Source organism: Stenotrophomonas sp. YIM B06876 (genome assembly GCF_030711595.1).
In the GTDB taxonomy this organism is placed as follows: domain Bacteria; phylum Pseudomonadota; class Gammaproteobacteria; order Xanthomonadales; family Xanthomonadaceae; genus Stenotrophomonas.
This window is the reverse complement of record NZ_JAUJUJ010000022.1, coordinates 7,897-51,628: the sequence shown is the minus strand read 5'-3', so window position 1 is coordinate 51,628 and position 43,732 is coordinate 7,897. Positions and strand designations below refer to the sequence as shown.

Here is a 43,732-nt window from a genome sequence, read left to right as displayed (position 1 = left end):
GGCGCCGGCCATTGGCGGCCCCAGCCGGACGCCCGGCTGCGACATGAACGGGCCGCGCGAAGGGAATCGAGGCGGCGCAGGACGGCAGTCGCCGGCAGTACTCGGCAACGCCTGCACCCGGCATCGCCGCCGGAATTACGGTGTCAGGATTGGACGGACCGTCGCGCGCCGCGGGGACCGGTCACAGTGCCGCCGGTCCATGGGCAGGCGATGGCCCGGCTCCTGCCCGCGGCAGCCACCGGGTCAGCTGCCATTGGCGCGGGGCGCCGGGCCGGGAACACGCAGAGGCATGCATCGTTCGCCTCCTGTGCTCAGTGCACGCGGAAGTAGGCCGCCGGTTGCGGCGCATAGCTGCTTTCGCGCACCTGGCGCCGATGCGCGAGCAGGTCGGCTTCGAGCCGGCGCACTTTCAGCCAGATGTCGCGGTTGAACTCGATCTCGTCGTAGCGGCAGCCGCGCGCCTGGGCTTCGAGCTGGCGCAGCCGCCGGTAGTCGAGGAAGTTGGCCACTTCACGGACCAGTTGCGGCCACGCGGTATCGACCACGATGGCATCATCCAGGTGGCCCACGCGCGGCAGCGAGCCGGGGATAAGGTGCCAGCTTTCATGCAGGTAGCCGACCATATGGCGGGCCTCGGGCACCACCTCGTTGGCCGGCTCCCAGTCGTGGTCGCCGAGCATCTGTTCCACCATCTGCGCCTGCTGCAACCGTTGCTGGATGCAGGGGGCGGGCGTGGGGTCGTCGCGACTGTCGTCCAAGGCCCGCGCGGCGGTTGCCAGCTGGTCCGGATCCAGGGGCGGGCGGGTGCGGCCGAGCTGGGCAAGCACCTGGTTGAAGCGGTTCACGTCCTGTGAGGACAGCAGGAATCCATTCAGACGGGTGCGTCGATGTGGACTGTTGAGCATCGGCTGTTCCAGCACCGGGGGCAGGGGATAGCGGTTGGCAAGGGTGGCGGCATACATGGCGGTTCTCCGGTTGGGGGATGCGTCCGGGGCATGCCCGGAATGCGCCACCAGCATCGTCCAGGGCGTAGCATGGGTCACGATGTCTGCAGGAGTTTTCAGACAGGCATTGGGGGCCACTTATGAGGTTTTCATGAGGGTTTTCTGATGGGTTCCACCGCAGGCCCTGGCAGCACAGGTCAGGTACCGGAGCGATACTGTTTTGGCAGCATCGTGGTGGATGCTGTTGCGCACACCCTCAGCCGTGATGGGCAGCCGTATTCACTTGAACCCAAGGCCTTTGCCGTATTGCTGCTGTTGCTGCGCCACGCCGGTGAACTGGTGGAAAGGGACCAGTTGCTGGATGCGGTATGGGGCCACCGGCATGTGACGCCGGGAGTGCTGACCCGCGCCATTGCGCAGTTGCGCTCGGCCCTGGACGACCATCCGCACGCACCGCGCTTTATCCAGACCCAGCATGCAATGGGATACCGCTTTATCGGGGAGCTGCAGCCGGCGCGGACGGCGATGGCCGCCACGGCGTCGCCCTCGGAGGAAACCCTGGCGCTGTCGCTGTTGGATGGGCCGGTGGTCGCGGACGAACCGCTGAACGTGGAGCGTGCTCCCCCGCATGAACACGCCGTGCCAGCGGAAGGGACCCCGCCGCCGGGGCGCGCCGGCGGCGGGTGGTGGAGATGGTTGCGCCAGCGCCGCGGGCGGCTGCTGGTCGGCCTGGCGCTGCTGCTGGCGGTAGGCGGTGGGGTCTGGCACGTGCGCATGCCGCCATCGCCACCGCCATCGCCACCGGTGCGGCACGGTGCGGTGAAGGAAGCCTCGATCGCGGTGATGCCGTTCCGCAGCCTCAGCGACAACGCCGATGACCGCTATTTCGCCGATGGTCTGGCGGTGGAGATGCAAGATGCGCTGGCCCATGTGGCGGGGCTGAAAGTGGCCGCGCCGCAACTGGCCGCGCCTGCCAATGCCACCGGCGAGGATGTGCGCCGCACCGGTCACCGGCTCGGGGTCGCCACGCTGCTCGATGCCACGGTGCGCCGTGACGGGGATCATGTACGCATCAGTGCGCGCCTGTCCGATACCCGCACCGGATTCACGTTATGGAGTGATACCTATGACCGTGAAATCCGTGACGTGTTCGCACTGCAGAGCGAGATTGCCCAGCGGGTGGTGAACGAATTGCTGGGGCGCCTTTCCAAGGACATGCCCGCCCTTGCGCAGCGACTGGCGCCGACCCGCGACGTATCGGCCTATGACGCCTATCTGCGTGGCCTGTCGCTGTTGCAACGACCGGTGGGCGAAACCGGAAACGAACGGGCCATCGGCTATTTCCGCCAGGCGCTGACCCTCGACCCGCATTTTGCCCGGGCCCAGGCCGGTATCTGCCGGGCGGAAATCATGCGCCTGGAAGGGGTCAGCGATGCGGCGGCGTTCGACCGTGCACGGCAGGCGTGTTCGCGTGCCCAGACGATGGATCCGGGCCTGCACGAGGTGAGCCTGGCGATGGCCGAGATCGCGCGGGTCAGCGGCCAGAATGAGCGGGCGCTGGTGCTGTACGGACAGGCGGTCAATGATCCGGCCTTGCGGGCCGATGCCTATGTCGGGCTGGCCCGTACCTACGGCGCGCTCGGGCAGGACGCGCGCGCGCTGGACTACTTCCAGCGCGCGATCGCGGCGCGGCCCAGCGATGCGCATATCTATCGTCTGCTGGGCTACTACCGCTGGCTGCGGGGCGATCTGCCCAAGGCGATCGACGCTTTTGTCACCGCCACCATCCTGCAGCCGGACGACAGCCGGCTGTGGAGCAGCCTGGGCGGGCTGTACCTGGCCCAGGGCGACACCGCGCAGGCCGGGCGGGCGTTCAGCATGTCGCTGTCGATCGAACCCAATGCCGGCGCGCTGACCAATCTGGGCACGATGGAATTCGACCAGGGCAACTATGCCGGGGCGGCGGAGATGTTCCGGCGCGCCACGGTGCTGGAGCCGCAGGACTACCTGCACTGGGGCAACCTGGGCGATGCGCTGGCGGCGCTGCCGGCCACCGCGGCGCAGGCGCAGGCCCCCTATCGGCGGGCGGCGGACCTGGCCCAGCACTATGTCGACGTGCGCCGCGATGATGCCTATGCGCTGGCGCTGCTGTCCTGGTATCGCGCCAATCTGGGCGAACACGAACGTGCACGCGCTGCACTGAGGACGGCACGCCGGCTGGGGACGCAGAGCGCCGAGGTGGCGCTGTGGTGTGCGCAGACCCTGGCGCTGCTGGGGGACGATACCGGCGCACGGATCTGCATCGCCACGGCGCTGAAGGAAGGAATTCCGCGGCAGCGGGTCGATGCCCTGCTGGCGCTGCGGCGGTTCACCGACACGACGGTAAAAACCGCGCAGAAATAGCGCGCCGGAGCTTTCCCTGTCCGTGGCGGCGGACCCTATCGAAGGAGCTTGCTGTCATGTCATACAGATACTGGATCGCTGTCGCGTTGCTGGGTTCGATCACCGGTTGTGCCGCACCGCGGCCCTCGCAGGCGGATGCCGGCGCCGCGCCCGCCTGTTCGGACCAGCTCCCGAAGAAAGGCGTCAGCCGCGTGTATGTCGATATCGACCTGTCGGCCGGCACGCCGGTCGCCTCTGCGCCACTTTGCGTGGTGCGCAGTGGCACCGAGGTGGTGTGGCGGACCCGGAAGGACGAGCTGGTCGCGTTTGAACTGGATTTTGCCGAATCTCCGGGCCGTGCCATCAATCTTTCGCGGGCGCTGCGGACCATGGCCGACACCCGGTTCCATTCGTCCCGCAGCGGCGACCGCCAGCAGCTGGCGATCACCACCCGGCAGGTCACCCAGGAGACCTTGATCAGCTACGACATCCGCACTTCAGCAGGTGGGGTCGATCCGGGGATCAAGATCGTGCCGCAATGAATCAACCGGCGGTGGCCGCAGGCGTGAGGCTGGCGCGTACCGGTGCAAAACTGCGCCGGTGCTGCGGGCAGGGGCCGTGCGCCCGCAGCGCGGCCAGGTGCTGGGGCGTGCCATAGCCCTTGTGCTGGTCGAACCCGTATTCGGGATGCTGCTGGTGCAGTTCCAGCATGCAGCGGTCGCGGCTGACCTTGGCCAGGATCGAGGCGGCCATGATCGCGCGGTCGAGCGCGTCGCCGCCGACGAGGGCTTCGGCCGGGCACGGCAGGCCCGGGGGAATCCTGTTGCCGTCGATACGCGCGAACTGCGCCACATGCGCCACCCCCTCCACCGCGCGGCGCATGCCCAGCAGCGTAGCCTGGTAGATGTTGAGCGTGTCGATCTGGGCTGCGTCCACCAGCACGATGTGGAAGGCGAGGGCGCGTTCGATGATGCGCTGGTAAAGCTGCTCGCGGCGCGGGGCGGTCAGCTGCTTGGAATCGTCCAGGCCGTTGATGCGCGGTTGCGCCGGATCGAACACGACCGCGGCCACCGCGACCGGGCCCGCCAGCGGGCCGCGTCCGGCTTCATCGACACCGGCGACAAAACGGAACGCGGCGTGCGCCACCCCGGGCGCGTCATCAAACAGCGCCAGCGAGGCCGCCTGCGCCGCGCGCGCTATACGCTTGCTCATAGCGGGCCGCCGGAGCGGACCGGCTTTTCCAGCAATTCGGCCACCGCCGCCGCCGCGCTGGCCGAGGCGTTCTGGCGCAATTGCCCATGCAGCTGCAGGTAGCTGGCCTGCAACTGCTCCACCGCTGCAGGGTGTTCGAACCAGTGCAGTACCGCGGCGGCGAGTTTCGGCGGGGTGCAGTCGTGCTGCATCAGTTCCGGGGCAAGATCGCGCCCGGCCAGCACGTTGGGCAGCGCATAGCGGTCCACCTTCAGCAGCCCCAGCGCCTTGACGATGCGGTAGGTGAGCTCGGCCACGCGGTAGCCGACCACCATCGGCCGCTTCACCAGCATGGTCTCCAGGGTGGCGGTGCCGGACGCCAGCAGCACCACGTCAGCGGCGATCATGGCGGTGCGGGCCTGGCCATCGAGCAGATGCGAATGGGCTACCGGCAAGGCCGAGGACGACAGCTGCGTGGCAAGCAGCTGCCTGCAGTTCCGGTTTGCCGCCGGAACCACGATGTGCAGGTCGGGAAACCGCTCGGAGACCTGCCACGCCGCTTCGAAGAACGGCGCGCCCAGACGGCTGATTTCGCCGATGCGGCTGCCCGGCAGCACCGCCAGTACCTTGGCTCTGGGCGGCAGGCCCAGCTGCGCGCGCGCGGCCGCGCGATCGCTCTGCAGGGGAATATCGTCGGCCATCGGGTGGCCGACAAAGCGCGCGTCGATGCCGTGGCGGGCATAGATCGGCGGTTCCATCGGAAACAGGCACAGCACCAGGTCGGCGCTGGCGCCGATTTTCTGCGCGCGCTTCTCGCGCCAGGCCCAGACCGACGGGCTGACGTAATGCACGGTGCGGATGCCACGCTGTTTCAGCCATTTCTCCACGCCGAGATTGAAATCCGGCGCGTCGATGCCGATGAATACATCCGGTTGCCAGGCCAGCACCCGCTCGCGGAATTCGCGGCGCAGTTTCAACAGCCGCGGCAGATGGCGCAGGATTTCGGCCAGTCCCATCAACGACAGTTCGCTGGCGTCGAACCAGGTCTGGCAGCCGGCATTGCGCATGGCGTCCCCGCCGATGCCGGCAAATTCGGCATCGGGATGGAGCCGGCGCAACTCGGCCACCAGTCCGGCGCCCAGCCCATCGCCGGACGCTTCGCCGGCCACCAGCGCGATGCGCGGCGGCCGCTGCCTGGTCACCATCGCGGTGGAGACCGTGGGTGCAGCGGCATTGGCCACGACGGGCGGGTCGATGGATGCCCTCATCGCAACAGCGGCCGGTCGCCACCTTCGATGAAGTCCAGCAGCTGGCGCACGTCCTGGCTGGATTGCGCCTGCGCGCCCAGCTGTTCGCGGGCCTCGGCCAACGGCAGGCCGGCCACGTACAGCGTGCGGTAGGCGCGCTTGATCGCGGCAATGCGCGCGCTGTCGAAGCCGCGGCGCTTGAGCCCTTCGCTGTTGATGCCGCGCGGGCGGCCATGGGTGTCGATGCCGACCATGGTGAACGGCGGCACGTCACCGCCAATCAGTGCGCCCATGCCGAGGAACGCGTGGGCGCCGATACGGCAGAACTGGTGGGCGCCGGCAAAGCCGCTGATGATCACCCAGTCGCCAACGCTGACATGGCCGGCCAGCGTGGTGTTGTTGGAGAACACGCAGTGATTGGCGACGATGCAGTCATGGGCGATATGGGTGTAGGCCAACAGCCAGTTGTCGTCACCAATGCGGGTGACGCCGCCGCCGCCGCCGGTGCCGCGGTTGATGGTGACGAATTCGCGGATCACATTGCGGTCGCCGATCACCAGCTCGGTGCGTTCGCCGCCGAACTTCTTGTCCTGCGGCTCGCCACCAATGGCGGAATGACCGATGAAACGGTTGTCGCGGCCGATGCGGGTCGGGCCATGGATGCTGCAGTGGGGACCGATGGTGGTGCCAGCACCGATCTCGACCTCCGCACCGATCAGGGTGAACGCACCGATTTCCACGCCGGCGCCCAGGCGGGCCGCGGGGTCCACCACGGCCGAGGGATGGATGCGGGGAGCGTTGTCAGTCATCGCAGGCTCCGCGGCTTATTCGCGGGTGCCGGCGCACAGCACTTCGGCGCAGGCGACGATCTCGCCATCGACCTTGGCCTCGCCGTAATACACCGCCATGTTGCGGATCACGCGCTTGACCTGCACATGCAGTTCCAGCACATCGCCCGGCACCACCTGTTTGGTGAAACGGGCGTTGTCGACCTTGACCATGTAGAACAGCTTGGACTGGGCGTCGCGGCCCATCGACAGCTGGGTCAGTACGCCGCCGGCCTGGGCCAGTGCTTCGATGATCAGCACCCCCGGCATGATCGGATGGCCCGGGAAATGTCCCTGGAAAAACGGCTCGTTGATGGAGACGTTCTTGTGCGCGACGATGCGCTTGCCTTCGATGTCGAGCTCGACCACCTTGTCGACCAGCAGAAACGGATAGCGGTGCGGGATCAGCGTCTGGATGGTGCGCACGTCGATGGGCAGTTGATGGCTGGTGTTCATTCTTTCTCCTTGCTCACAGTCGCGACCTGTCTTGCAAGGCTGTCGAGCTGCTTGAAGCGCGCGGCGTTTTTACGCCACGTGCGGGTATCGGTCAACGGGGTGCCGGACGAATATTCGCCCGGCTCATGGATGGAACTGCGGACCACCGATCGGCCGGTGATGACGACGTGGTCGCATATTTCGAGATGGCCGACCACGCCCACGGCACCGCCCAGCAGGCAGTAGCGGCCGATGGTGGCGCTGCCGGCGATGCCGGTGGAGCCGGCGATGGCGCTGTGTGCGCCGATTTTCACGTTGTGGGCGATCTGCACCAGGTTGTCCACGCGCACGTCCTCGTCGAGCACGGTGTCTTCCAGTGCGCCGCGGTCGATGCAGCTGTTGGCGCCGATCTCGCAATCGTCGCCAATGCGCACGCCGCCCAGCTGCGGCACCTTGATCCAGTGGCCGGCGTCCATCGCCAGGCCGAAGCCGTCGGCGCCAAGCACCGCGCCGGGATGGATGCGGACGCGTTTGCCCAGTTTGACCCGCGTCACCAGGGTCACCCGTGCGACCAGTTCGCAGCCGCTATCCAGCACGCAGTCTTCGCCGATCACGCAGCCGGGGCCGATGATGCAGTTGTCCCCGACCACGCTGCGCGCGCCGATGCTGACAAACGGGCCGATATGCGCGCTCGCTGCCACCGAGGCGGACGGGTCGATATGGGCGCCGGGATGGATGCCGGGTTCGCGCACGGGGGCGTGTTCGAACAGCGCGGCGATCTTGGCGAACGTGGTGTAGGGATCCTTGGCGATCAGCGCCGTGGCCGGTGCGGCATCGGCGTCCTCGGCGCGCAGCACCACGATCGCGGCCTGGCTGCCGGCCAGTTGCACGCGATAGCGCGGATTGGCGAGAAAGGTGAGCTGTCCGGGGCCGGCATGGGCGAGGGTGGCGACGCCGTGGATGGCGGTGCTCCCGTCGCCGCGCAGCTGCAGGCCAAAGCGCTCGGCGAGTTCCTGTGCGGTATGGGTCGGAGTATTCACGCCGGGAGTTTAGCGTCTGGAAGTGGCGCGGTCATGCGGCAGGTGTGGGGCACGGGCCGCGCGCAGGCCGGCGTCGGAACGGCGCCGGAATGATTCTGGAGAAGAGCCCCTTGGCAAGGGGGGGGCCGAGGCGGGGATTGGACGGCCAAGGCGCGCCCCCGGGTTTCGCATGGCCAAACCCGGGATGCCCAAGGCGGTGCCTTGGGCGCACAGGCAGTTCGTCAGAACTGCCCGCCGAAGGTGAACTGCAGGCGTTCGATCTCGTCGCCGTCTTCCTTCTTCAGCGGGAACGCGTAGCTGATCGAGATCGGACCGACCGGGGCGCGCCACAGCAAGGCCACGCCGGTGGAGGCACGCAGCTTGTTGGCCTTGAAGTTTTCGGTGCCGTTGAAGACGTTGCCGACGTCGACAAACGCCGAGATGCGCGCCGACGGGCTGTCGAACAGGCGCGGGAAGTAGGCTTCGACCGAACCGACGGTCTTCAGCGAACCGCCCAGCGGTTGGCCCCTGTAATAGCCGCCAATCGTTTCCGAACGCGGGCCCAGCGTGTTGTCCTGGAAGCCGCGCACCGAGTTGGTGCCGCCGGCGTAGAAGTTCTCGAAGAACGGCAACCCGGAGGCCTTGACCTGGCGGTGGTTGGCGGTGGGATTGGTGGCGCAGTCCACGACCTGGGTGGTCGCATAGGAGGTGTCCGTGGCCGGAATCTCGTTCCAGCAGATGTCACGCACCTTGTCCTTGCCGTAGGCGTCGCCGTAGCCGAATTCGGCACGGGTGTTGATCACCAGCGACGGGAGCACCGGCCAGTACTTGGAGAACTGGTAGCTGAGCTTGTAGTACTCCACGGTCGAACCCGGCAGCGTGGTTTCAAAACCGACACGCTGGTAGGCGCCGCGGGTCGGCATCAAGGCGTCGTTGCGGGTGTCGCGCGCCCAGCCCAGCTCGGTGCGCCAGGAATGGAACGTGCGGGTGCCGATGGCGTCGATGTAATCCACGATCGCCTGCGGGGTGTAGCCGGAGTAGGTGGTGATCTGGTTGCTGTCGATGCCGAACATCAGCGAAACGGTATCGTTCTCGGTGATCGGCACGCCGAAGATCATCTGCGCCGCACCGTTGGTGCTGTTGTACTGGGCGGTATTGAAGTCGGAATAGTCCAGTTCGCGCCAGGACAGGTTGTAGCCCAGCGAGACGCCGTCATCGGTGAAGTACGGGTTGGTGTAGGAGAACGCATAGCGCTGCAGGTAGCTGCTGCGCGAGGCCTCGACCGCCACCCGGTTGCCACCGCCCAGGAAGTTGTTCTGCGACAGCTGCACCGAGGTGGTCATGCCGTAGGACTGCGAATAGCCCAGGCCGAACACGAAGCTGCCCGAGGTGGTTTCCTTGACGTTGTAGACCACGTCGACCTGGTCGTTGCTGCCGCTGACGGCAGGCGTCTCCACCTCCACCGATTCGAAATAGCCCAGGCGCTGCAGGCGGATCTTGGAACGGTCGATCGCGGCCTGCGAGTACCAGCTGTTCTCGAACTGGCGCATCTCGCGACGCAACACTTCATCGGACGTGCGGGTATTGCCCTTGAACACGATGCGGCGCACGCCCACGCGCGGACCGGGCACCACCTGCATGTTGATCGCGACAGTGCGGTCTTCGCGGTTGCTGGTCGGCAGCGGGTTCACCTTGGCGAACGCATAGCCGATGTTGGCCAGGCTGTTGGTGATCGCATCGGCGCTGAATTCCAGCAGTGCACGCGAGAACGTGTCGCCCGACTTCTGGATCACCATGCGCTCGACATCTTCCTGCGGCAGCACGGTGTCGCCGGTGACCTTGATCTCGGAGATCTTGTACTTCTCGCCTTCGGTGATGCCGGCGGAGATGAACATGTCGCGCTTGTCGGGGCTGATCGAGACCTGGGTGGAATCGATGCTGAAATCGACATAGCCGCGGTCCAGGTACCAGGAGTTCAGTTTCTCCAGGTCACCGGACATTTTTTCCTTGGAGTACTGGTCGTCGCGGCGGTACCACGAGGCCCAGTTGTGTTCCTTCGACTCCCAGGTGTCGAGGATGTCCTGGGCCGGGAACTTCTCGGCGCCCACCAGGTTGACGTAGCGGATCTTGGCGGCCTTGCCTTCCTTGATCGCGATGGCGACATCGACGCGGTTGCGGTCCAGCGGGCTGACGGTCGGGGTGATCTCGACGTTGTATTTGCCGCGGTCGTTGTACTGGCGACGCAGTTCCTGGGTCACGCGGTCCAGGCTCAGGCGATCAAAGGTGCCGCCTTCGCTCAGGCCGATATCGCTCAGGCCCTTGAGCAGCTGCTCGCTCTTGATGTCCTTGTTGCCGGTCAGGGTCAGCTTGTTGATCGAGGGTCGTTCGCGCACGGTCACCACCAGGATGTTGCCCTGGCGGTCCAGCTGCACGTCCTCGAAGAAACCGGTCTTGTACAGCGCACGGATGGTGTCGGCGACCTTGTCGTCGGTGACCACGTCGCCGCGTTCCACCGGCAGGTAGGTGAACACGGTGCCGGAGGAGATGCGCTGCAGGCCATCGACGCGGATGTCGCTGGCGGTGAACGGTTCGGCGGCCTGTGCCAGCGCTGGAGCTCCGAAACCGGCAGCAAGGGCAAGGGCAAGCAGGCGGCGATTGGGAAGTCGCGTCATGTCACGTCCGGTTGGAGTCGATTTCAATGTTGCGGGGGTGCCGGCGTAAGACGACGACAATATGGAAAAGCTCATCGCGCGATCAGGCTGAGGATGTCGTTGTAGAACGCAAGCCCCATCAACCCGGCCAGCAGCGCCAGACCGATGTACTGGCCGGCGGCCATGGCATGCTCGCTCAACGGGCTGCCCTTGACCAGCTCGATAAGGTAATACAGCAGGTGGCCGCCGTCCAAGACGGGAATCGGCAGCAGGTTGATGATGCACAGGCTCAGCGAGAGCAGGGCGAGGAAATACAGGAACCAGTCGACACCCCGCTTGGCCGAGGCATTGGCCACGCGGGCGATGGTGACCGGGCCGGAAATGTTCTTGATCGAGGCGTGGCCGGTGAGCATCCGCCGCATCATGCCCAGCGAATCGCTGGCCAGGGTGCCGGTTTCGCGCAGCGCGACCGGGATCGCGGCCAGCACGCCGTACTGCTGGCGGGCGTCGTAGGCCGGTGCCTGCCCGGTGAGGAAACCGACACCGAGCAGCCAGCGGCGGCCATCCGGCGCCGAGGGGTCCAGCCGCGGGGTGATCTCCAGGGCCAGCCGTTCGCCAGCGCGTTCGACTTCGAGCATGCCCGGGCCGCCGCGCTCACCCAGCCGCTGTATCAGCGGCGAGACCTGGTCGGCCGATTCGACCTGCTGGCCGTCGATGGCCAGGATGCGGTCGCCGTCGTGTACCACGCCGCTGGCGGGAGAATCGTCCGCCACCCGGTCCACGACCGGCGGCTGCAACCAGAACCGCCAGGTGAACCCGGCCAGCGCCGGCACCTGGCGCTCATCGAAACCGTCGCCCAGCCGCGACAGCGGCAATACCCGGGTGTGGGGCTGGCCGCTGGCATCGACAACGCCGATCCGGGCGTTTTGACCATCCATCGCGGCGGTGGTCATCGCCATGCTGGCTTCGGCCCAGGTCGCGACCGGGCGGTCGTCGATTTCCAGCAAACGGTCGCCGCTGCGGAATCCCGCTTCGGCCGCCATGCCGGTGGTGCGGCCCAGCGTGGCCGAATAATCCTGGCGGCCGATCACGAACATCGCCCACAGCAGCGCCACGCACAGCAGCAGGTTGGCGACCGGGCCGGCGGCCACGATCGCGATGCGCTGCCAGACGGTCTTGTTGTTGAAGGCCACGGCACGCTCGCCGGCCGGCACCTCGACCTCGCGCTCGTCGAGCATCTTGACGTAGCCGCCGAGCGGAATGGCGGCAATGGCGAACTCGGTGCCGGCGCGGTTGCGGCGCGACCACAGCGGTCTGCCGAACCCGACCGAGAACCGCAGCACCTTGACTCCGCATCGGCGCGCCACCCAGTAATGGCCGAATTCGTGGAACGTCACCAGCACGCCAAGGCTGACGACCATCCACCAGACGGAGCCGATGAAGTCAGCCATGGTCAAAGCTCGATTGCGGGCACAGGTCAGACATGCGGGGAGTGGGCGATGGCGGTTTCGGTGAGCTGGCGGGATTGCGCATCGGCCGCCAGCAGGGCCTGCAGTGTATCGGCAGGCGCTCCGGGCAACGTGGACAGGGCGTGTTCCACCAGCGCAGGGATCGACAGGAAGCCGATCCGGCCCTGAAGAAAGGCTGAAACCGCCACTTCATTGGCCGCGTTCAGGATCGCCGGGGCGCTGCCGCCGGCTTCCATCGCCTGCCACGCCAGGCGCAGGCACGGGAATGCCTCGAGGTCGGGCGCCTCGAAATCCAGTCGCCCCTGGCTGAGCAGATCCAGCCCGGCCACGCCCGACTCGATCCGTTGGGGCCAGCCCAGGCCCACCGCCAGGGTGGTGCGCATATCGGGCAGGCCCATCTGGGCCAAGGTGGAACCGTCGATGAATTCCACCAGCGAATGCACCAGGCTCTGCGGGTGCACCAGCACCTCGATGCGCGCGCCGGGAATGTTGAACAGGTGGTGCGCCTCGATGACTTCCAGCCCCTTGTTCATCAAGGTCGCCGAATCGACCGAAATCTTCGGGCCCATCGACCACTTGGGATGGGCCACGGCCTGCGCCGGGGTGACCGAGGCCAGCTGCTCGCGGCGACGGCCGCGGAACGGGCCGCCGGAGGCGGTGAGGATGATGCGCCGTACCCCGGCTTCGGCGCGCGCGTCACGCGAACGCAGGCACTGGAAGATGGCGTTGTGCTCGCTGTCGATCGGGATGATCTCGGCCCCGGCCGCGGCGGCCTCGCGGGTCAGCAGCTCGCCGGCCAGCACCAGCGATTCCTTGTTGGCCAGCAGCAGGCGCTTGCCGGCCCGGGCCGCGGCCAGGGTCGACGACAGCCCCGCGGCGCCGACGATGGCGGCCACCACGGTGTCGCACTGGTCGCTGCCGGCCAGGCTGTCAATCGCCTCGGCGCCGGCGTGGGCCTGTGTTTTCAGGCCGGCGTCGCGCAGCCCGTCGCGCAGGGCGACAAAGCCGGCCGGGTCGGCGATCACCGCATGGTCGGGCTGGTGGCGGCGGCACAGTTCCAGCAGCGCCTGCACATCGCGCCCGGCGGCCAGCACGCTGGCGCGCATCTGCGCCGGGTGGCGGGCGATGACATCCAGCGTGGAGGCGCCGATCGAGCCGGTGGCGCCGAGGATGGCGACTTTTCGCAGAGGAATGTGGCTGTCCATGATCAGAAGCCGAAGATTTCCTTGCCCAGCGCGAATACCGGCAACGCGGCAAGGACACCGTCGATGCGGTCGAGCACGCCGCCATGGCCGGGAATGAGATTGCCCGAATCCTTGGCGCCGGCATGGCGTTTGAGCAGGCTTTCAAACAGGTCGCCCAGTACCGAGGCCAGCACGGCCACGGCGGCCACCAGCATCAGCCCGCCGAGGTGGGGCGGGTCGATGCCGGCGATCCAGCCGAACAGGCCGGCCGCGAGCAGGCCGGCGACCAGTCCGCCGGCCAGGCCTTCGATGGTCTTGTTCGGGCTGATCCGCGGTGCAAGCTTGTGCTTGCCGAGGCTGCGGCCGGCAAAGTAGGCGCCCGAATCGGCCGCCCACACGATCGCCAGTGCGGTCAGCAGCCAGCGGTGGCCCTGGTTCTCGCTGGCATGGATGAGCACCAGGGAGGCCCACGCCGGGACGATGGCCAGGGTGCCGGCGGCCAGCTTGAGCATGCGCGCGGCGCTGTCGGCATTGGCACCGAAATTGAAGAAGCGCAGCCACAGCAGCGCCAGCAGCCACGCGCCGACGCCGATCAGCGCGGCCAGCTGGAACAGCACCAGGCTGCCGCTGGACGCCCAGACCAGCAGCACCATCAGGATCAGGTTGAGCGCCAGCATGATCGTGCGCGGCACGCCATCGACGCCGGACAGCTTCAGCCACTCCCACAGGCCGGTCAGGAACACCAGCGCGGCCAGGGCCGCCAGCCACTGGGTGGGCAACAGCAGGATCGCGCAGATGGCCACCGGAGCCATGATCAGGGCGGCGATGATTCGGGTGCTGGTCATTGAGATGCATTCTCCGCTGCGAGGGCAGCGATCTGGGCACTGGTCAGGCCGAATCGACGTTCGCGCTGCGCGTAGTCATCCAGCGCCTGTTGCAGCACGTGGGCGTCAAATTCCGGCCACAGCACTTCGGTAAACCACAGTTCGGTATACGCCAGCTGCCACAGCAGGAAATTGCTGATGCGGGTATCGCCACCGGTACGGATGAACAGGTCGGGCGCCGGCAGGTCGGCCAGCGCCATGCGGCTGGCCAGCGCCTGCTCGTCGATCTGCTCGGGCAGCAGGCGGCCGGCAGCCACGTCTTCGGCCAGCGAGCGGGCCGCGTGGGCGATGTCCTGGCGCCCGCCATAGCTGGCGGCGATGGACAGCGTCAACGTGCGGTTGTCGCGGGTGAGCTGCTCGGCGCGCTGCATCCTGTGCAGGATGCCGGCGCCGAAGCGGCTGCGTTCGCCGATGAAGCGCACCCGCACGGCGCGCCGGTGCAGCTCGTCGACTTCGCGGTCGAGCGCGCCCAGGAACAGTTTCATCAGCGCATCGACTTCCTGCTGCGGGCGCCCCCAGTTTTCACTGGAGAAGGCGAACAGGGTCAGTGCGGCAATGCCGCGCTCCAGGCAGAAATCGATAGTGCGATTGACCGCGCGTGCGCCGGCACGGTGGCCGATGACACGCGGCCGCCGCCGCTGCTGCGCCCAACGGCCATTGCCATCCATGATGATGGCAAGGTGGCTGGGCACGCGCGGAGCACTGTCGCTGGACTTGGCCGACGACACCGGCTCAGACCGCCATCAGTTCCTGTTCCTTCAGCTTGACCACTTCGTCGACGTCCTTGATCGCCTTGTCGGTCAGCTTCTGGATTTCGTCCTGGGTGCGGCGCTCCTCATCCTCGGTGATGCTCTTGTCCTTGAGCAGCTTGGCAACTTCCTGGTTGGCGTCGCGGCGGATGTTGCGGATGGCGACCTTGCTTTCTTCGCCTTCCTTGCTCACCGACTTGGCCAGTTCCTTGCGGCGCTCTTCGGTCAGCGGCGGCAGGTTCAGGCGGATCACCGTGCCGATCGTGGTCGGGGTGATGCCGATGTCCGAGGCGTAGATCGCCTTTTCCACTTCCTTGATCATGCCCTTGTCGAACAGGGTGATGACCAGCGAGCGGCCTTCGGACACGCTGATGCTGGCCACCTGGTTCAACGGGGTTTCCGTACCGTAGGCGCGGACCTTGATCCCATCCAGCAGCGCCGGCGAGGCGCGACCGGTGCGGATCGAGGTGAGGGAGTGACGCAGAGCATCGATGCTCTTGGTCATGCGCGCCTGCGCGTCTTGCTTGATGTCGTTGATCATCGCCGAAATCCTGGATGTTTCCGTAATCGGTCGATTATAGGCGAATACCTGTATCCACCGGACCGCGCGCGCCTCAGTGGCTGTCGCGGCCCTGGACCAGGGTGCCGATATTGTGGCCATGCAGGATCTTCAGCAGTTCGCCGGGCTGGCTCATGTCGAACACGCGCAACGGCAGGTCGCTGTCGCGGGCCAGGGCGAAGGCGGCCGTGTCCATCACTTCCAGGCCACGCTTGATCACCTGGTCGTAGGACAGGGTGTCGAAGCGGACCGCGTCGGCGTGCTTGTTCGGGTCCTTGTCGTACACGCCGTCGACCTTGGTGGCCTTGAGCAGCAGGTCGGCGCCGATTTCGATCGCGCGCAGGGCCGCGCCCGAATCGGTGGTGAAGAACGGGGTGCCGACGCCGGCGGCGAAAATCACCAGCCGACCCTTTTCCAGGTGGCGGATCGCGCGGCGGCGGATGTAGTCCTCGCACACGTCGTTGATCTTGATCGCGCTCATCACCCGCGCCTTGGCGCCGAGCTTTTCCAGTGCGTCCTGCATCGCCAGGGCATTGATGACCGTGGCCAGCATGCCCATCTGGTCGCCGGTGACGCGGTCCATGCCGCCCGCGGCCAGGCCCGCGCCGCGGAAGATGTTGCCACCGCCGATGACCAGGGCCACCTCGGCACCGGCCTGCTGCGCTTCAATCACTTCGCGCGCCAGACGGTTGATCACTTTGGGGTCGATGCCGTAATCCTCGTCTCCCATCAGCGCCTCCCCGGAAAGTTTCAGAAGAATGCGGCGGTAGGCGAGTTTGGACATGGTGACCTCAGGTGGCGGAGAAAGCGCGCAAATTCTAACGGATCACGGGGTTTTCCGGCGCTGGCGGTGTTGCATTGCAGCGATATATCCGTGCCGTGCCGCCAGTGGTTCAGCGCGCAGCAGGTTGCGGCTCCGGTACCCGCGCGATTACCCGGTTGCGGCCCAGGTCTTTGGAGCGGTACAGCGCGTCATCGGCCGCCTTGAGCAGCGCCTGGACATTGTCAAAGCGCTCGTAGGCGCCATGGGTGGCGACGCCTGCCGAAAAAGTGACATGGATCGGGGCGCCGTCGACGTCGGCCATGACGGTGTTCGAGGTGTTGGCCAGGACGCGGCGGACCACGTCCACCGCGGCGGCTTCGGCCGTGCCCGGCAGCAGGACGATGAACTCCTCGCCGCCGAAGCGGGCCACGATGTCGCTGCCGCGCAGCAGCTCCTGCAGCCTGCCGGCAAACGCACGCAGCACCTGGTCACCGGTCAGGTGGCCGTGGACGTCGTTGATCTTCTTGAAATCGTCCAGATCGATGAAAGCGATCGACAGCGGGGAGTTCTGCCGGATGGCGCGGGTGAACTCCTGTTCCAGCACCGTTTCAAGCTGGCGCCGGTTGAGCACGCCGGTCAGCGCATCAAGGTGGGCCTGTTCGGACAGCCGGTGGGCACGGGCTTCGAACTCGTTGGCGCGCTGCTGCGCCAATGAGGCGTCCTGCAGTTCGCGCAGGTTGCGCAACGCGACCAGCTCGCTGGCATGTTCAATCAGGTGCAGGACGCGCGCCGGGGACGGCACCGGGGTGTCGAACAGCGCGCCGATGTCCGGCAGCAGCTGGCTGATCTGGGCAAGGATCTGGTCGAGCCGGGCGCTGTCCAGCTGCAGCTCTTCATGGACCTTGCGCAGTGCTTCGGCGCGGCATGCATCGGCGTCATCGTGCAGCCAGATATCGGCCACGCAGCCTGACAGGGCGACGCAATGCTGGAAGGTGTCCTGCGGTTGACGGGGTGGTTCGCTGGTGGCGATGGCATCGACCAGATAGCGCGGCAGATTCCATTGCTCGGCAATCTGCGCGCCGATGGCGGCGTGATTGCATTGCAGCAGTGCCTGCTCGCGGGCCAGCAGTTCTTCGTTGCTGCGGGCGCTGGCCACCAGGTCGCAATAAGGCTCGGGCTGCAGTTGCAGCATCGCAAGGATGCCGATGTCCTGGAGCAGGCCGGCCAGCATCAGCTCTTCGCTGCGGCGCACGCCGCAGGCACTGCCCAGGAAGCGTGCCGCCAGCGCGCACAGGATGCTGCGGCGCCAGGTCTTCTCATGCGAGTCCCCGGCGGGAAATCCATCGCGCAAGGCGCGCGCAACCGAAAACCCCAGGGCCAGTTGCAAGGTCGCGTTGAGCCCGAGCATGGTCAACGCCTGGCCGAGATTCTCGATCCGGCGACGGCTGGCATACAGCGGCGAATTGGCGATGCGCAACATGCGTGCGCTCAGCGCCATGTCCAGCGCGATCACATCGGCGGCGGTGGCGATATCTGTTTCCGGATCCTGGGCCAGCTCGATGATGCGCAAGGCCACGCCGGGCGGGGAGGGCAGGTCGCGGCACAGTGCCAGGGCGGTGGTCAGCTCGGGGGACATGGCGGGCAGTCGAGTGGCATTCCCCGCAGAATACAGGTGTGCTCCTAAGAAAGCATTCAGGTCACACTTTTACCGAGGCTGGGCGCGCGCATTGACGACGTGCAGATGCGGAAAAGCCGCGGAGGTCCGCGGCTTTTCCGGTGCAACATGAAGCGTGGATCAGACCTGCATCGCCTTGGCGACTTCGGCGGCGTAGTCTTCCACCACCTTCTCGATGCCTTCGCCCACGGCCAGACGCTGGAAGCCGACCACGTCGGCGCCGGCGGCCTTGAGCACCTGCTCGACCGTCTGGTTGGTATCCAGCACGTAGGGCTGGCCGTACAGGGTGACTTCGTTGACGATCTTGGCGATCTTGCCGCTGATGATCTTCTCCAGGATGTCGGCCGGCTTGGACTTGTCCTTGTCGGACATCTTGGCCAGCTCGATTTCCTTTTCCTTGGCAACAAACTCGGCCGGCACATCGGCGGGCTTGTTGTGCGGCGGGTTCATCGCCGCCACGTGCATGGCCAGGCCACGGGCCAGTTCTTCATTGCCGCCGGCCAGCTCGACCAGCACGCCGATGCGGCCGCCATGCACGTAGGCGGCAACGTGGTTGCTGGTGTCCAGGCGCGCCATGCGGCGGATCTGCATGTTTTCGCCGAGCTTGGCGATGGCCGCCGCGCGGGATTCCTCGATGGTTTCGCCGGAAGCCAGCTTGGCGCTCTTCAGCACCTCCACATCGGCGGCGCCGGAGGCCAGGGCGACCTGGGCAACGGTATCGATGAACTTCAGGAAGTTCTCGTCCTTGGCGACGAAGTCGGTCTCGGAGTTGATCTCGACCAGCACGGCCTTGCCGCCTTCCTGGGCCGCGGCGATGCGGCCTTCAGCGGTGACGCGATCGGCCTTCTTGTCAGCCTTGGCCAGACCCGACTTGCGCAGCCATTCGGCCGCGGTGTCGATGTCGCCGTTGTTTTCGACGAGCGCCTTCTTGCACTCCATCATGCCGGCGCCGGTGCGCTCGCGCAGTTCCTTGACCAGGGAAGCAGTGATTTCCATGGAATTTCCTCGGTGAGAAAGTGATAGGCCGGCAATGGTTGCCGGCCGGTGTTACAGGACCCTGTCAGTGCCTGGCGCGGTGGGGCGCAGGTGCAGGGGAGCGGGCGCTGCAAGCGCGCCCACTGGACCGGATCAGGCCGAAGCTTCGTCGCCCTTGGCGGCGGCAGCCTTCTTGGCCGGGGCGCGGCGGGCCGGCTTGGCTTCTTCGCCAGCAGCGGCGCTGGTGAACTCTTCTTCACGCACGGAAGCGGAGTTCGGCGCAGCGGCCTTGCCTTCCAGCACGGCGTCGGCCGCGGCACGGGCATACAGCTGCACCGCACGGATGGCGTCGTCGTTGCCCGGGATGGGGTAATCGACCAGTTCCGGGTTGTAGTTGGTGTCGACCACGGCGATCACCGGAATGCCGAGCTTCTTGGCTTCCTTGATGGCGATGTCTTCATGGCCGATGTCGATGACGAAGATCGCGTCGGGCAGACGGCTCATTTCCTTGATGCCGCCCAGCGATGCTTCCAGCTTGTCGCGCTCGCGGCGCAGGCCCAGCACTTCGTGCTTGACCAGCTTGTTGAAGCTGCCGTCGGTTTCACCGGCTTCCAGCTCCTTCAGGCGCGCCACCGACTTCTTCACCGTGGCGAAGTTGGTCAGGGTGCCGCCCAGCCAACGCTGGTTCATGAACGGCATGCCGCAACGCTCGGCTTCCTCGCGCATCGACTCGCGGGCGCTGCGCTTGGTGCCCAGGAACAGGATCGTGCCGCGCTTCTGGGCAACGGACGAGATGAAGTTCATCGCGTCGTTGAACAGCGGAACGGTCTTTTCCAGGTTGATGATGTGGATCTTGCCGCGGGCGCCGAAAATGTACTGGCCCATCTTCGGGTTCCAGTAACGGGTCTGGTGGCCGAAATGGACGCCGGCTTCCAGCATCTGACGCATGGTGACCTGGGGCATGGAAAAACTCCTTGATAGGGAACCGGCCGCCATGAATGGGATGAGGCGACTCGCCGTAGGGGCGGAGGTTCCGGGGTTGGGCTTCCCTGCCGCTTCCGTGACCGAACCCTTTTCAGGGCACCCCGGCACGGAGATGGGCGACAGGTGTGTATTCACCGGTGACGCCCGGTGTTGGCGGCGAGGCAGCCCCCGGATGAGGGCGCCTCAGCCGCGGAAGTATAGGGCGCGGCGGGGTTGCAGGCAAATCCGTTCCCGGACGGGATCAGCACGGGCGCCTGGCTGCTCCGTTCAGGCAGGCGCGCGATGGGTGATAATGGCCGGCATGAGCGTGAATCTTAAAACCCCAGAAGAAATCGGGAAGATGCGCATCGCCGGCCGCCTGGCCGCCGAAGTGCTCGACCTTGTCGGCCAGTATGTGAAGCCGGGCGTCACCACCGAAGAGCTGGACCGCATCTGCCACGACCACATCATCAATGTGCAAAAGGCGATCCCGGCCAACGTCGGCTACCGCGGTTTCCCCAAGACGGTGTGCACGTCGGTCAACAACGTGATCTGCCACGGCATTCCCAGCGAGTCCAAGGTCCTGAAGGAAGGCGACATCATCAATATCGATGTCACCGTGATCAAGGATGGCTGGCATGGCGACACCAGTCGCATGTATTACGCCGGTACTCCCTCGGTGATGGCCAAACGGCTGGTGGATACCACGTTTGAAGCCATGTGGCGCGGCATCCGCGTGGTAAAGCCGGGCGCGACCCTGGGCGACGTCGGCCATGCGATCCAGGCGTACGCCGAAGCCGAGCGTTTTTCGGTGGTGCGCGAATACTGCGGCCACGGCATCGGCAAGATCTACCATGACGAGCCGCAGGTGCTGCATTACGGCCGTCCGGGCGAGGGCCTGGTGCTGAAGCCGGGCATGACCTTCACCATCGAGCCGATGATCAATGAAGGCACCCGCCACACCAAGGTGCTGCCTGACGGCTGGACCGTGGTCACCAAGGACCGCAAGCTTTCGGCGCAGTGGGAACACACGATCGCCGTGACCGAAGATGGCGTGGAAGTGCTGACGCTGTCGCCGGGTCAATCGCCGCAGGCATGACGGTGGTGCCGGCGAGCCCGGTTCCGGACGCGCCGGCCGGCCCTGCCGGTGACGGCGAGTGGGCCGCGATTGCGCGGCAGTCGCTGGAACACGCTGACGCCCGCCTGTTCAGGCGCTTCGACCAGGCCGACCCGATCGAGCGCTTGCTGGCGCTGCGCGCGCGCGCCGTGGATCATCTAATGAAGCTGGCCTGGCAGCGCTGCATCCCCGCCGATGCCGGGCTGTCGCTGTTCGCGGTGGGCGGCTACGGCCGCGGCGAGCTGTTCCCGTATTCGGACGTCGACCTGCTGGTGCTGGGCGAAAGCCACTGCCAGCGGCAGCATGAGGATGCGCTGGCGCGGCTGTTCGCCCTGCTGTGGGATTCGGGCATGCCGGCCAGTCATGCGGTGCGTTCGGCCGCGCAGTGCACCGAGGCGGCGGCCGACCAGACCGTGCTGACGGCGCTGATCGAGGCGCGCCCGGTGGTGGCTGGCGTCGCCGCGCAACGGGCATTGGCACAGGCGGTGCTGCCGGTGCGGGTGTGGCCGGCGCGCGACTACTTCCTGGCCAAACGCGAGGAATTGCTGGCGCGCCACCAGCGCTTCGGCGATACCGCCGACAACCTGGAGCCGGACCTCAAGGATGGCCCGGGCGGGCTGCGCGATCTCAATACGCTGGGCTGGATGGCGCTGCGCAGCTTTGGCGTGAGTGACGTCGAAGCGCTGGTCGGGCTGGGCCATCTGGGGATCGACGAGGCGGCCGCGCTCAAGCGTGAGCGCGCAGTGCTGGCACGGCTGCGGTTCGGCTTGCACCTGGTCGCCCAGCGTGCGGAAGAACGGCTGCGGTTCGATTACCAGAAGGCATTGGCCGAGCGCATGGGGTTTGTCGACGACGGCGAAAGCCTGGCGGTCGAAAAGATGATGCAGGGCTTCTATCGCAGCGCCGCGGTGGTCCGCCGCGTCAGCGACCGGCTGTTGCAGCGCTTCGAGGAACAGTTTGACGGCGAGGCGCTGCCCGAACCGGTCGGCGACGGTTTCTCGCTGCGCCGCGGTTATCTCTCGGCCGACGATCCGCAGTGGCCGCATGGCGATGTCAGCCGTATTTTCGCCCTGTTCGCCTGCTGGGCACGAACCCCGGCGGTGCGCGGGCTGCATTCGCTGACCGCGCGTGGATTGGCCGAAATGCTTGACGAGATCCCCGCCTACGGCGAGGTGGCGCAGGCGGTGCGCGAGCAGTTCATCGCGCTGATGCGCGGCCCGCAGGCGGTGGAAACAGTGGCGCGGATGGCGCGGCTGGGCGTGCTCGGGCAGTGGATTCCGGCCTTCGCGCAGGTCTCCGGGCGCATGCAGTTCGACCTGTTCCATGTCTACACCGTCGACCAGCACACGCTGATGGTGTTGCGCAATATCGGCACCTTTGCCGGTGCGCGCGCCAATGACCGTTTCTCGATCGCGCATGAAGTGTGGCCGCGGCTGCGCAAGCCGGAGCTGCTGCTGCTGGCCGGGCTGTTCCACGATATCGCCAAGGGCCGCGGCGGCGACCATTCCGAACTCGGCGCCGACGATGCGCGCCAGTTCTGCCTGGCGCACGGCCTCGGCGCTTCCGATACCGGGCTGGTGACGTGGCTGGTGGCCCAGCATCTGCGCATGTCGATCACCGCGCAGAAACAAGACATCGCCGATCCGGATGTGATCCATGCCTTCGCCCGCCTGGTCGGCACCCGCGACCGGCTCGACTACCTGTATCTGCTGACCTGTGCCGATATCGCCGGCACCAGTCCGAAATTGTGGAATGCGTGGAAGGACCGGTTGCTGGCCGATCTGTTCTTCGCCACCCGCCGTGCGTTGCGCGAAGGGCTGGAGCATCCGGTGCCCGAGGCCGAGCGGGTGCAGGAAGCCCGCGACAGCGTACGCGAACATATGCGCGCCGCCGGCTATGACGATGCCACCATCGAGCGCCAGTTCGCGACGATGCCTGACGAGGGCTTTGTGCGCTTCCGGCCCGAGCAGCAGGCCTGGCAGGCGGCGGCGCTGGTGGAGGTGCGGCCCGGTGAAACCCTGGTCAAGGTGCGGCGGATCACCGCCGACGGCAATGCACTGGAAGTATTTGTGCATTCCCCCGATCGCGACGGCCTGTTCGCCGCGATCGTGATGACCCTGGACCGCAAGGGCTATGGCATCCACCGCGCGCGGGTGCTGGACGGCCCGCAGGGCACCATTTTCGATACGTTCGAAGTGACGCCGGCCGATGTGTTTGCCGATGGCGATACCGCCGCGCTCGAAGCCGCCTTGCGCCGGGCGCTGGCCGGCGACCTCAACCGGCTGCGACCGGCGCGGCGGGTGATGCCGCGGCAGCTGCGCCATTTCAAATTCGCCCCGCGCATCGAGATTTCCGATGCCGGCGAGGCGCGCCGCACGGTGTTGACCCTGATCGCCCCGGACCGTCCCGGTCTGCTGGCGGATGTGGCCTACGTGCTGCGCGACCAGCGGCTGCGCGTACAGGATGCGCGCATCGCCACCTTTGGCGAACGCGCCGAAGACCAGTTCCAGCTCACCGATCGCCACGATCGCCCCCTTGTTGAAGCTTCCCGGCAGGCGCTGCGCGCCGCGTTGACCGCTTGCCTGGACCCCGAAAAAAAGCCTGGAGATCCCCACTGATGGCTATCAAACCCGCCGCCAAGAAGTCCACTGCCAAGAAGCGCCCGCCGGCCAAGAAAGTCGCGGCAGGGAAGTCGCCGACCAAACCGGCAGTGGTCAAGAAAGCGGCCGCCACCACGGCGGCAACGAGCAAGGTCGCAGCCCGGAAGGATGCCGCCGGCAAGGCCGCCAGCCAACGCCCGGCGCCGAAGACGGCCGCCGTTGCCAGGCCGGCACTGGTGCGTGCCAGCGCCGAGGTGATTGCGCGCAAGAGCCTGCGCAAGGCGCCGGCGGCAGGCGTGGCGGAACTGAGGTTCGGAATCGAGAGCGCCTTCGAGCGCCGCGCGATGCTGACCATGGATGAAGTGGAGGGTTCGACCCGGCCGCTGGTCAACCGCGTCATCGACGGGCTGGAGTCGGGCGAGTTCCGCGTCGCCGAGCCGGATGGCCACGGTGGCTGGCAGGTCAACGAATGGCTGAAAAAAGCGGTGCTGCTGTACTTCCGGGTCAATGACATGGCCGTGGTGGAGGCGCGCCCGGCGCCGTTCTGGGACAAGGTGGAGTCGCGCTTTGCCGGTTATGGCGAAGCGGCGTTCCGCAAGGCGGGCGTGCGCGTGGTGCCGGGGGCGATCGCCCGCCGCGGCACGTTCTTCGGCAAGGACGTGGTGCTGATGCCCAGCTTCACCAACATCGGGGCGCACGTGGGCGAGGGCACCATGGTGGACACCTGGGCCACGGTCGGCTCGTGCGCGCAGATCGGCAAGCATTGCCACCTGTCCGGCGGCGCCGGCATCGGCGGCGTGCTGGAACCGCTGCAGGCCAGCCCGACCATCATCGAGGACCACTGCTTCATCGGTGCCCGTTCGGAAGTGGTCGAAGGCGTGGTGGTCGGCCACCACAGCGTGATCGGCATGGGCGTGTTCCTCAGCCAGAGCACCCGCATCTACAACCGCGCCACCGGCGAAGTCAGCTACGGCTATGTGCCGCCGTACAGCGTGGTGGTATCCGGCTCGCTGCCATCCAAGGACGGCTCGCACTCGCTGTATTGCGCGGTGATCGTCAAGCAGGTCGATGCGCGTACCCGCAGCAAGACCAGCGTGAATGATCTGTTGCGCGGGTTGGCGGACTGATCAAGCGGCTGGCGGGGCCGTTTCCTTCTCCCGCATGCGGGAGAAGGTGCCCCGAAGAGGCGGCCTGACGCCGCCCCTCACCCCCAGCCCCCACTTCGTGCCCCGGCCCCCGCGCCGACGCGAGGGCGCTCTGCCAGTCGCGAACCTCTGGTTCGCAAGCGCCCCGGGTTCGCCCCGCAAGCGGGAGAGGGGCTTTGTCATGCGAGCTTTGGATTCCAGAATGACCACGATCTACGGACTCAAGAACTGCGACACCTGCAAGAAGGCCACCAGGTGGCTGGACCGCTTCAACGTCGCCTACACCTTCGTCGATTACCGCGACAGCAAACCCACGCCGGAAACCCTGAGCGAGTGGGCGGCCAAGGCGGGCGGCTTCGAGGCGATGATTAACAAGTCCTCCACCACCTGGCGGCAGTTGCCGGAGAACCGCAAGGCCGCCGCCTCCGCTGCCGAATGGAAGCTGTTGCTGCGCGAGTATCCGCAGCTGATCAAGCGGCCGCTGGTGATCACCGACGATGGCGTGCTGAGCCAGGGGTTCAGCGACAACGGTTTCAAGCAGCGGTTCGGAGTCGGTGCATGAACGATGTGCTGGCGCTGACCTGTGCGCTGATCGCCCGGCCCTCGGTCACCCCAGACGATGCCGGGTGCCAGCCGCTGCTGGCCGGGCGCCTGCACGCGGCCGGCTTCGCCTGTGAGCACCTGCGCCTGGGCGAGGTCGACAATCTGTGGGCCACCCATGGCAGCGGCTCGCCGGTGCTGGTGCTGCTCGGCCATACCGATGTGGTGCCGAGCGGCCCGCGCGAAGCCTGGAGCAGCGATCCGTTCGTGCCCGAGGTGCGCGATGGCGTGTTGTATGGCCGCGGCGCGGCCGACATGAAGGGCAGCGTGGCGGCGTTCGTGGTGGCCGCCGAACAGTTCGTCGCCGCCCACCCGGACCATCCCGGCACGCTGGCGGTGCTGCTGACCAGCGATGAGGAAGGCGATGCCCTGGACGGCGTGCGCCACGTGGCCCGACTGTTGCGCGAACGCGGGCAGCCGATCGACTGGTGCATCACCGGCGAGCCGTCGTCCACCGCGACGCTGGGCGACCTGCTGCGCGTCGGCCGTCGCGGCAGCCTGTCGGCCAGGCTGCGGATCAAGGGCGTGCAGGGGCACGTGGCCTATCCGGACAAGGCCCGCAATCCGATCCACCTGGCCGCACCGGCGCTGGCCGAACTGGCCGCGCGGTACTGGGATGACGGCTACGAAAGCTTTCCGCCGACCAGCCTGCAGATCTCCAACATCAACGGCGGCACCGGCGCCAACAACGTGATTCCCGGCGAGCTGCAGGTGATGTTCAACCTGCGCTACAACCCGCACTGGAGCGCGCAGCGGCTGGAGGCGGAGATCGTCGCGCTGCTGGATCGCCACGGGCTGGACTACGAGTTGCACTGGCATCGCAGCGGGGAGCCGTTCTACACCCCCGAGGGGCGGCTGCGCAGCGTGGCGCGCCAGGTGCTGGGCGAGTTTGCCGGTCATCCGCCGGAGGAAAGCACCGGCGGCGGCACCTCCGATGCGCGCTTCATCGCCCCGCTCGGTGCCCAGTGCATCGAGGTGGGCCCGGTGAATGCCAGCATCCACCAGGTGGACGAGAACGTGCGGGTAGCCGATCTGGAGGCGTTGCCCGAGCTGTACCGGCGCCTGGTCGAGCGATTGCTGGCCTGAGGTCCGGTCGATGCCCGGGCTCGTGGGCATCGGCGATCGGCGGCGCGGCCTGCGCAACGCGGGCGCGGCAGACCCGGGCAGCGGCTGACCGTTGCCACTGCAACCGTTGCGCGTGGCCGGCAGGCGGGGTAGTTTCGGAGCCATGTCGTTGTTCCTCGCCCCCGCTGCCGGCAATAGCAACCGCAATAATCTGCGCGCGAACAATCGTGCGCGACGACTGCGGGGCTGCGACCAGGCGAAGTAACAGGCAAACAACGCCGGAATCCAGAAAACCCGCATCCACCGATGCGGGTTTTTGTTTTCTGGCGGTACCACCGCCGGTCCCGACTGGCCGCGGCTATCCCCGCTTGCCGTGTTCCTCCCTACCCACCAGGAGCTTCCCCATGTGTTCCATCTTCGGCATTTTCGGTCTGCAACCGGGCGATGATCTGCCGGCGCTGCGCCGGCAGGCGCTTGAACAGTCGCAGCGCCAGCGCCATCGCGGTCCGGACTGGAGCGGGGTGTATGTCGACGCGGGCGCCATCCTGGTGCACGAGCGCCTGGCCATCGTCGATCCGGCCGGCGGTTCGCAGCCGTTGCTGTCCGCCGATGGCCAGCTGGCGCTGGCGGTCAACGGTGAGATCTACAACCACGCCGCACTGAAGCAGGAGCTGGCCCGGCCCTACGCCTTCCAGACCGGTTCGGACTGCGAGGTGATCAACGCGCTGTACCGCGAGGACGGACCGGCGTCGTTCCTCAACCGGCTCAACGGCATTTTCGCCTTCGCGTTGTGGGACAGGGCCCAGGGCCGGGTGATCATCGCGCGCGATCCGATCGGGGTGGTGCCGTTGTACTGGGGCCATGACAAGCAGGGGCGGCTGTGCGTGGCCTCGGAAATGAAATCACTGGCCGACACCTGCGCCGACGTGGCGCAGTTTCCGCCCGGGCACTGGTATGACAGCAGCACCGATACGCTGGCGAAATACTACGAGCGGCCGTGGCGTGACTACGACGCGGTGCAGGGCGTGGAGGTCGCGCGTGATGAGCTGCGCCAGGCCTTCGAGGCCGCGGTGCACCGCCAGCTGATGACCGACGTGCCCTACGGCGTGCTGCTGTCCGGCGGGCTGGATTCCTCACTGGTCGCGGCCGTGGCCGCGCGCTATGCGCGCAACCGCATCGAGGACGGCGACCGGAGCGAAGCGTGGTGGCCGCGCCTGCACAGCTTCGCCATCGGCCTGAAGGGCTCGCCCGACCTGGCCGCGGCCGAAGTGGCGGCCAGGGCGCTGGGTACGGTGCACCACGGCTTCGAGTACACCTTCGAAGAGGGGCTGGACGCGCTGCCGGAAGTGATCCGCCACATCGAGACCTACGACGTCACCACCGTCCGCGCCTCCACGCCGATGTTCCTGCTGGCGCGGCGGATCAAGGCGATGGGAGTGAAGATGGTGCTGTCCGGCGAAGGCAGCGACGAGATCTTCGGCGGCTACCTGTATTTCCACAAGGCACCGAACGCGCGCGAGTTCCATGAGGAGCTGGTACGCAAGCTCGACGCCCTCAACAACTACGACTGCCTGCGCGCCAACAAGTCGATGATGGCCTGGGGTGTGGAGCCGCGGGTGCCGTTCCTGGACCGGGAGTTCCTCGACGTGGCGATGCGCATGGATGCCACGCACAAGATGATCGACAAGGGGGCCGGGCGTATCGAGAAGGCGGTGCTGCGCGATGCGTTCGAGGGCTATCTGCCGCACGAGATCCTGTGGCGGCAGAAGGAGCAGTTCTCCGACGGCGTGGGCTATGGCTGGATCGACGGACTCAAGGCGCAGGCCGAGGCCCAGGTCAGCGACCGCGAGCTGGCCGCGGCCGACAAGCGTTTTCCGGTCAACCCGCCGCAGACCAAGGAGGCGTACTACTACCGTCACCTGTTCGAACAGTGCTATCCGACCCCGGCGGCGGCCGAGACCGTGCCGGGCGGCAAGTCGATCGCCTGTTCCTCGCCGGCGGCCATCGCCTGGGATGCGAGCTTCGCAAGCATGGCCGATCCGTCCGGACGCGCCGTGGCGGGGGTGCACGAGCAGGCGCTGGCGCTGTGACCGGTCGCGTGCGCGGCCGCGGGTGCAGGGAACGCGTCGGCGTACAGGCAGGGCGGGTTGCCCTGCGTGAGCGCGGCTCCAGCACCGGTCGCAAGGAGCCGCGGCCAGGGCGGGAACAGCGCTCAGTGGGCTGAAAACCGCAGCGTGTGTTCGGCCTTGCCGGGCAGGAACGGGCTGGGCTTTCCTTCCACCCAGTCCTGGTGGCCGGCGCCCCAGAACGGTGACAGCGGGTGCCCGCTCTGGCCACCCGGCATATGCACGATGCCGTCCTGCTCGTGCCCGGGCGAAACCACCATGCGCTGCGAGGCGCCGAAGGCGGGGCCCTGCACCCGCGGCATGTTGCCATCGCCGGGCAGGGCTTCGCGCGGCATGCACAGCCAGCGCTTGAACAGCTCCGGCAGGGCGCGCGTGACCGGATGACAGATGGCGGCGGTGTTGCGCTCGCCCCAGGTGCGCGCGGAAAGCTCCGGACCCTGGGCCTCCAGGTCGGCTTCCAGTTGGCGGGCGCTGGCGGCCAGCAGATCGTCCCAGCTGGCAAAGGGAGGCGGCAACAGGTGCGCCGGGCGTTCGCTGAGCAGCGGCCAGACGATGCTTTCCAGCTGGGCCAGCCTGGGCGCCAGGTACTGCGCGCCCAGCGTGCTGCGGGCCGGCGCCAGCAGCCCGGCTTCAAGAGTGTCCAGGGTGATGCCGCGGAAGCCGCGGGCCAGCCGGTAGCTCACCGAGGTTGTCGAAGCGTGGCCGTCCCAGTGCCGGCTGGCGGCCTCCAGCCGTTGCAGCGCGGGATCCGCGCTGTGCTCGACGGTCTGCCGCAGCAGTGTCCACCAGCGTTCCAGCAGCAGGGCGCGGTCGTCGAGCTGGATGGCCAGCAGGTCGGCCTCGCTGAAGCGTTCTTTGGCGAACAGCGCATCGCGGATCTGGCGCCCGCGCGCGCCGAGGTCGTAGCCGCCATCGCCGACGGTGGCGAGCGCGTCGCCATCGAGCACGCGGCCGTTGGCGGTCCATAGCCGGTGCTGTGGCGGATCGATCAGGCTGGGCGCGTGATCGGTGCGCAGGCCCCAGGCGTGGCAGGGCTCGTTGAAACCGGACACCGCGCTGCCCGCGCGGCGATGCGGGGACTCGGCACCAGGTGCCGGATGTTCCGCGGCGTTGGCGATGCCGCCGGAATGGCAGCTGCCGCGGCGATCCGGCCGCGCGCCGATGATGCGCCAGGCGATCCGGCCACGCTGGTCGGCAACCACCAGGTTCTGGGCGGGAATGCCGGAACGGTCGGCCACGGCCAGCGCCGCTTCCAGATCGGCCGCCTTGCCCATATCGGCGAAATCCAGCCGCACCGCGCCCGGCAGCTGCGCCGCCCAGCGCAAGGCGAGCAGGCTGCCATCGGCGTTTTCATGCAGGATCGGCCCCCACCCGTTCTCGCGGATGGTGAAGGTGACCGGCGCCGCGCCGGCGACGTGGATGGTTTCGGTGGACACGCGCAGATCCGCCGTCTGTCCGGCAGCCGGGGCCGCAACCTGGGCGAAATCGGCGGTGTCGATATAGCTGTTGGTGAAGCCCCAGGCGACGTGGCCGTTACTGCCGACGATCACCGCCGGCAGGCCGGGGAGGGTGAAGCCACTGACATCGACCTGGCCCTGCGGCGCGGTCGGGTCGCGGTAGCGCAGGCGCGCGCGGAACCAGATGCCGGGGGCGCGCAGGCCCAGGTGCATGTCGTCGGCGACGATGGCGCGACCGTCGGCGGTGAGCGCGCCGGACACGGCGAAATTGTTGCTGCCGGGAAAAGAGTCGGCCGCCAGCGGCGACCCGCCGCTGCCGGGCTCCCGGGCACCGGAGATGCCCGCAACATCCGGCCCGGTGAGCAGCGTGCGCAGGTCCAGCGCCTGCGCATCCGGCAGCGGCGCATTGCCACGCGGCGGGCCGAACAGCGGCGCATCCCATTCGCTGCCGTCGTGGCTGAGCAGGGCATACAGTGCTGGCGGCACCACCTCGCAGATGCGCGCCATCGCCAGTTCGTTGCGGTTGTCGGCATCCTGCAGATCGGCATACATGGCCAGCCCGGTCAGCACCGAGTCGTCCAGGTCCCACGGCCGCGGCTTCTGTCGCAGCAGCAGATAGGGCCAGGGCCGCACGCTCAGCGCAGCCAGCCCGGCGTTGACGCCATCGCGATAGGCTTCCAGCACGTGGCGTTTTTCGCCCAGCGCCAGGTCGAGGTGCTCGCGGGTGCGGGCCCGCAGGCGGTGGACCCGCATGCGCTGGTCCATCGGCACGGCAGCCGCGCCAAACAGCTCGGCCAGCTCGCCGGCGGCCGAGCGCCGCATCAGGTCCATTTCGAAGAAGCGTTCCTGCGCGTGGACGTAGCCCAGCGCCCGCGCCATATCGGCTTCGTTGCCGGCCTGCACGGTGACCACGCCGCGGGCGTCGCGCTGCACACTCACCGCAGCGCCCAGTCCGGGCAGGACGCTTGCGCCATCCAGTTGCGGCAGGCTGCCGCGCACCAGCAGCCAGATACCGGCAACGGCCAGGATCAGCAGCCCCTGCAACACCCACAGCGAACGCAGCAACCAACGCGGCATGAGCTTCTCCCCGAAGCGGTATCGCAGCGATTGTAATCAGCCTGGCGGCGGCACGGGCCGCAAGCGCGACTGCAACTGATTCCGATTAGAACGCGGCCCTGCCGGATCGGGCACCATGCACGCATCGGATTCACAAGGAGCCATCCCCCATGCAAGGCCATCCCGACGTCATCGAATGCCTGAAAGAACTGTTGCGCGGCGAGCTGGCGGCCCGCGACCAGTATTTCGTCCATTCCCGCCGCTACGAGGATCAGGGGCTGATGGCCCTGTACGAGCGCATCAGCCATGAAATGGAGGAAGAGACGCAGCATGCCGACGCCCTGCTGCGGCGCATCCTGTTCCTCGGTGGCAATCCGGACATGCGCCCGCACGGCTTCGAGCCGGGGATCACGGTGATGGAGATGCTGGAGAAGGACCTGCAGACCGAATATGCGGTGCGCGCCAATCTGGCCGCGGGTATGAAACTGTGCGAGCAGCATCAGGACTATGTCAGCCGCGACATCCTGCTGGCGCAGTTGAAGGACACCGAGGAGGACCACACCTGGTGGCTGGAACAGCAGTTGGGCCTGATCAAGCGCATCGGCCTGGCGCTGTACCAGACCAGCAAGATCGCCGGTGGCGGCGCTCCGGCGCATTGAGTCAGCGGGAAGGATGCGCGGTGTTGCCGCCGCGCATCGGCTGACGCGGTGGCTCAGCCGGGGTTTTCGAGGGTGAACAGGTCGGCGTGGTCGTCGTAGGCGAAGTATTCGGCGTAACGGGCCCAGCTGGTCACCGCCTTGAGCGTATCGGCGGCATGTTCTGCGGACATGTAGTCTTCGAGTTCGTCGCGGAAGCGCCGGGCTGGGGCGCGATGCGTCGGCCGCTCGTCAAGCACGCAGCGGATATGCGCGACCAGCGGCACATAGCTGGACAGATGCTGGGCGAACAGGCGTTTGCGCGCGTCGATATCGCCCACGGCAAAGTGGGTGCCCGCGGTGGTCAGGCGGATGTCGCCGCCTTCGATCTCGGCAAAGCGCAGCAGTTGCAATGCTTCGGCAATCGGGAACAGCTGGTTGATCTCCAGTTGCAGGCCTGCGGCCAGCACCGGCAGATCCGCGTCGCCGCGATAGGGTTCGGCGGCGATGGTTTCGATCAGGCCCGCCATCCGGTTTATCGACACGCGCGGCAGTTCCATGGCGATGCCGGTGCCCGCGAAGGCGCCCTCGTGCGGCGGTGTCCGGCCAGGCGCGGTCATGCGTGCGTAGATATCCTCGACCAGTGCCCGGAACGCCGGATCCAGGCGGTCGCGTGGCTGCGGCAGCGTGATCGGCAGCTCGCCGATCACCCGGCCGGGGTTGGAACCGAAGATGATGATGCGGTCGCACATCAGCACCGCTTCCTCGATGTTGTGGGTCACCATCAGGATCGACTCGATCGGCATGCGGCCTTCGGACCACAGGTCGAGCAGGTCGGTGCGCAGGGTTTCGGCGGTGAGTACATCCAGTGCGGAGAAGGGTTCATCCATCAGCAGCACCTCGGGGCGCACGACCAGCGCTCGGGCCAGTCCGACGCGCTGGCGCATGCCGCCGGACAGTTCCTTGGGGTAGGCGCTCTCGTAGCCATCCAGCCCGATCAGGTCGATCGCGGCCAAGGCCTGCTTGCGGCGCTCGTCCGGGGCGATGCCCTTCGCCTCCAGCCCGACTTCGACATTGCCCTGCACCGTAAGCCACGGAAACAGGGCGAAGCTCTGGAACACCATCGCGATGCCGTCGGGCGAGCCCTGCACGGGCACGCCGCGGAAGTCGATGCTGCCTGCGCTGGGCCGGATCAGTCCGGCGATGGCCCGCAGCAGCGTCGATTTGCCGCAGCCCGAGCGGCCCAGCAGGCCGACGATTTCATTGGCCTGCAAGCTCAGGTTGACGTTGTCGAGCACCAGCAGCGGCGCCGAGCCGGTTTTCTCATAGCTCTTGCGCACGCCGCGGACGGAGACCAGCGGGGCTGCAGCGGCAATGGTGGATGCGTTCATGGTCGGTGTTCCGGGGTCAGTCCAGGCGCATGCGGCGTTCGGCGAAGACGTAAAGCGGACGCCAGAGGACGCGGTTGAATACGGTGACGATGAGCGCCATGACCGCCACGCCCAGTACCACACGATGGAAATCGCCGGCGACCGTCGCCTTGGCGATATACGCACCCAGGCCATAGGCCTCGATGCGGGTGTTTCCCCATTGCGCCACTTCGGCAACGATGCTGGCATTCCAGGAGCCGCCCGAGGCGGTCAGCGCGCCGGTGATGTAGTAGGGGAAGATCCCCGGCAGGATCACCCGGCGCCACCAGGTCCAGGAGCGCAGCCGGTATACCGCGGCGGCCTCGCGCAGATCGGTTGGAAACGCGCTGGCGCCCGCGATGACATTGAACAGGATGTACCACTGGGTGCCGAGGATCATCAGCGGCGACAGCCAGAGGTTCGGGTTGGCCCGCGTCGCCACGATCGCGACGACCGCCACCGGGAACAGCACGTTGGCGGGGAACGCCGCCAGAAACTGCGCCAGCGGTTGAACCCTCTGCGCCACACCCGGGCGCAGGCCGATCCACACCCCGATCGGCACCCAGATGGCGCTGGCCGCGGCAATCAGCACCACCACCCGCAGCAGCGTGGCCAGGCCGCCACCGAAAGCGGCGTAAAGGTCGGCCAGGGCCAGGGTCTGGCGCGCATAGTCGAACGTGATCCAGGCGCCCCATGCGGCGATCGCCAGTACCGATGCCAGCCACAGGTGGTCGATCCACCGGGCGCGCGGCGCGTCGGCCATCGGTCGCGGCGCGCGCCGACCGAGCCGGACCAGCATCAAGCGCTGCCAGATCCACAGCAGCGGCACCAGCGTCCGCTTCATCAGGCGGGTGCGGCGGACCAGTCCGTACACCCACGAGCGCGGCTGATCCTGGGCAGCGGTCTGCTCGAAACGGAACTTGTCGGCCCAGGCCACGATGGGCCGGAACAGCAACTGGTCATACAGGACGATGACCAGCGCCATCGTCGCTACCGCCCAGCCGACGGCGGCAAAGTCCCTGCGGGTGATCGCCAGCGCCAGATAGGAGCCGATGCCGGGCAGTTCGACGGTCATGCTGCCGACAGTGATGGCTTCGGAGGCGACGACGAAGAACCAGCCGGCCGACATCGACATCATCATGTTCCAGACCAGTCCGGGGGTCGCAAACGGCGCTTCCAGCCGCCAGAAGCGCTGCCATGCGGAAAAGCCGAATCCCCGGCTGACTTCGTCCAGGTCGGCCGGCACGGTGCGCAGCGACTGGTAGAACGAGAACGCCATGTTCCAGGCCTGGCTGGTGAAGATCGCGAAGATCGACGCGCATTCGGCGCCGAGCTGGCGGCCCGGAAACAGCCCCATGAAGAATGTCACCGTGAACGCGAGAAACCCCAGCACCGGCACCGACTGCAGGATATCCAGCGCCGGCACGATCACCAGTTCGGCCCGCCGGCTCTTGGCGGCCAGCGTGGCCACCACGAAGGTGAAGAACAGCGAGGCCAGCATCGCGATCAACATGCGCAGGGTCGTGCGCAGCGCATATTCCGGCAGGCGCGCGGTATCCAGGGATACCGGATGGCTGGAAAGCATGGCCAGCGATCCCTGCATTTGGGCCGCGCCGTGGGCCATCAGCACGGCGGTGGCGAGCAGCAGACCGACGGCGGCCAGATCATAGGCATTGGGCCGGATCCGGGTCCGGGCCAAGGCGGCGGCCAGGTGGTGCTGGGTGCGGTCACGCGGCAGAAGAAACATGGCGGCCCTCGATACGGCGTTGGAAGATGCGCCGTCCTTGACGGCACCTGTTTCTGTTTGCCTGCCACATCGCCGCGCAGGGGGCGCACGCCATGGGTGCCGGCACTGTACCGCTTCATGCCCGGGCATTTGCGGCGGCCGGCGGTGGTGCAGTGCCCAGACCGGAGCACATTGCCGCCGGGACCGGGATCCGGCATTTGCGCCGTTCCGGCGACAGGGAGATCAGGCGGTCTCCCCTCACGGACGCTTTGACCCTGGTTCCGGTGCGTCTGATGGGGATGGCGGTGCTGCTGGCAGCCGGGTTACCTGGGAAAATCGAAGTTGAGCCCCAGTGTCAGCCACGAGCCGCCTTGCTGTCCGCGCTGGTGGCCGGCCAGAACGTCGAGGGAGGTCGCGTTCGACAAGGCATGGCGCAGGCCGAGCTGGGCGAGGGTGGGGCCGCGATGGACGGCATACATTTCGGCCAGCAACGTCCATGACGGGCCCAGGACCCATTCGGAGCCGATGCCGCCGGTCAGGGCCGCGGGCTGTGCCTCAGGCTTGCTCCAGCCGATATTGAGGTGCAGCACCGCCTTGCGATCGGGGTCCAGGGCGATGCTCAGCGGCAGATTGACCGACCCGTTCGTCCAGCGCCCGGCATTGCCATCCCAGCCCGCATTGACAGACAGGCCAAGCCCCCAGGGCTGCGTATCGAAATCGCGGAACAGGTGCTTGGCCGCCAGACTCCACAGGTTGCCGGTGCCGGCCTGCGTGTAGTGGCTGTAGCCGAGTCCGAACTCGATGCCGGCGGCATTGCAGGCGGGTACCGAGGTCAGCTCCTGCCCGGGCGAATGCGCGCGGATCCACGACTCGACCTGGCAGTGGCCATGCGCGGTGATGCTGGCATCGTCGACCAACAGACTCGCGCCGGCATGGGCCTGGAACACGCCCAGCGAAAACAGGCCCGCTCCCAGCAGCGCTGAGGAACGGCGGGTCGAGTGCTGCAACGACATTGCATCCCCTCCGGACGAAACGGACCTGCCCAAGGCCTCCCCGCGGGGGCTTGCACCCATCTTATTGGCGGGGACGAGGTGGAGCGGTGAATACCGGCTCCGTCAGGCAGGGAGGCCCATGCCCGGCGACTCCCTGCTGCTGTGGGTCAGGGCCTGCCGTTGCGCTGCAGGCGATACACCGCGGTGGCCAGGGCGCTCACGCCTTCGGCGCGGAAGCCCGGCTGCTGCTCGAGGATGTCGCGGCGTTCCAGCAGATGCGCCTGCCACGGTGCGGCGAACAGGCGCTCGACCTCCGGTTGTCCGACCGAGAACGGCGGACCCTGCTTTTCCTCCTGCGGATATTCCAGGGTGATCAGCACGCCGCGGCAGCCGTCGGGCAGGCGCGCGTACAACGTATCGCGATAGTGCTGGCGCAGCTCCGGTGGCAGGGCGATCAGCGCGGCGCGGTCGTAGACGCCGGCAATGTCGGCCAGCAGGTTGTCGTCCAGGGCGAAGGCATCGCCGCAGATGATCTCGATCGGACCGGCGCAGTAGTGTTCGCCGAACGGGCTCTGGTGACGCTGCGGGGTGATGCCAGCCTCGGCGAAGAACTGCTCCACGGCCAGTGGCGACAGTTCGACGCCGAGCACACGATGTCCCTGTGAGGCCAGCCAGTGCATGTCCAGGGTCTTGCCGCACAGCGGTACCAGCACACGGCTGCCGGTGGGCAGCTCCAGCGTGGACCAGTGTTTCTGCAGCAGCGGCATCACTTCATTGCGATGGAAGCCGATCTGGCCGTTGTGCCAGCGCTCCAGCCAGAAATCCGGTTGCATGTTTTGCCCCTTGCTCTTTGTCCAGCGTGGATTGTCGGAGATCGGGCTGCTGCTGGCGATCCGTGGGCAGCTACAAGCGGAAAGGCCGGGGCAGTGCCCCGGCCTTTCCTGTCAGTGCCATGGTGGATCAGACCTGAACATCCAGCCCTTCCACCTTCTGCCACCCGCGCGGCAACAGATGCCCGCGCGAAGCCCGCGTCCCGACATAGGTGTCCAGATCCTTGAACGACAGGTTCATGGTGCGCTGGCCACTGCGTACCAGCAGCGTATTGCCCGGGGATACCGCCACCACCGCGACCACGCGCTCGGTGGCGAGCTTGGCCTTGGGGATATCGATGATCTTGTTGCCCTTGCCCTTGTCCAGCTCGGGCAGGTCGGTGGCCGCAATCGCCAGCAGGTTGCCGGCACTGGTGACGGCGACAATGCGGTCCGTTTCCGGGTTGGCCACCACCGCCGGCTGCAGCACGCGCGAGCCGGGGGTGAGGTTGAGCATGGCCTTGCCGGCCTTGTTGCGGCCGGTCAGGTTCTCGAAGCGGGTGACAAAGCCATAGCCGTGCGAGGACGCCAGCACGAAGCGGGTGGTGTTCTCGCCGCTGGCCAGCACCTGGAACGACGCACCCGCGGCCGGGGAGAAGCGCCCCGTCAACGGTTCACCATTGCCGCGCGCCGAGGGCAGGGTATGCACCAGCGTGGAATAGGCGCGGCCTTCGGAATCGATGAAGGCCACCTGCTGCGTGCTGCGGCTGCGCACCGCGCCGAGCAGGCTGTCGCCATCGCGATAGGACAACCCGGCAGCGTCCACGTCGTGGCCCTTGGCCGCACGGATCCAGCCCTTTTCCGACAGCACCACGGTCATCGGCTCGCTCGGCACCAGTTCGGTTTCGTCGATGGCCTGGGCGGCGCCGCGCTGGACCAGGGGCGAGCGGCGGGCGTCGCCGAACTTGGCGGCATCGGCCAGCAGTTCTTCCTTGACCAGCCTCTTCAGTTTGGTCTTGCTTTCCAGCAGCGCCATCAGCTGTTCGCGCTCGAGGGCCAGCGCATCCTGCTCGCCACGTATTTTCATTTCCTCCAGCCGCGCCAGCTGCTTCAGCCGGGTGTCGAGGATGTAGTCGGCCTGCTCCCCGCTCAGCGCGAAGCGGGCGATCAACGCGGCCCGCGGCTCGTCCTCGGTGCGGATGATATGGATCACTTCATCCAGGTTGAGGAACGCCACCAGCAAACCGTCCAGCAGGTGCAGGCGACGCTCGACCTTCTGCAGGCGGTGGTTGAGGCGGCGGGTCACGGTGGCGTAGCGGAAGTGCAGCCACTCGGACAGCAGCATCTTCAGGTTCTTGACCTGCGGACGCCCGTCCAGCCCGATCACATTGAGGTTGACGCGGTAGCTGCGCTCCAGGTCGGTGGTGGCGAACAGGTGGCCCATCAGCTGTTCGGCATCGACGCGGTTGGAACGCGGAATCAGCACCACCCGCACCGGGGTGGCGTGATCGGATTCGTCGCGGATGTCTTCCAGCCAGGGCAGCTTCTTGGCCCGCATCTGCGCGGCGATCTGCTCGATCACCTTGGCCGGCGAAACCTGGTGCGGCAGGGCGTTGACGACGATGTTGTTGCCGTCCTTGTGGAACGTGGCGCGGGCGCGGACGCTGCCGAGGCCGGTTTCATACATGGCCCGCAGGTCCGCTGCCGGGGTGATGATCTCGGCGGTGGTGGGGTAGTCGGGGCCGCGCACGTGTTCGCACAGGTCGGCCACGCTGGCGTCGGGATCGTCGATCAGGCGGATCACCGCAGTGACGATCTCGTTGAGGTTGTGCGGCGGTACGTCGGTGGCCATGCCCACGGCGATGCCGGTGGTGCCGTTGAGCAGCAGGTGCGGCAGCCGCGCCGGCATCCAGGTCGGCTCTTCCAGGGTGCCGTCGAAATTCGGGGTCCAGTCGGCGGTGCCCTGACCCAGTTCGCCGAGCAGCACTTCGGCGATCGGGGTCAGCTTGGATTCGGTGTAGCGCATCGCGGCGAATGACTTCGGATCGTCGGGCGAGCCGAAGTTGCCCTGGCCCTCGATCAGCGGATAGCGATAGGAAAACGGCTGCGCCATCAGCACCAGGGCCTCGTAGCACGCGCTGTCGCCATGCGGATGGTATTTGCCGATCACATCGCCGACGGTGCGCGCCGACTTCTTGGGCTTGGCCGCGGCATTGAGACCGAGCTCACTCATCGCATAGATGATGCGGCGCTGCACCGGCTTGAGCCCGTCGCCGATGAACGGCAGGGCGCGGTCCAGCACCACGTACATGGAGTAGTCGAGATAGGCGCGTTCGGCGTACTCGCGCAGCGGTTGCTGTTCAAAGCCGTGGAACACGGGGCGTGCAAGATCGGTCATGCGTGGGTGCTACCTGTAAAGGGGAAGCGGCGATGTGGCCGTCGGCTTCTTAGTCGTTCGATTATCCGGATGCAGCCGGGGATGCCAAGCCGCGCGATGGATTGAATGCCCGCCCGGAAAGGGCCTCAGCGTAGCCGGGTGCGGTCCCGCCTGCTGCGACCCGGCCCCTTCCCGGGCCGGAGTTTTCCCACGGAGCGCACATTCCGGGGAGCAGAATGCCCAGCCATGACCTGTGCGACTTCCCCGGCTGATGGTGCGCGGCGGTGGCGTCCGCTGCTGGGGCTTGCGGTGCTGGCGCTGGCGGCCTGCGCCAGCAGCGGCGGGTTGCAGCCGCATGTCCGCATGTTCGCTGCCGACCGGCTGCAGGCCGGGCAGACTCTGGGCAATGCCGGGCTGAGCCGGCCCGGGTGGCCGGCCAGCGATTGGTGGCGCGCGCTGGGGGACCCGGCGCTGGATGTGCTGATCGCCGAAGGGTTGCAGCACAATCCCGGGCTGGAGGCCGCCGATGCGCGGCTGCGCCAGGCCCGGGCGCAGATTGGTGCGGCACGGGCCGAGCGCCTGCCGGGGCTGTCCGCGTCGGCCGGCTACAACCAGGTGCGCCTGCCGGCGTCAATGGTCGGCGAGGAGTTCGGTGGCCATTTCAGCGGCAGCCTCGATGCCTACCTCCATTTCAGTTACGGCGTGGACCTGTGGGGCGGCAAGCGTGCCGCCTGGGAAGCGGCGGTGGACAGCGGCCATGCCGCCGAGGTGGATGCCCGGGCCGCGCGTCTGGATCTGTCCGCGGCGATCGTCAGCGCCTACGCCCAGCTCGGCTACGCCTGGCAGCTGCAGGATGTGGCCGGCGAAGAATTGGCGCGGGCGCAGAAGACGCTGGACCTGACCCGGCAGCGGCGCCGGGCCGGGATCGACAGTGACCTGCAGGTGCGCCAGGCCGAGGCCCGCATCCCGGCTGCGCAACAGCAGCGGCAGGCGGCACGGCAGCAGATCGATGAGGCCCGTACCGCGCTTGCCGCGCTGCTCGGCCAGGGGCCGGATCGCGGCCTGCTGGTCGCGCGCCCGCGGGTACTGAGCCCGCTCGCCCTGCAGCTGCCCGGGGTGCTACCCAGCGATCTGCTGGGCCGGCGCCCGGATATCGTCGCCGCCCGGTGGCGGGTGGAAGCGGCCGCGCGGCAGATCCATGTGGCCAAGGCGCGGTTCTATCCCAGCCTCAACCTGACCGCCCTGGGTGGGGTGGTCTCCAGCGAAATCACCCGGCTGCTCAACAGCGGCTCGACCTTCGCCTTGCTCGGCCCGGCGCTGAGCCTGCCGATCTTCGACGGGGGCCGCCTGCGCGCCAACCTGGACCAGAGCGATGCGCAATACGACCTGGCGGTGGCCGGCTACAACCAGTCGCTGGTCGATGCGCTGCGCGAGGTGGCCGACCAGGTCAGCGCGGTGGGTTCGCTGGGCGCCCAGGCCCAGGCGCAGGCCCGGGCCGTGGCCACCGCCCAGGCCGCCCATGACCTGGCGCAGCTGCGTTACCGCGCCGGCGTCGGCAGCTACCTCGACGTGCTGGAAGTGGAAGCCCAGCTGCTGGAGGCGCGGCAGCGTCAGGTGGCATTGCAGTCGCAGCAGGTGCTGGCATCGGTGCGGCTGAGCCAGGCGTTGGGGGGCGGTTTTCCTGCCGCCCGCAGCGCGGCAACGGCCATTGCGTCCCCGTATCCGAGAGAGCGTCCATGAACCAGACTTCCGTTCCTGCTCCCGGCAAAACCACGCCTTCACGCCGCAGGCTGCTGCTGCGCGGGCTGCTGCTGATCGTGCTGGTGCTGCTGGTGCTGCTGGGGCTGTGGTACCTGCTCGACGGCCGCTGGTTTGAAAACACCGACGATGCGTACGTGCAGGGCAATCAGGTGCAGATCACGCCACTGGTCGCCGGTACGGTGGTGTCGGTCAATGCCGATGACGGCATGCGCGTGGCCCGCGGCCAACTGCTGGTGCAACTGGACCCGGCCGATACCGAGGTGGCCCTGCAGCAGGCCAGCGCCAACCTCGCCGCGGCGGTGCGCCAGGTGCGTGGGCTGTACCGCAGCGTCGAAGGCGCGCAGGCCGAGCTGTCGGCGCGCCAAGTCGCCTTGCAACGCGCCCGCGCCGACTTCGCCCGGCGCAAGGGGCTGGCCGCCAGCGGCGCGATCTCCCATGAGGAGCTGGCCCATGCCCGGGATGAACTGGCCGCCGCCGAGGCGGCCATGGCGGGTTCACGGCAAAGCTACGAGCGCAGCAGCGCACTGGTCGACGACACCGTGATTGCCACCCAGCCGGACGTGCAGGCCGCCGCCGCGCAGCTGCGCCGGGCCTATCTCGATCATGCGCGGGCCGGCATCGTCGCCCCGGTCAGCGGCTATGTCGCCCGCCGTTCGGTGCAGGTCGGCCAGCGCGTGCAACCGGGCACCGCGTTGATGGCGGTGGTGCCGATCGCGCAGATGTGGGTCGAGGCCAATTTCAAGGAAAACCAGTTGCGGCACATGCGCCTGGGCCAGGCCGTGGCGCTGCGCTCGGACCTGTACGGCGGCGATGTGGAGTACAGCGGCCGTATCGTCAGCCTGGGACTGGGCACCGGGTCGGCGTTCTCGCTGCTGCCGGCGCAGAACGCCAGCGGCAACTGGATCAAGATCGTGCAGCGGGTGCCGGTGCGCATTGCCATCGATGCCCGGCAACTGGCCGAGCATCCGTTGCGGATCGGGCTGTCGATGAAGGCCGAGGTGAACCTGCACGACCGCAGCGGCGCGGTGCTGCCGGCCGCAACCGCGCCCGGTCCGCTGTTCGAGACCGACGTCTACAGCAGCCAGTTGCAGCGCGCCGATGAGCTGATCCACCAGGTCATCCAGCGCAACCTGCCTTTGGCGGACAAGGCGGGCTGACGCCGCCATGGCCGCACAGGCTCCCGCTGCACCCGCAGGGCCGGGTGGCCCGGCGGCTCCGGACGCGGCCGCGGGCTTCCGGCCGCCCAATCTGGTGCTGTGCACCGCCGGGCTGGCGCTGGCCTCGTTCATGCAGGTGCTCGACACCGCGATCGCCAACGTGTCGCTGCCGGCCATTGCCGGCAATCTCGGCGCCAGTTCGCAGCAGGCCACCTGGGTCATCACCTCGTTTGCAGTCAGTACCGCGATCGCGTTGCCGCTGACCGGTTACCTCAGCCGCCGCTTCGGCGAAACCCGGTTGTTCGTCATGGCCACGCTGTCGTTCAGTGTGGCCTCGCTGCTGTGCGGCCTGGCCCAGAGCATGGGCATGCTGGTGGTCTCGCGCGCGCTGCAGGGCTTTGTCGCCGGCCCGATGTATCCGATCACCCAGAGCCTGCTGGTGTCGATCTACCCGCGCGCGAAACGCGGGCAGGCGTTGGCGCTGCTGTCGATGATCACGGTGGTCGCGCCGATCATCGGGCCGATCCTGGGCGGCTGGATCACCGACAGCTACAGCTGGGAATGGATTTTCCTGATCAATGTGCCGCTGGGGATATTCGCCGCGCTGGTGGTCGGCAACCAGCTGCACGGGCGCCCGGAGCAGATTGAAAAGCCGAAGATGGACTACGTCGGCCTGATCACCCTGGTCATCGGCGTCGGTGCGCTGCAGCTGGTGCTCGACCTGGGCAACGACGAGGACTGGTTCAACTCATCCACGATCATTGTGCTGGCCTGCACCGCGGTGGTGGCGCTGGCGGTGTTCCTGATCTGGGAGCTGACCGACAGGGATCCGATCGTGGACCTGCGGCTGTTCCGCCATCGCAATTTCCGCGCCGGCACCCTGGCGCTGGTGGTGGCGTACGCCGCGTTCTTCAGCGTGGCGCTGCTGATCCCGTTGTGGCTGCAACGCGATCTGGGCTACACCGCGGTCTGGGCGGGACTGGCGACCGCGCCGATTGGGCTGCTGCCGGTGCTCCTGACCCCGATCGTGGGCAAATACTCCTCGCGCTTCGACATGCGCATGCTCGCCACCGTCGCCTTCGTGTTCCTGTCGCTGACCAGCTTCCTGCGCGCGGACTTCACCTTGCAGGTGGATTTCATCCACGTCGCCGGGGTGCAGCTGATCATGGGCATCGGCGTGGCGCTGTTCTTCATGCCGGTGCTGCAGATCCTGCTGTCGGACCTGGATGGCATCGAGATCGCGGCCGGGTCCGGGCTGGCCACGTTCCTGCGCACCTTGGGCGGCAGCTTCGCGGTCTCGTTGACCACCTGGCTGTGGGCACGCCGCACCGTGGTGCATCACGCACAACTCACCGAACACATCTCCGCCTACACGCCGGGGATGCAGGCCCAGGTAAGCGCGATGGGGCAGGGCGACCTGCCGCGTGGCGCCGCGCTGCTCAGCGGCATGATCGACCAGCAGGCATCGCAGATGGGGTTCAACGACATCTTCTATCTGCTGGGCTGGGTGTTCCTGGCGATCATCGCCTTCCTGTGGCTGGCCAGACCGCCATTCGGCGCCAAGGCATCGCCAGGCGGGCACTGAGCAGTACGGTAATGGCAGCCCCGGCTGCGGTCTGGCGCGGACGCACCTGCGGCAATCGGCGGAAACGAAAAAACCCGCTTTCGCGGGTTTTTTCTGTGAGTCGTGGTGCCCAGGAGAGGACTCGAACCTCCACGAAGTTGCCCCCGCTAGCACCTGAAGCTAGTGCGTCTACCAATTCCGCCACCTGGGCGACTCAGG

Annotated in this window: 34 protein-coding genes and 1 tRNA gene; 12 read left to right on the top strand and 23 right to left on the bottom strand. The window is 67.4% G+C overall.

All coding sequences use genetic code 11. From position 1 onward, the window contains the following. Positions 1 to 311: 311 nt before the first annotated feature. A complete protein-coding gene (locus QZH66_RS10185; RefSeq protein ID WP_305805830.1) occupies positions 312 to 962 on the bottom strand; it encodes a hypothetical protein in 651 nt (216 codons plus the stop codon). A gap of 216 nt (positions 963 to 1,178) precedes the next feature. On the opposite strand from QZH66_RS10185, the gene QZH66_RS10180 reads away from it, so the two are divergent. Together QZH66_RS10180 and QZH66_RS10175 are read left to right on the top strand one after the other, a co-directional pair. Next, positions 1,179 to 3,347: a winged helix-turn-helix domain-containing protein gene (locus QZH66_RS10180; RefSeq protein ID WP_305805829.1), complete on the top strand. Its 2,169-nt coding sequence runs from the start codon at positions 1,179 to 1,181 to the stop codon at positions 3,345 to 3,347. A gap of 56 nt (positions 3,348 to 3,403) precedes the next feature. Then, positions 3,404 to 3,868, top strand: coding sequence for a hypothetical protein (locus tag QZH66_RS10175; protein ID WP_305805828.1), 465 nt, complete (start codon positions 3,404 to 3,406; stop codon positions 3,866 to 3,868). 1 nt (position 3,869) lies between these two features. On the opposite strand, the gene QZH66_RS10170 is transcribed toward QZH66_RS10175, so the two are convergent. The 15 genes from QZH66_RS10170 to rpsB form a co-directional block, all read right to left on the bottom strand. Next, positions 3,870 to 4,538 carry a ribonuclease HII gene (locus tag QZH66_RS10170; RefSeq protein ID WP_305805827.1) on the bottom strand — a complete coding sequence of 223 codons (669 nt, stop codon included), beginning with the start codon at positions 4,536 to 4,538 and terminating at the stop codon, positions 3,870 to 3,872. Then, a complete protein-coding gene (lpxB, locus tag QZH66_RS10165) occupies positions 4,535 to 5,785 on the bottom strand; it encodes a lipid-A-disaccharide synthase (RefSeq protein WP_345783842.1) in 1,251 nt (416 codons plus the stop codon). The genes QZH66_RS10170 and lpxB overlap by 4 nt, the downstream gene beginning before the upstream one ends. Further along, on the bottom strand, positions 5,782 to 6,573 hold the full coding sequence (lpxA, locus tag QZH66_RS10160; RefSeq protein ID WP_305805826.1) for an acyl-ACP--UDP-N-acetylglucosamine O-acyltransferase: 792 nt from the start codon (positions 6,571 to 6,573) through the stop codon (positions 5,782 to 5,784). Before lpxA ends, lpxB begins: the two co-directional genes overlap by 4 nt. A gap of 15 nt (positions 6,574 to 6,588) precedes the next feature. Further along, positions 6,589 to 7,047: a 3-hydroxyacyl-ACP dehydratase FabZ gene (fabZ, locus tag QZH66_RS10155; RefSeq protein WP_305805825.1), complete on the bottom strand. Its 459-nt coding sequence runs from the start codon at positions 7,045 to 7,047 to the stop codon at positions 6,589 to 6,591. Next, entirely contained in the window at positions 7,044 to 8,066 is a 1,023-nt protein-coding gene (gene lpxD, locus QZH66_RS10150) for a UDP-3-O-(3-hydroxymyristoyl)glucosamine N-acyltransferase (protein WP_305805824.1), read from the bottom strand. Before lpxD ends, fabZ begins: the two co-directional genes overlap by 4 nt. Before the next feature lie 221 nt (positions 8,067 to 8,287). Next, on the bottom strand, positions 8,288 to 10,717 hold the full coding sequence (bamA, locus tag QZH66_RS10145; protein WP_305805823.1) for an outer membrane protein assembly factor BamA: 2,430 nt from the start codon (positions 10,715 to 10,717) through the stop codon (positions 8,288 to 8,290). Between the two features lie 71 nt (positions 10,718 to 10,788). Further along, positions 10,789 to 12,147: an RIP metalloprotease RseP gene (rseP, locus tag QZH66_RS10140; RefSeq protein WP_305805822.1), complete on the bottom strand. Its 1,359-nt coding sequence runs from the start codon at positions 12,145 to 12,147 to the stop codon at positions 10,789 to 10,791. A gap of 26 nt (positions 12,148 to 12,173) precedes the next feature. Next, positions 12,174 to 13,370 carry a 1-deoxy-D-xylulose-5-phosphate reductoisomerase gene (locus QZH66_RS10135; protein ID WP_305805821.1) on the bottom strand — a complete coding sequence of 399 codons (1,197 nt, stop codon included), beginning with the start codon at positions 13,368 to 13,370 and terminating at the stop codon, positions 12,174 to 12,176. 2 nt (positions 13,371 to 13,372) lie between these two features. Next, complete coding sequence (locus QZH66_RS10130; RefSeq protein ID WP_305805820.1) at positions 13,373 to 14,194, bottom strand: phosphatidate cytidylyltransferase; 822 nt, start codon at positions 14,192 to 14,194, stop codon at positions 13,373 to 13,375. Continuing rightward, positions 14,191 to 14,925, bottom strand: a complete 735-nt coding sequence (gene uppS, locus QZH66_RS10125) for a polyprenyl diphosphate synthase (RefSeq protein ID WP_305805819.1) — start codon at positions 14,923 to 14,925, stop codon at positions 14,191 to 14,193. Before uppS ends, QZH66_RS10130 begins: the two co-directional genes overlap by 4 nt. A 40-nt stretch (positions 14,926 to 14,965) precedes the next feature. Beyond that, positions 14,966 to 15,523 (bottom strand): ribosome recycling factor, encoded by a 558-nt coding sequence (frr, locus tag QZH66_RS10120; RefSeq protein ID WP_305805818.1) that lies wholly within the window; start codon positions 15,521 to 15,523, stop codon positions 14,966 to 14,968. A gap of 73 nt (positions 15,524 to 15,596) precedes the next feature. Next, the gene (gene pyrH, locus QZH66_RS10115) at positions 15,597 to 16,325 is read right to left on the bottom strand and encodes a UMP kinase (RefSeq protein ID WP_305805817.1); all 729 of its coding nucleotides are present in this window, start codon (positions 16,323 to 16,325) and stop codon (positions 15,597 to 15,599) included. A gap of 109 nt (positions 16,326 to 16,434) precedes the next feature. Next, complete coding sequence (locus tag QZH66_RS10110) at positions 16,435 to 17,940, bottom strand: GGDEF domain-containing protein (RefSeq protein WP_305805816.1); 1,506 nt, start codon at positions 17,938 to 17,940, stop codon at positions 16,435 to 16,437. A gap of 159 nt (positions 17,941 to 18,099) precedes the next feature. After that, positions 18,100 to 18,975, bottom strand: a complete 876-nt coding sequence (gene tsf / locus QZH66_RS10105; RefSeq protein WP_305805815.1) for a translation elongation factor Ts — start codon at positions 18,973 to 18,975, stop codon at positions 18,100 to 18,102. A 132-nt stretch (positions 18,976 to 19,107) separates the two neighbouring features. After that, positions 19,108 to 19,917: a 30S ribosomal protein S2 gene (gene rpsB, locus QZH66_RS10100; protein ID WP_305805814.1), complete on the bottom strand. Its 810-nt coding sequence runs from the start codon at positions 19,915 to 19,917 to the stop codon at positions 19,108 to 19,110. A gap of 313 nt (positions 19,918 to 20,230) precedes the next feature. Here rpsB and map point away from each other — a divergent pair, with 313 nt between their 5' ends. The 6 genes from map to asnB all read left to right on the top strand — a co-directional run bounded on the left by map (position 20,231) and on the right by asnB (position 28,534). Next, the gene (gene map / locus QZH66_RS10095; protein ID WP_305805813.1) at positions 20,231 to 21,016 is read left to right on the top strand and encodes a type I methionyl aminopeptidase; all 786 of its coding nucleotides are present in this window, start codon (positions 20,231 to 20,233) and stop codon (positions 21,014 to 21,016) included. Next, positions 21,013 to 23,652, top strand: coding sequence for a [protein-PII] uridylyltransferase (locus tag QZH66_RS10090; RefSeq protein WP_305805812.1), 2,640 nt, complete (start codon positions 21,013 to 21,015; stop codon positions 23,650 to 23,652). Before map ends, QZH66_RS10090 begins: the two co-directional genes overlap by 4 nt. Further along, entirely contained in the window at positions 23,652 to 24,761 is a 1,110-nt protein-coding gene (gene dapD / locus QZH66_RS10085) for a 2,3,4,5-tetrahydropyridine-2,6-dicarboxylate N-succinyltransferase (RefSeq protein ID WP_305805811.1), read from the top strand. Before QZH66_RS10090 ends, dapD begins: the two co-directional genes overlap by 1 nt. A gap of 220 nt (positions 24,762 to 24,981) precedes the next feature. Further along, on the top strand, positions 24,982 to 25,341 hold the full coding sequence (locus QZH66_RS10080; RefSeq protein ID WP_305805810.1) for an arsenate reductase: 360 nt from the start codon (positions 24,982 to 24,984) through the stop codon (positions 25,339 to 25,341). Beyond that, the gene (gene dapE / locus QZH66_RS10075; protein ID WP_305805809.1) at positions 25,338 to 26,465 is read left to right on the top strand and encodes a succinyl-diaminopimelate desuccinylase; all 1,128 of its coding nucleotides are present in this window, start codon (positions 25,338 to 25,340) and stop codon (positions 26,463 to 26,465) included. Before QZH66_RS10080 ends, dapE begins: the two co-directional genes overlap by 4 nt. A gap of 383 nt (positions 26,466 to 26,848) precedes the next feature. Beyond that, positions 26,849 to 28,534 carry an asparagine synthase B gene (gene asnB, locus QZH66_RS10070; protein ID WP_305805808.1) on the top strand — a complete coding sequence of 562 codons (1,686 nt, stop codon included), beginning with the start codon at positions 26,849 to 26,851 and terminating at the stop codon, positions 28,532 to 28,534. 122 nt (positions 28,535 to 28,656) lie between these two features. Here the strand turns inward: asnB and QZH66_RS10065 are convergent, their stop codons facing one another. Next, entirely contained in the window at positions 28,657 to 31,104 is a 2,448-nt protein-coding gene (locus QZH66_RS10065) for a penicillin acylase family protein (RefSeq protein WP_305805807.1), read from the bottom strand. 149 nt (positions 31,105 to 31,253) lie between these two features. Here QZH66_RS10065 and QZH66_RS10060 point away from each other — a divergent pair, with 149 nt between their 5' ends. After that, on the top strand, positions 31,254 to 31,742 hold the full coding sequence (locus tag QZH66_RS10060) for a bacterioferritin (RefSeq protein WP_305805806.1): 489 nt from the start codon (positions 31,254 to 31,256) through the stop codon (positions 31,740 to 31,742). A 53-nt stretch (positions 31,743 to 31,795) separates the two neighbouring features. On the opposite strand, the gene QZH66_RS10055 is transcribed toward QZH66_RS10060, so the two are convergent. From QZH66_RS10055 to parC, 5 genes are all read right to left on the bottom strand, one after another. Continuing rightward, positions 31,796 to 33,109, bottom strand: coding sequence for a nitrate/sulfonate/bicarbonate ABC transporter ATP-binding protein (locus QZH66_RS10055; protein WP_305805805.1), 1,314 nt, complete (start codon positions 33,107 to 33,109; stop codon positions 31,796 to 31,798). Positions 33,110 to 33,125: 16 nt separating this feature from the next. Then, on the bottom strand, positions 33,126 to 34,874 hold the full coding sequence (locus tag QZH66_RS10050) for an ABC transporter permease subunit (protein WP_305805804.1): 1,749 nt from the start codon (positions 34,872 to 34,874) through the stop codon (positions 33,126 to 33,128). Between the two features lie 302 nt (positions 34,875 to 35,176). Further along, positions 35,177 to 35,866, bottom strand: coding sequence for a hypothetical protein (locus QZH66_RS10045; RefSeq protein WP_305805803.1), 690 nt, complete (start codon positions 35,864 to 35,866; stop codon positions 35,177 to 35,179). 146 nt (positions 35,867 to 36,012) lie between these two features. Next, entirely contained in the window at positions 36,013 to 36,678 is a 666-nt protein-coding gene (locus tag QZH66_RS10040) for a thiopurine S-methyltransferase (RefSeq protein WP_305805802.1), read from the bottom strand. 127 nt (positions 36,679 to 36,805) lie between these two features. After that, a complete protein-coding gene (gene parC / locus QZH66_RS10035; RefSeq protein ID WP_305805801.1) occupies positions 36,806 to 39,052 on the bottom strand; it encodes a DNA topoisomerase IV subunit A in 2,247 nt (748 codons plus the stop codon). 225 nt (positions 39,053 to 39,277) lie between these two features. On the opposite strand from parC, the gene QZH66_RS10030 reads away from it, so the two are divergent. Genes QZH66_RS10030 through QZH66_RS10020 form a run of 3 tightly spaced genes read left to right on the top strand, consistent with a single transcriptional unit; the run spans position 39,278 to position 43,534 of the window. Continuing rightward, the gene (locus QZH66_RS10030; RefSeq protein WP_305805800.1) at positions 39,278 to 40,771 is read left to right on the top strand and encodes an efflux transporter outer membrane subunit; all 1,494 of its coding nucleotides are present in this window, start codon (positions 39,278 to 39,280) and stop codon (positions 40,769 to 40,771) included. After that, positions 40,768 to 41,949: a biotin/lipoyl-binding protein gene (locus QZH66_RS10025; RefSeq protein WP_305805799.1), complete on the top strand. Its 1,182-nt coding sequence runs from the start codon at positions 40,768 to 40,770 to the stop codon at positions 41,947 to 41,949. Before QZH66_RS10030 ends, QZH66_RS10025 begins: the two co-directional genes overlap by 4 nt. Positions 41,950 to 41,956: 7 nt before the next feature. Continuing rightward, a complete protein-coding gene (locus QZH66_RS10020) occupies positions 41,957 to 43,534 on the top strand; it encodes a DHA2 family efflux MFS transporter permease subunit (RefSeq protein WP_305805798.1) in 1,578 nt (525 codons plus the stop codon). 103 nt (positions 43,535 to 43,637) lie between these two features. Here the strand turns inward: QZH66_RS10020 and QZH66_RS10015 are convergent. After that, positions 43,638 to 43,724, bottom strand: a tRNA-Leu gene (locus QZH66_RS10015). Between the last annotated feature and the right edge of the window lie 8 nt (positions 43,725 to 43,732).

What these genes read in the sequence shown, in the direction of transcription:
- QZH66_RS10065 (WP_305805807.1), bottom strand. Translation starts at nt 31,104, where the DNA reads ATGCCGCGTTGGTTGCTGCGTTCGCTGTGGGTGTTGCAGGGGCTGCTG.
- QZH66_RS10030 (WP_305805800.1), top strand. Translation starts at nt 39,278, where the DNA reads ATGACCTGTGCGACTTCCCCGGCTGATGGTGCGCGGCGGTGGCGTCCG.
- QZH66_RS10135 (WP_305805821.1), bottom strand. Translation starts at nt 13,370, where the DNA reads ATGGACAGCCACATTCCTCTGCGAAAAGTCGCCATCCTCGGCGCCACC.
- bamA (WP_305805823.1), bottom strand. Translation starts at nt 10,717, where the DNA reads ATGACGCGACTTCCCAATCGCCGCCTGCTTGCCCTTGCCCTTGCTGCC.
- fabZ (WP_305805825.1), bottom strand. Translation starts at nt 7,047, where the DNA reads ATGAACACCAGCCATCAACTGCCCATCGACGTGCGCACCATCCAGACG.
- rseP (WP_305805822.1), bottom strand. Translation starts at nt 12,147, where the DNA reads ATGGCTGACTTCATCGGCTCCGTCTGGTGGATGGTCGTCAGCCTTGGC.
- QZH66_RS10170 (WP_305805827.1), bottom strand. Translation starts at nt 4,538, where the DNA reads ATGAGCAAGCGTATAGCGCGCGCGGCGCAGGCGGCCTCGCTGGCGCTG.
- QZH66_RS10045 (WP_305805803.1), bottom strand. Translation starts at nt 35,866, where the DNA reads ATGTCGTTGCAGCACTCGACCCGCCGTTCCTCAGCGCTGCTGGGAGCG.
- rpsB (WP_305805814.1), bottom strand. Translation starts at nt 19,917, where the DNA reads ATGCCCCAGGTCACCATGCGTCAGATGCTGGAAGCCGGCGTCCATTTC.
- asnB (WP_305805808.1), top strand. Translation starts at nt 26,849, where the DNA reads ATGTGTTCCATCTTCGGCATTTTCGGTCTGCAACCGGGCGATGATCTG.
- QZH66_RS10040 (WP_305805802.1), bottom strand. Translation starts at nt 36,678, where the DNA reads ATGCAACCGGATTTCTGGCTGGAGCGCTGGCACAACGGCCAGATCGGC.
- QZH66_RS10130 (WP_305805820.1), bottom strand. Translation starts at nt 14,194, where the DNA reads ATGACCAGCACCCGAATCATCGCCGCCCTGATCATGGCTCCGGTGGCC.
- parC (WP_305805801.1), bottom strand. Translation starts at nt 39,052, where the DNA reads ATGACCGATCTTGCACGCCCCGTGTTCCACGGCTTTGAACAGCAACCG.
- QZH66_RS10025 (WP_305805799.1), top strand. Translation starts at nt 40,768, where the DNA reads ATGAACCAGACTTCCGTTCCTGCTCCCGGCAAAACCACGCCTTCACGC.
- dapE (WP_305805809.1), top strand. Translation starts at nt 25,338, where the DNA reads ATGAACGATGTGCTGGCGCTGACCTGTGCGCTGATCGCCCGGCCCTCG.
- dapD (WP_305805811.1), top strand. Translation starts at nt 23,652, where the DNA reads ATGGCTATCAAACCCGCCGCCAAGAAGTCCACTGCCAAGAAGCGCCCG.
- QZH66_RS10055 (WP_305805805.1), bottom strand. Translation starts at nt 33,109, where the DNA reads ATGAACGCATCCACCATTGCCGCTGCAGCCCCGCTGGTCTCCGTCCGC.
- QZH66_RS10175 (WP_305805828.1), top strand. Translation starts at nt 3,404, where the DNA reads ATGTCATACAGATACTGGATCGCTGTCGCGTTGCTGGGTTCGATCACC.
- lpxB (WP_345783842.1), bottom strand. Translation starts at nt 5,785, where the DNA reads ATGAGGGCATCCATCGACCCGCCCGTCGTGGCCAATGCCGCTGCACCC.
- QZH66_RS10185 (WP_305805830.1), bottom strand. Translation starts at nt 962, where the DNA reads ATGTATGCCGCCACCCTTGCCAACCGCTATCCCCTGCCCCCGGTGCTG.
- tsf (WP_305805815.1), bottom strand. Translation starts at nt 18,975, where the DNA reads ATGGAAATCACTGCTTCCCTGGTCAAGGAACTGCGCGAGCGCACCGGC.
- lpxA (WP_305805826.1), bottom strand. Translation starts at nt 6,573, where the DNA reads ATGACTGACAACGCTCCCCGCATCCATCCCTCGGCCGTGGTGGACCCC.
- QZH66_RS10110 (WP_305805816.1), bottom strand. Translation starts at nt 17,940, where the DNA reads ATGTCCCCCGAGCTGACCACCGCCCTGGCACTGTGCCGCGACCTGCCC.
- map (WP_305805813.1), top strand. Translation starts at nt 20,231, where the DNA reads ATGGCCGGCATGAGCGTGAATCTTAAAACCCCAGAAGAAATCGGGAAG.
- QZH66_RS10020 (WP_305805798.1), top strand. Translation starts at nt 41,957, where the DNA reads ATGGCCGCACAGGCTCCCGCTGCACCCGCAGGGCCGGGTGGCCCGGCG.
- QZH66_RS10050 (WP_305805804.1), bottom strand. Translation starts at nt 34,874, where the DNA reads ATGTTTCTTCTGCCGCGTGACCGCACCCAGCACCACCTGGCCGCCGCC.
- QZH66_RS10060 (WP_305805806.1), top strand. Translation starts at nt 31,254, where the DNA reads ATGCAAGGCCATCCCGACGTCATCGAATGCCTGAAAGAACTGTTGCGC.
- pyrH (WP_305805817.1), bottom strand. Translation starts at nt 16,325, where the DNA reads ATGTCCAAACTCGCCTACCGCCGCATTCTTCTGAAACTTTCCGGGGAG.
- frr (WP_305805818.1), bottom strand. Translation starts at nt 15,523, where the DNA reads ATGATCAACGACATCAAGCAAGACGCGCAGGCGCGCATGACCAAGAGC.
- QZH66_RS10090 (WP_305805812.1), top strand. Translation starts at nt 21,013, where the DNA reads ATGACGGTGGTGCCGGCGAGCCCGGTTCCGGACGCGCCGGCCGGCCCT.
- QZH66_RS10080 (WP_305805810.1), top strand. Translation starts at nt 24,982, where the DNA reads ATGACCACGATCTACGGACTCAAGAACTGCGACACCTGCAAGAAGGCC.